At 68.1% G+C, this 56,277-nt stretch carries 52 protein-coding genes, 2 pseudogenes and 1 riboswitch (2 of these 55 only partly in view); of the genes and pseudogenes, 34 read left to right on the plus strand and 20 right to left on the minus strand.

Annotated features, from left to right (window positions below; genetic code table 11):
• Both EV699_RS05195 and EV699_RS05200 read left to right on the plus strand, forming a co-directional pair.
• Nucleotides 1-90: the end of an ABC-type transport auxiliary lipoprotein family protein gene (locus EV699_RS05195; RefSeq protein WP_165904040.1), read on the plus strand. Its footprint begins 558 nt before the window's first position; only the last 90 of its 648 coding nucleotides appear in the window; its start codon lies beyond the left edge, outside the window; the stop codon is at nt 88-90.
• Nucleotides 91-216: 126 nt separating this feature from the next.
• Nucleotides 217-1,275, plus strand: coding sequence for a patatin-like phospholipase family protein (locus EV699_RS05200; protein WP_132539670.1), 1,059 nt, complete (start codon nt 217-219; stop codon nt 1,273-1,275).
• Between the two features lie 13 nt (nt 1,276-1,288).
• Here the strand turns inward: EV699_RS05200 and EV699_RS05205 are convergent, their stop codons facing one another.
• A complete protein-coding gene (locus tag EV699_RS05205; protein ID WP_243662568.1) occupies nt 1,289-2,083 on the minus strand; it encodes a DUF3750 domain-containing protein in 795 nt (264 codons plus the stop codon).
• A gap of 64 nt (nt 2,084-2,147) precedes the next feature.
• On the opposite strand from EV699_RS05205, the gene ttcA reads away from it, so the two are divergent.
• Together ttcA and EV699_RS05215 are read left to right on the plus strand one after the other, a co-directional pair.
• Nucleotides 2,148-3,068: a tRNA 2-thiocytidine(32) synthetase TtcA gene (gene ttcA / locus EV699_RS05210; RefSeq protein ID WP_132539674.1), complete on the plus strand. Its 921-nt coding sequence runs from the start codon at nt 2,148-2,150 to the stop codon at nt 3,066-3,068.
• 85 nt (nt 3,069-3,153) lie between these two features.
• A complete protein-coding gene (locus EV699_RS05215; RefSeq protein WP_207922990.1) occupies nt 3,154-3,855 on the plus strand; it encodes a DUF2076 family protein in 702 nt (233 codons plus the stop codon).
• Nucleotides 3,856-3,926: 71 nt separating this feature from the next.
• Here the strand turns inward: EV699_RS05215 and EV699_RS05220 are convergent, their stop codons facing one another.
• Nucleotides 3,927-4,127 (minus strand): YgaP family membrane protein, encoded by a 201-nt coding sequence (locus EV699_RS05220; protein ID WP_132539910.1) that lies wholly within the window; start codon nt 4,125-4,127, stop codon nt 3,927-3,929.
• Nucleotides 4,128-4,287: 160 nt separating this feature from the next.
• On the opposite strand from EV699_RS05220, the gene EV699_RS05225 reads away from it, so the two are divergent.
• Together EV699_RS05225 and EV699_RS05230 are read left to right on the plus strand one after the other, a co-directional pair.
• Nucleotides 4,288-4,590 (plus strand): ArsR/SmtB family transcription factor, encoded by a 303-nt coding sequence (locus tag EV699_RS05225; protein ID WP_132539676.1) that lies wholly within the window; start codon nt 4,288-4,290, stop codon nt 4,588-4,590.
• 2 nt (nt 4,591-4,592) lie between these two features.
• Nucleotides 4,593-5,150, plus strand: coding sequence for a rhodanese-like domain-containing protein (locus EV699_RS05230; RefSeq protein WP_132539678.1), 558 nt, complete (start codon nt 4,593-4,595; stop codon nt 5,148-5,150).
• On the opposite strand, the gene EV699_RS05235 is transcribed toward EV699_RS05230, so the two are convergent.
• Nucleotides 5,105-5,359: an oxidoreductase-like domain-containing protein gene (locus EV699_RS05235; RefSeq protein ID WP_132539680.1), complete on the minus strand. Its 255-nt coding sequence runs from the start codon at nt 5,357-5,359 to the stop codon at nt 5,105-5,107. The two genes, EV699_RS05230 and EV699_RS05235, sit on opposite strands and share 46 nt — an antisense overlap.
• 46 nt (nt 5,360-5,405) lie before the next feature.
• A riboswitch (yybP-ykoY riboswitch) is annotated at nt 5,406-5,569 on the plus strand.
• A 14-nt stretch (nt 5,570-5,583) separates the two neighbouring features.
• Between EV699_RS05235 and EV699_RS05240 the strand changes: the two genes are divergently transcribed.
• The 6 genes from EV699_RS05240 (at nt 5,584) to EV699_RS05265 (ending at nt 10,966) form a co-directional block, all read left to right on the plus strand.
• Nucleotides 5,584-6,177, plus strand: coding sequence for a TMEM165/GDT1 family protein (locus tag EV699_RS05240; protein ID WP_132539682.1), 594 nt, complete (start codon nt 5,584-5,586; stop codon nt 6,175-6,177).
• Between the two features lie 73 nt (nt 6,178-6,250).
• Nucleotides 6,251-6,859 (plus strand): glutathione S-transferase N-terminal domain-containing protein, encoded by a 609-nt coding sequence (locus EV699_RS05245; RefSeq protein WP_132539684.1) that lies wholly within the window; start codon nt 6,251-6,253, stop codon nt 6,857-6,859.
• Between the two features lie 60 nt (nt 6,860-6,919).
• Nucleotides 6,920-8,086 carry a cation:proton antiporter gene (locus EV699_RS05250; protein ID WP_132539686.1) on the plus strand — a complete coding sequence of 389 codons (1,167 nt, stop codon included), beginning with the start codon at nt 6,920-6,922 and terminating at the stop codon, nt 8,084-8,086.
• A 41-nt stretch (nt 8,087-8,127) separates the two neighbouring features.
• Nucleotides 8,128-8,994: a DMT family transporter gene (locus EV699_RS05255; RefSeq protein WP_132539688.1), complete on the plus strand. Its 867-nt coding sequence runs from the start codon at nt 8,128-8,130 to the stop codon at nt 8,992-8,994.
• Between the two features lie 17 nt (nt 8,995-9,011).
• Complete coding sequence (locus EV699_RS05260; protein ID WP_132539690.1) at nt 9,012-9,800, plus strand: N-formylglutamate amidohydrolase; 789 nt, start codon at nt 9,012-9,014, stop codon at nt 9,798-9,800.
• Nucleotides 9,800-10,966 (plus strand): carboxylate-amine ligase, encoded by a 1,167-nt coding sequence (locus EV699_RS05265; protein WP_132539692.1) that lies wholly within the window; start codon nt 9,800-9,802, stop codon nt 10,964-10,966. The genes EV699_RS05260 and EV699_RS05265 overlap by 1 nt, the downstream gene beginning before the upstream one ends.
• A 16-nt stretch (nt 10,967-10,982) precedes the next feature.
• Here the strand turns inward: EV699_RS05265 and hflD are convergent, their stop codons facing one another.
• The gene (gene hflD, locus EV699_RS05270) at nt 10,983-11,603 is read right to left on the minus strand and encodes a high frequency lysogenization protein HflD (RefSeq protein ID WP_132539694.1); all 621 of its coding nucleotides are present in this window, start codon (nt 11,601-11,603) and stop codon (nt 10,983-10,985) included.
• A gap of 44 nt (nt 11,604-11,647) precedes the next feature.
• A complete protein-coding gene (gene mnmA / locus EV699_RS05275) occupies nt 11,648-12,736 on the minus strand; it encodes a tRNA 2-thiouridine(34) synthase MnmA (protein WP_132539696.1) in 1,089 nt (362 codons plus the stop codon).
• Nucleotides 12,737-12,975: 239 nt separating this feature from the next.
• Between mnmA and EV699_RS05280 the strand changes: the two genes are divergently transcribed.
• Entirely contained in the window at nt 12,976-15,903 is a 2,928-nt protein-coding gene (locus EV699_RS05280; protein ID WP_165904041.1) for a bifunctional diguanylate cyclase/phosphodiesterase, read from the plus strand.
• Here the strand turns inward: EV699_RS05280 and cysG are convergent.
• Nucleotides 15,807-17,258 carry a siroheme synthase CysG gene (gene cysG / locus EV699_RS05285; protein ID WP_132539700.1) on the minus strand — a complete coding sequence of 484 codons (1,452 nt, stop codon included), beginning with the start codon at nt 17,256-17,258 and terminating at the stop codon, nt 15,807-15,809. The genes EV699_RS05280 and cysG overlap by 97 nt on opposite strands.
• Nucleotides 17,259-17,420: 162 nt before the next feature.
• Between cysG and EV699_RS05290 the strand changes: the two genes are divergently transcribed.
• The 9 genes from EV699_RS05290 to EV699_RS05325 all read left to right on the plus strand — a co-directional run bounded on the left by EV699_RS05290 (nt 17,421) and on the right by EV699_RS05325 (nt 30,520).
• Nucleotides 17,421-18,239: an HDOD domain-containing protein gene (locus EV699_RS05290; protein WP_165904042.1), complete on the plus strand. Its 819-nt coding sequence runs from the start codon at nt 17,421-17,423 to the stop codon at nt 18,237-18,239.
• A gap of 58 nt (nt 18,240-18,297) precedes the next feature.
• Nucleotides 18,298-20,463, plus strand: a complete 2,166-nt coding sequence (gene relA, locus EV699_RS05295) for a GTP diphosphokinase (protein WP_165904043.1) — start codon at nt 18,298-18,300, stop codon at nt 20,461-20,463.
• Between the two features lie 567 nt (nt 20,464-21,030).
• On the plus strand, nt 21,031-23,406 hold the full coding sequence (gene zorA / locus EV699_RS05300) for an anti-phage ZorAB system protein ZorA (protein WP_132539707.1): 2,376 nt from the start codon (nt 21,031-21,033) through the stop codon (nt 23,404-23,406).
• Between the two features lie 5 nt (nt 23,407-23,411).
• Nucleotides 23,412-24,239 carry a flagellar motor protein MotB gene (locus EV699_RS20415; RefSeq protein WP_132539709.1) on the plus strand — a complete coding sequence of 276 codons (828 nt, stop codon included), beginning with the start codon at nt 23,412-23,414 and terminating at the stop codon, nt 24,237-24,239.
• Nucleotides 24,224-25,936, plus strand: coding sequence for an EH signature domain-containing protein (locus EV699_RS05310; protein WP_132539711.1), 1,713 nt, complete (start codon nt 24,224-24,226; stop codon nt 25,934-25,936). The genes EV699_RS20415 and EV699_RS05310 overlap by 16 nt, the downstream gene beginning before the upstream one ends.
• A 3-nt stretch (nt 25,937-25,939) precedes the next feature.
• On the plus strand, nt 25,940-27,568 hold the full coding sequence (locus EV699_RS20185; protein ID WP_243662569.1) for a hypothetical protein: 1,629 nt from the start codon (nt 25,940-25,942) through the stop codon (nt 27,566-27,568).
• A 163-nt stretch (nt 27,569-27,731) separates the two neighbouring features.
• The gene (locus tag EV699_RS05315) at nt 27,732-29,738 is read left to right on the plus strand and encodes an SNF2-related protein (protein ID WP_279389400.1); all 2,007 of its coding nucleotides are present in this window, start codon (nt 27,732-27,734) and stop codon (nt 29,736-29,738) included.
• 279 nt (nt 29,739-30,017) lie between these two features.
• Nucleotides 30,018-30,269: a type II toxin-antitoxin system Phd/YefM family antitoxin gene (locus EV699_RS05320; RefSeq protein ID WP_132539913.1), complete on the plus strand. Its 252-nt coding sequence runs from the start codon at nt 30,018-30,020 to the stop codon at nt 30,267-30,269.
• Complete coding sequence (locus EV699_RS05325; protein ID WP_132539715.1) at nt 30,266-30,520, plus strand: Txe/YoeB family addiction module toxin; 255 nt, start codon at nt 30,266-30,268, stop codon at nt 30,518-30,520. Before EV699_RS05320 ends, EV699_RS05325 begins: the two co-directional genes overlap by 4 nt.
• Before the next feature lie 125 nt (nt 30,521-30,645).
• On the opposite strand, the gene EV699_RS05330 is transcribed toward EV699_RS05325, so the two are convergent.
• Complete coding sequence (locus tag EV699_RS05330) at nt 30,646-31,566, minus strand: LysR family transcriptional regulator (protein ID WP_132539717.1); 921 nt, start codon at nt 31,564-31,566, stop codon at nt 30,646-30,648.
• 117 nt (nt 31,567-31,683) lie between these two features.
• Here EV699_RS05330 and EV699_RS05335 point away from each other — a divergent pair, with 117 nt between their 5' ends.
• Nucleotides 31,684-32,373, plus strand: a complete 690-nt coding sequence (locus tag EV699_RS05335; protein WP_132539719.1) for a type 1 glutamine amidotransferase domain-containing protein — start codon at nt 31,684-31,686, stop codon at nt 32,371-32,373.
• A gap of 269 nt (nt 32,374-32,642) precedes the next feature.
• Here EV699_RS05335 and EV699_RS05340 read toward each other — a convergent pair whose 3' ends face one another.
• The 3 genes from EV699_RS05340 to EV699_RS05350 all read right to left on the minus strand — a co-directional run bounded on the left by EV699_RS05340 (nt 32,643) and on the right by EV699_RS05350 (nt 37,467).
• Complete coding sequence (locus tag EV699_RS05340; protein ID WP_132539721.1) at nt 32,643-34,310, minus strand: glycoside hydrolase family 13 protein; 1,668 nt, start codon at nt 34,308-34,310, stop codon at nt 32,643-32,645.
• Nucleotides 34,311-34,458: 148 nt separating this feature from the next.
• Complete coding sequence (locus EV699_RS05345; RefSeq protein WP_132539723.1) at nt 34,459-35,658, minus strand: MFS transporter; 1,200 nt, start codon at nt 35,656-35,658, stop codon at nt 34,459-34,461.
• A gap of 141 nt (nt 35,659-35,799) precedes the next feature.
• Nucleotides 35,800-37,467 (minus strand): alpha-glucosidase family protein, encoded by a 1,668-nt coding sequence (locus tag EV699_RS05350; RefSeq protein ID WP_132539725.1) that lies wholly within the window; start codon nt 37,465-37,467, stop codon nt 35,800-35,802.
• A gap of 557 nt (nt 37,468-38,024) precedes the next feature.
• Here EV699_RS05350 and EV699_RS05355 point away from each other — a divergent pair.
• From EV699_RS05355 to EV699_RS05365, 3 genes are all read left to right on the plus strand, one after another.
• Entirely contained in the window at nt 38,025-38,960 is a 936-nt protein-coding gene (locus tag EV699_RS05355) for a helix-turn-helix domain-containing protein (protein ID WP_132539727.1), read from the plus strand.
• Between the two features lie 148 nt (nt 38,961-39,108).
• A complete protein-coding gene (locus EV699_RS05360) occupies nt 39,109-39,837 on the plus strand; it encodes an SDR family oxidoreductase (protein ID WP_132539729.1) in 729 nt (242 codons plus the stop codon).
• A gap of 70 nt (nt 39,838-39,907) precedes the next feature.
• The gene (locus EV699_RS05365; protein WP_165904045.1) at nt 39,908-41,479 is read left to right on the plus strand and encodes a glycosyltransferase family 39 protein; all 1,572 of its coding nucleotides are present in this window, start codon (nt 39,908-39,910) and stop codon (nt 41,477-41,479) included.
• Between the two features lie 736 nt (nt 41,480-42,215).
• Here the strand turns inward: EV699_RS05365 and EV699_RS05370 are convergent.
• The 3 genes from EV699_RS05370 to EV699_RS05380 form a co-directional block, all read right to left on the minus strand.
• A complete protein-coding gene (locus tag EV699_RS05370; protein ID WP_132539733.1) occupies nt 42,216-42,857 on the minus strand; it encodes an HAD family hydrolase in 642 nt (213 codons plus the stop codon).
• Nucleotides 42,858-43,090: 233 nt separating this feature from the next.
• Nucleotides 43,091-43,912 carry an SEC-C metal-binding domain-containing protein gene (locus EV699_RS05375; protein WP_132539735.1) on the minus strand — a complete coding sequence of 274 codons (822 nt, stop codon included), beginning with the start codon at nt 43,910-43,912 and terminating at the stop codon, nt 43,091-43,093.
• 244 nt (nt 43,913-44,156) lie between these two features.
• Nucleotides 44,157-45,092: a LysR family transcriptional regulator gene (locus EV699_RS05380; protein ID WP_132539737.1), complete on the minus strand. Its 936-nt coding sequence runs from the start codon at nt 45,090-45,092 to the stop codon at nt 44,157-44,159.
• Between the two features lie 116 nt (nt 45,093-45,208).
• On the opposite strand from EV699_RS05380, the gene EV699_RS05385 reads away from it, so the two are divergent.
• From EV699_RS05385 to EV699_RS05420, 8 genes and pseudogenes are all read left to right on the plus strand, one after another.
• Entirely contained in the window at nt 45,209-45,754 is a 546-nt protein-coding gene (locus EV699_RS05385) for a carboxymuconolactone decarboxylase family protein (protein WP_132539739.1), read from the plus strand.
• Nucleotides 45,755-45,817: 63 nt separating this feature from the next.
• Nucleotides 45,818-46,447, plus strand: a complete 630-nt coding sequence (locus tag EV699_RS05390; protein WP_132539741.1) for a pyridoxamine 5'-phosphate oxidase family protein — start codon at nt 45,818-45,820, stop codon at nt 46,445-46,447.
• Nucleotides 46,447-46,917 carry a nuclear transport factor 2 family protein gene (locus EV699_RS05395; RefSeq protein ID WP_207922992.1) on the plus strand — a complete coding sequence of 157 codons (471 nt, stop codon included), beginning with the start codon at nt 46,447-46,449 and terminating at the stop codon, nt 46,915-46,917. The genes EV699_RS05390 and EV699_RS05395 overlap by 1 nt, the downstream gene beginning before the upstream one ends.
• Before the next feature lie 73 nt (nt 46,918-46,990).
• Nucleotides 46,991-47,845: an alpha/beta fold hydrolase gene (locus tag EV699_RS05400; RefSeq protein ID WP_132539745.1), complete on the plus strand. Its 855-nt coding sequence runs from the start codon at nt 46,991-46,993 to the stop codon at nt 47,843-47,845.
• 218 nt (nt 47,846-48,063) lie between these two features.
• Nucleotides 48,064-48,299, plus strand: a pseudogene (locus EV699_RS20190) (solute carrier family 23 protein); the annotation flags it as partial.
• A gap of 97 nt (nt 48,300-48,396) precedes the next feature.
• Nucleotides 48,397-49,113, plus strand: coding sequence for a class II aldolase/adducin family protein (locus EV699_RS05410; RefSeq protein ID WP_132539747.1), 717 nt, complete (start codon nt 48,397-48,399; stop codon nt 49,111-49,113).
• Between the two features lie 28 nt (nt 49,114-49,141).
• Nucleotides 49,142-49,339 carry a 4-oxalocrotonate tautomerase gene (locus tag EV699_RS05415; protein ID WP_132539749.1) on the plus strand — a complete coding sequence of 66 codons (198 nt, stop codon included), beginning with the start codon at nt 49,142-49,144 and terminating at the stop codon, nt 49,337-49,339.
• A 93-nt stretch (nt 49,340-49,432) separates the two neighbouring features.
• Nucleotides 49,433-49,810, plus strand: a pseudogene (locus EV699_RS05420) (alpha/beta fold hydrolase); the annotation flags it as partial.
• A gap of 89 nt (nt 49,811-49,899) precedes the next feature.
• Here the strand turns inward: EV699_RS05420 and EV699_RS05425 are convergent.
• The 7 genes from EV699_RS05425 to EV699_RS05455 form a co-directional block, all read right to left on the minus strand.
• Nucleotides 49,900-50,880 (minus strand): DUF3644 domain-containing protein, encoded by a 981-nt coding sequence (locus tag EV699_RS05425; RefSeq protein WP_132539751.1) that lies wholly within the window; start codon nt 50,878-50,880, stop codon nt 49,900-49,902.
• A 269-nt stretch (nt 50,881-51,149) separates the two neighbouring features.
• Nucleotides 51,150-51,773 (minus strand): sulfotransferase family protein, encoded by a 624-nt coding sequence (locus EV699_RS05430; RefSeq protein WP_132539753.1) that lies wholly within the window; start codon nt 51,771-51,773, stop codon nt 51,150-51,152.
• Nucleotides 51,774-52,042: 269 nt separating this feature from the next.
• On the minus strand, nt 52,043-52,546 hold the full coding sequence (locus EV699_RS05435; RefSeq protein WP_132539755.1) for a GNAT family N-acetyltransferase: 504 nt from the start codon (nt 52,544-52,546) through the stop codon (nt 52,043-52,045).
• Entirely contained in the window at nt 52,543-52,830 is a 288-nt protein-coding gene (locus EV699_RS05440; protein ID WP_132539757.1) for a type II toxin-antitoxin system TacA family antitoxin, read from the minus strand. Before EV699_RS05440 ends, EV699_RS05435 begins: the two co-directional genes overlap by 4 nt.
• Before the next feature lie 220 nt (nt 52,831-53,050).
• On the minus strand, nt 53,051-54,370 hold the full coding sequence (locus EV699_RS05445; RefSeq protein ID WP_132539759.1) for a DUF3422 family protein: 1,320 nt from the start codon (nt 54,368-54,370) through the stop codon (nt 53,051-53,053).
• 86 nt (nt 54,371-54,456) lie between these two features.
• Nucleotides 54,457-55,815, minus strand: coding sequence for an MATE family efflux transporter (locus tag EV699_RS05450; protein WP_132539761.1), 1,359 nt, complete (start codon nt 55,813-55,815; stop codon nt 54,457-54,459).
• Between the two features lie 173 nt (nt 55,816-55,988).
• Nucleotides 55,989-56,277: the final stretch of a bifunctional acetate--CoA ligase family protein/GNAT family N-acetyltransferase gene (locus tag EV699_RS05455; RefSeq protein ID WP_132539763.1), read on the minus strand. 2,357 nt of this gene lie beyond the right edge of the window; 289 of the gene's 2,646 nt are visible here — the last part of the coding sequence; its start codon lies beyond the right edge, outside the window; its stop codon occupies nt 55,989-55,991.

Here is a 56,277-nt window from a genome sequence, read left to right on the forward strand (position 1 = left end):
GCCACCGGCCGCGTCCTCGCCGAGCTCGCCGCCTTCACCGCCGAACGTGCGCCGGCGCCCGCCGCCGCGCGCCGCCGCCCCGCCCGCTGACGCCTGCCACCCGTCGCGCCGCAGCGGCGCGGGCGGGTTTACGGAACCTCTCGCCTTTGCATCGGCCTAATGATGCAATGCAGCATCAACGACGCCGGCCACCGGCCGGACACGTGGGAGGTTTTCATGGCGGTACTCGATACGGCACTCGCCCGCTGCGGGCGCTGGCTGCAACGGGCGCGGCGCGGGCGGATCGGTCTCGGCCTGGCCCTGCAGGGCGGCGGTTCGCACGGCGCCTACACCTGGGGCGTGCTCGATCGCCTGCTCGAAGAGCCGCGCATCGAGATCAGCGCGCTGAGCGGTACCAGCGCGGGGGCGATGAACGCGGCGGTGTGCGCGCAGGGCCTGGTGCGCGGCGGGCGCCATGGCGCCCGCGAGGCGCTGGCGGAATTCTGGGAGGCGGTCGGCGCGGCGGCGCGGCTGTCGCCGGCGCAGCCCGGGCTGCTCGGCCACCTGCTCGGCGACGAAGGGCTGGAGTGGTCGCCGACCTTCGGCGGGCTGCTGGCGCTGACGCGGGTGTTCTCGCCCTACGAGCTGAACCCGCTCAACTTCAACCCGCTGCGCGAGATCGTCGAGCGCCACGTCGACTTCGCCGCGCTGCGCGACCCGGCGAGCCCCGACCTGTTCATCGCCGCGACGCGCGTCAGCAGTGGCCGCCTGCGCGTGTTCGACAACGACGAACTGTCGGTCGAGGCGCTGCTGGCCTCGGCCTGCCTGCCGACGCTGCACCACGCGGTGACGATCGACGGCGAGGACTACTGGGACGGCGGCTACTGCGGCAATCCGGTGGTCTACCCGCTGGTCGATCTCGCCCACTGCGGCGACGTGATGCTGCTGCTGCTGAGCCCGCTGGAGCGCCAGGGCGAGCTGCGCAGCGCCCGCGAGATCGTCGCGCGGGCGAGCGAGATCAGCTTCAACGCGGCGTTCCTGCGCGAGATGCAGTGGCTCGCGCGCTACGAGAGCAGCGGCGACCGCACCCTGCGCGGCACGCGCTTCCACCTGCTGACGCCCGACGCCGGACTCGCCGAGCGCGCGCAGCTCACCAAGCTGAACGCCGACTGGGACTTCCTGCAGGCCCTGCACGCCGGCGGGCGGGCGGCGGCCGACGCCTGGCTCGCCGCCCACCGCCGTGCGCTCGGCCGGCGCTCCACGGTGCGCCTCGCCGAGGTGTTCGGCAGCGCGTGAGGCCGTGCGCGGCTCAGTCGAAGCCGAGGCGGCCGAAGCCCGGCAGGCGCAGCGCCGGCGGGACGACGTCGATGCCGACGCCGAGCCCGAGCAGGTCGACCTCGACGCCTTCCTCGACGCCGACGGCGATGCCGGCGAGGCCGCCCAGCGACAGCTGCCAGCCGGTGCCGCTCGGCGTGCTCGCGACGATGCCGTCGACCGGGTAGTCCTTGCCGATCGCGGTGGCCGGCAGGTCGAGGCGCAGCTCCGGCACCTGGCGCGCGAGGTGGGCGGTGAAGGTGTTGCTGTTCGGGCCGGGCCACACGGTGTAGCGGTCGGGGTAGGGGTAGGCCGCGGCCGCCGCGCGCAGCCGCGGGATCACCGCCGCGGCCGCCGGCCCGCGCAGCTGCGCGAGCAGCACGGGCGGGTTGCCGTACCAGCGCCCGTCGGGGATGCCGGGGCCGGCGCGCACCGCGCGGCGGCCCCGCTCGACGCCCCAGCCGATCACCTCCAGGCGCTCCCAGCCCCGCGCGCCTGCCGGCTTCAGCGCGAACCAGGTGTGCACGCCGAAGATGCCGCGCCAGCCGTAGGCGCGCGCCGCGTACACCTGGACCACGGCTTCCGGCGTGGCGGCGGGGTCGGGGGCGATGCCGGCCGAGGTGCGGCTCGCGGTCGACCAGTGCGACGGCGCGCCGCCGAACCAGTAGGCGCAGCCGGCGGCGCCGAGCGGCAGCACGTAGAACAGCGCCAGCAGCACCGCGAGGCGCCGTGCCAGGCGCGCGGCGGGGCGCCCGGCGGCCCCGCTGGCTTGCCCGTGTGGTGTCGTCAAGTGTCTATCCCCGTTAAACTTCCCCGCCTCGCGCGGGACTTTCGCCCGCCCCCGGAACCGCACCATGCCGACCCAGACCGACAAAGACCGCATCAACGCCAACAAGCTCGCCAAGCGCCTGCGCCGCGCCGTCGGCGAGGCGATCCAGGACTACCACATGATCGAGGACGGCGACCGCGTGCTGGTGTGCCTGTCGGGCGGCAAGGACTCCTACACGATGCTCGATATCCTGCTCGGACTGCAGAAATCCGCGCCGGTGCGCTTCGAGCTGTTCGCCGTCAACCTCGACCAGAAACAGCCGGGCTTTCCCGGGCACGTGCTGCCGGAGTACCTCGGCGCGCTCGGGGTGCCGTTCGAGATCATCGAGCAGGACACCTACAGCGTGGTCAAGCGCGTGATCCCCGAGGGCAAGACCACCTGCGGGCTGTGCTCGCGGCTGCGCCGGGGCATCCTCTACAACTATGCCGCCGAGCACGGCTTCAACAAGATCGCCCTCGGCCACCACCGCGACGACATCGTCGAGACGCTGTTCCTCAACCTGTTCTTCGGCGGCAGCCTGAAGGCGATGCCGCCGAAGCTGCTCTCCGACGACGGGCGCAACGTGGTGATCCGCCCGCTCGCCTACTGCCGCGAGAAGGACATCGCGCGCTACGCGCAGATCCGGGGCTTCCCGATCATCCCGTGCAACCTGTGCGGCTCGCAGGAGAACCTGCAGCGCGTGGCGGTGGGGCAGATGCTCGAAGACTGGGACCGGCGCTTCCCCGGGCGCGTCGAGACGATCTTCGCCGCGCTGAAGAACGTCGCGCCGTCGCAGCTCGCCGACCCCGCCCTGTTCGACTTCGCCGGCCTCGGCGCGCGCAGCGCGCCACGCCACGACTGGCTGGTGCCGGAGCGCGAGGCGGCCGTGGCGGCGGACGAGCTCGATGAAGGCGTCGCCGCCGACGGCACGCGCTCCTTCGCCGGCGTGCGCATCGCCCGCGCCTGAACCGCCGCCCTTGAAGCGTCGCGCCGGCGCCACCACCTCTTGCCCACCGGGTGCACGAACCCGGTCCGCTCACCGGAGACCCGCCATGAATCCCCAGGAACGCGACATGCTCACCAAACTGCTCGACGGCCTCGTCGCCGCGAGCGTCGGGCGCAAGGACGCGGAGGCCGACGAACTCATCCGCCGCGCCGCGGTGCGCCAGCCCGAGGCCGTGTACCTGCTGGTGCAGCGCACGCTGCTGCAGGAGGTGGCGCTGCGCAATGCCCAGGCGCGCATCGAGGCGCTCACGCGCGAGCTCGACGCCGCGCGCAGCAGTGCGCCCGCGGGCGGCGGCAGCTTCCTTGGCGGGGGCTGGGGGAACGATGACACCCGGGCGATTCCCGGCAGCCAGCCGGGCGCGCTGGCGGCCGGGCTCGGCCGTCCGCCGGCCGGCGGGGCCTTCGGCGGCGCTGGCGCTTTCGGCGGCGGCGCCGGCAACGCCTGGCGTGCGCAGGGGCAGCCCTCGGCGTTCTCGGGCTTCCTCGGCTCGGCGCTCGCGACCGCGGCCGGCGTGGCCGGCGGCGCGCTGCTGTTCCAGGGCATCCAGGGACTGTTCACCGACGAGCACGGCCATCCGACCACCGATCCGGCCTCGCTGCCGGGCCTGGCGCCGGGCGGCGATCTGCTGGTGCAGGATGTCGTCGGGCAGGGCGTGCCCGATCTCGGCAGCGGCGACAGCCCGTTCGGTGACGGCGGCGGCTGGGCCGACGGCGGGGATTTCAGCGACGGCGGCGACAGCTGGGTGTGAGCCGCCGCAGCGGGCGTTCCGGCTGATGAAGACGAGCCCCGCGCCTGCGGGGCTCGTGCGTTATCGGGGCGTCACTTCGGCGCGCCGCCGCCCGGGCAGGTCCTGATGCCGAGCAGGGTGTAGGCCGGGCACCAGCCCAGCAGGCCGGTGGCGATCGGCACCACGCCGATCCAGCCCCAGGCACCGATGGTGCCGGTGAGCGCGAGCACGATCAGGACGAGCCCGGCGACGATGCGCAGGGTCTTGTCGAGCGGGCCGACGTTCTTGTTCAGGTTCATGCCGGGTACCTCCATCGTTCGGGATGCGGGACGGGAGTGGCACGGCCGGAGCCGAAGGCCTTCCCGAAGTCGTCAGGGCGTGCGCAGCGGTCCGCCTGCGTGCTTGCAATCATATTTCTGAATTCGTATATTCGCAAACATGAATATTGAAGAGATGGACAAATCGGCCATGGCGGCCGCCGACCTGCTGAAGTCGCTGGCGAGCCCGTGGCGGCTGAAGATCCTCTGCCAGCTGCTGGAAGGGGAGAAGGCGGTGGGCCAGCTCGCACAGCTCCTGGGGGCACGCGATGCGCTGGTGTCGCAGCACCTGATGCTGCTGCGCAAGGACGGGCTGGTCAGCAACCGCCGCAACGGCCAGACCATCTACTACTCGATCGCCAGCGATGCCGCCGCGCGGGTCATCCGCACGCTCTACGACATCTTCTGCGCGCCCGCCGACGTCCCCGGAGATACCTGAACATGCTGCCGACCATCACGCCCCACGAACTGCAGCGCCGCCTCGCCGAAGGCAGCGCGGTGCTGATCGACATCCGCGAGGCGGCCGAGCACGCGCGCGAGCACATCGTCGGCGCGCGCCTGGTGCCGGTGTCGGGCTTCGACGCGCACGACTTCGACCGCGACCACGACAAGGCCGTGGTCTTCCACTGCCAGAGCGGCAACCGCACCGCGCAGCTCGCCGCCCGCATCCTCGCGTGCGGCTTCCCCGAGGCCTGCGCGCTCGCCGGCGGGCTCGACGCCTGGCGGCGCGCCGGCCTGCCGGTGCATGAGGACCGCTCGCAGCCGCTGCCGCTGATGCGCCAGGTGCAGATCGCCGCGGGCTCGCTGGTGCTCTTCGGCGTGGTGCTCGGTTTCCTGCTCGGGCCGGCCTGGTTCGCGCTCGCCGGCTGCGTCGGTGCGGGGCTGGTCTTCGCCGGCGTCACCGGCTTCTGCGGCATGGCCACGCTGCTCGGGCAGATGCCGTGGAACCGCGTTCAGCCACCGCCCGGCGGCCCCGCGTCGGCGCATCCGGCCGGCTGAGCGATGGCGGTCGCCGCCTGCCAGCGGCGCAGCGCTGCGCGGTAGTCGTCGAAGATGCACGGCTGGCAGCCGCGGCCGCAGCATTCCAGCGGGTGCGGCTCGACGGGACGGGGCGGCGGCGAGGGGCGGTCGGGCATGGCGGATGCGGTGAAGCGGCGGGTCGGAGCGCCAGTGTAACGATTCCGTGACGATCCCGCGCCGGCGGCCATCGTGGTGATTGACGCGGTGCAGCATGGACGGCTATCGTGCGACCGTCCTTAGGGGAGTAGCCGCCCTCCAGTGCGAGAGGGACATGCGTCAACAGACTTGGGGTTCGCCCCATGGCGCATGTGGCCGATCGGTTTGGCGAGACCTTTGGCATCGAGCTCCGCACCCGGGTCGGGCGGGGGGCTTCATGCCATCGGTTAGCGCCGCCCGACCCCCGAGTACCGTGATGGAAGCCCTCCTCGTTTCGACCGTCGCCGTCGCCATCGCCGAGATCGGCGACAAGACCCAGCTCCTCGCCCTGCTGCTCGCCGCGCGCTTCCGCCGGCCGCTGCCGATCGTGCTCGGCATCTTCGTCGCCACCGTCGCCAACCACGCCGCTGCCGGCGCGTTCGGTGCCTGGGTGGCCGGCTGGCTCGGCCCCGAACTGCTGCGCAAGGCACTGGGCCTGTCGTTCCTCGCCGTCGCCGCGTGGACGCTGATCCCCGACAAGATCGACGACGACGAGGTGCAGGCGCCGAGCGGCTACGGTGCCTTCCTGGCGACCACGGTGGCGTTCTTCATCGCCGAGATCGGCGACAAGACGCAGATCGCCACGGTGGCGCTCGCGGCGCGCTTCGATGCACTCGTCGCCGTGGTGATCGGCACCACGCTCGGCATGCTGCTCGCCAACGTGCCGGCGGTGCTGGTCGGCCACGCGGCGGGCGGGCGCTTCGCGCTCGGCTGGGTGCGCTACGTGGCGGCGGCACTGTTCGCGGTGCTCGGCGTGTCGGCCTTCTTCGACCTGGGGTTCAGCGCGCTCGCCGGCAGCCTGATGCGCTGACCGGCGACAAGGGGAGGCGCGAATCGCTAGGCTCGGCGTTTGCCGGCGCCCGGCCGGCGACGGAGGAACGCTCATGCGCCTACGCTATTCGCCCACCTCACCCTTCGTGCGCAAGGTCACCGTGACCGCGCTGGAACTCGGCCTGGACGCGCGGATCACCCGCGTGCCGACCAACGGCTGGGACCCGGCGACCGACCTGGTGCGGGACAACCCGCTGTCGAAGGTGCCGACGCTGCTGCTCGACTCGGGCGAATGCCTGTACGACAGCCCGGTGATCTGCGAGTACCTCGACACCCTCGCCGGCGGCCGCCTGCTGCCGGCGTCCGGCGCGCCACGCTGGACGGCGCTGCGTCGCCAGGCGCTCGCCGACGGCCTGCTCGATGCCGCGGTGCTGGTGTTCGTCGAGCGCGGGCGCCGGCCCGAGGCGCTGCGCTGGCCGGCGTGGATCGGCTTCCAGCTCGATGCGGTCACTCGCGCGCTCGACGTCCTGGAGAGCGAAGCCGACGCGCTGCCGGCCGCGCCGACGCTCGGCGAGATCGCCATCGGCTGCGCGCTCGGCTGGATCGAATTCCGCAACGTCGCGGCGCACTGGCGCGACGGCCGCCCGCGGCTCGCGCACTGGTACGCCGGGATCGCCGCGCGGCCGTCGTTCGCGGCGACCCTCCCGCGCGAGCCGACCTGAGCGCGCGGCTGCGGTTACACTCGTAACCCGACCACGCAACCAGCGCCCGGGATCGGTGCCATGCAGTCCGAAGCCATCGTCTATTCGATCTTCCTGATCTTCACCGGCGCCGCGGTCCTCGCCGCGGTGGCGCTGTTCGCGCGCCAGTCGCTGCTGATCGCCTACATCGTGCTCGGCGGGCTGTGCGGCCCGGCCGGCTTCAACCTGGTCCCGGAAGCCGGCGTGATCCAGCAGATCGGGCACATCGGCATCATCTTCCTGCTCTACCTGCTCGGGCTGCACCTGCACCCGCAGAAGCTGATCCCGATGCTGCGCGAGGCGCTGTCGGTGACCGCGATCAGCTCCGCGGTGTTCGCCGCGGTGGGCTGCGCGATCACGCTGGTGTTCGGCTACAGCCTCGGCGAGGCGGCGGTGGTCGGCGCGGTGATGATGTTCTCGAGCACCATCATCGGGCTGAAGCTGCTGCCCACCACCGCGCTGCACCAGCGCCACATGGGCGAGGTGATGATCTCGGTGCTGCTGCTGCAGGACGTGCTGGCGATCTTCATGCTGCTGCTGCTGCAGGGCGACGGCGGCGGCACCGACTGGCTCGCGCTCGGTGCGCGCCTGCTCGCGCTGCCGCTGCTGTTCGGCTTCGCGCTGGCGCTCGAACGCTGGCTGCTGGTGAAGCTGATCGAGCGCTTCGACGTGATCCAGGAATACATCTTCCTCACCGCCATCGGCTGGTGCCTGGGCATGGCCGAGCTCGCGCACGCGCTCGGGCTGTCGTTCGAGATCGGCGCCTTCGTCGCCGGCGTGGCGCTCGCCGCGAGCCCGATCGCGAACTTCATCGCCGAGAGCCTGAAGCCGCTGCGCGACTTCTTCGTGATCATGTTCTTCTTCTCGGTGGGGGCGAGCTTCCAGCTCGATCGCCTGGGCGCGGTGCTGCTGCCGGCGGCGGTGCTGGCGGCGGCGATGCTGTGGCTGAAGCCGCGCGTGTTCAGCCGCCTGCTGCGCCGCGCCGGCGAGAAGCCCCGGCTCGCGCACGAGATCGGCATGCGCCTCGGCCAGGTCAGCGAGTTCTCGCTGCTGATCGCGGTGCTGGCGCTGCAGGCGGGCGTGATCGACGCACAGGCGTCGTACCTGATCCAGGCGTCGACGCTGTTCACCTTCATCCTGTCGTCGTACCTGGTGGTGCGGACCTTCCCGACGCCGATCGCGGTCAACGATCGCCTGCGGCGCGACTGACGGGCGCTGCGCTCGCATCGCCTCTTCACTCTGGAGCCGGCATGCCGTTCACCCACCTGCTGCTCGCCCTGATCGCCAATGCGGCCTGGGCCTTCAACTTCATCGCCGGCAAGGCCGGGGTGGCGCACTTTCCGCCGCTGCTGTTCACGACGCTGCGCTTCGCGCTGCTGGTGCTGCTGCTGCTGCCGTGGCTGCGCCCGGTGCCGGGGCAGATGCGGCGCGTGCTGCTGATCGCCGTGGTGATGGGGGTGATCCACTTCTCGATGATCTTCGGCGGGCTGGCCGCGGCGGGCGACGTCTCGTCGGTGGCGATCGCCACGCAGCTGTACGTGCCGATGTCGGTGCTCGCCGGCATCTGGTGGCTCGGCGAGCGCCCCGAGCCGCGGCGCCTGCTCGGCACCGCGATCGCCTTCGCCGGGGTGCTGGTGATCGGCTTCGACCCGGTGGTGTTCCTCCACCCGCTCGCGCTCGCGCTGATCGCCGGCGCCTCGGCGGCCTTCGCCGGAGCATCGATCCTGATGCGTGGTCTCAAGGGCGTGGGCGTGTTCACGATGCAGGCGTGGATCGCGCTCGCGGCGGTGCTCGGGCTGACGCCGCTGACGCTGCTCTTCGAGCACGGCCAGGCGCAGGCGATCGCCACCGCGAGCTGGCTCGAATGGGGCGCGCCGGCCTACTCGGCGATCGGCTCGTCGCTGGTCGGCCACGGCATCGTCTACTGGCTGCTCAAGCGCCACCCGGTCGGCGTGACCGCGCCGCTGATGCTGCTGTCGCCGGTGCTGGCGGTGATCTTCGGTGTCACCCTGTGGGGTGACCAGTTGAGCTGGAAGCTCGTCGTCGGCGGCCTGATGACGCTCGCCGGCGTCGCGGTGATCAACGTGCGCTGGCCGCTGCGCGGCACGCGCCCCTGACCCGGAGGAGTCCCGACATGTCCGTTCCTTCCCCGCTGCTCGCGGCCACTGAACCGGCCCCGTACCGGGTGCTGAACCCGCAGGCGCCGAGCCCGCTGCTGCTGCTCTGCGACCATGCCAGTCCGGCGCTGCCGGCGGCGGTCGGCGACCTCGGCGTGCCGCCGGCCGAGCGCCTGCGCCACATCGGCTGGGACATCGGCGCGGCCGACGTCACCGAACGCCTGGCGCGGCGCTTCGACGCCTGCGCGCTGTTCACCACCTACTCGCGGCTGCTGATCGACTGCAACCGCGCGCCGGGCGACGCGAGTTCGATTCCGCCGTACAGCGACGGCACGCCGGTGCCCGGCAACACCGGGCTCAGCGACGCCGAGGTCGACGCGCGCATCGAGGCGGTGTTCTGGCCCTACCACCACGCGATCATGCAGGCGGTGGCGGCGCGCCAGCACCGCGGCCAGGTGCCGGTGCTGGTCGCGGTCCACAGCTTCACGCCGCGGATGAACGGCCACGACCGCCCCTGGCAGCTCGGCGTGCTGTGGAACCACGACCCGCGCCTCGCGCTGCCGCTGCTCGAAGCCCTGGGCGCGCGCGGCCTGTGCGTCGGCGACAACCAGCCGTATTCCGGGCGCGAGACCGGCTACACCGTGGAGGCACACGGTGCCGCCGCGGGGCTGCCGCACGTGGTGCTGGAGATCCGCCAGGACCTGATCGGTGACGCCGAGGGCTGCGCGCACTGGGCCGGGGTGATCGGCGATGCGCTGCAGTCGCTGCTGGAGCGCCCCGAACTCGCCCGGGTGGAGCACTTCTGATGTCCGCCGTGGTCGCGCCCGAGCCGCCGTTCACGCTCGGCATCGAAGAGGAGTACTTCCTGGTCTCGCGCGAAACCCGCGACCTCGCCGCCGAGGTGCCGCCGGGCATGCTGGAGACCTGCAACCGCCTGCTGCAGGACCGGGTGACGCCCGAGTTCCTGCGCGCGCAGGTCGAGGTGGGCACGCGCATCTGCACCTCGATCGCCGCGGCGCGTGCCGACCTCGCCGAGCTGCGCGCCACGCTCGCCGAGGTCAGCGGCCGCTACGGGTATGCGCCGATCGCCGCGAGCACGCACCCGTTCGCGCGCTGGCACGACCAGCGCCCGACCGACAAGGAGCGCTACGCGCTGCTCGCGCGCGACCTCCAGGGCGTCGGCCGGCGCCTGCTGATCTGCGGCATGCACGTGCACGTGGGCATTCCCGACGACGACCTGCGCATCGACCTGATGGGGCAGGTGGCGTACTTCCTGCCGCACCTGCTGGCGCTGACCACCTCCTCGCCGCTGTGGCGCGGCGAGGACACCGGGCTCAAGAGCTACCGCATCAGCGTGTTCAACGAGCTGCCGCGCACCGGCATCCCCAGCGCCTTCGCCTCGTGGGGCGAGTACGCGCGCCATGTCAACGCGCTGGTCGGCGCCGGGCTGATCGAGGACGGCAGCAAGCTGTGGTGGGACCTGCGCCCCTCGGTGCGCTTCCCGACGCTGGAGCTGCGCATCACCGACGTCTGCACGCGCCTCGACGACGCCATCGCCGTCGCCGCGCTGTTCCGCTGCCTGCTGCGCATGCTCTGGCGGCTGCGCCGCGGCAACCAGCGCTGGCGCATCTACAAGCGCATGCTGATCGACGAGAACCGCTGGCGGGCGCAGCGCTACGGCATGGAGGCGGGGCTGGTGGACTTCGGCAAGGGCCGCATCGTGCCCTACCCGGAACTGCTGGAGGAGATGATCGAGCTCACCGCCGAGGACGCCGCGCACTTCGGCTGCGCCGCGGAACTCGCGCACCTGCGCACGATCCGCGGCCGCGGCACCAGCGCCACGCGGCAGATCGCGGTGCTCGAGGCCGCGCTCGCCGCCGGCCAGGACCGCCCCGCCGCGCTGCGCGCGGTGGTCGACGACCTGATCGCGCAGACCGTCGCCGACCTCGAAGCGCCGGGGGCGGCCGGCTGAGGCCGCGCGCGCGGCCTCAGTGGGGCAGGCTGCCGAGCAGGCGCCGCGCCTCGCGCAGCAGCGCGTTGCGCCGCAGCAGCAGCGTCAGGCGCCCGCCGCCGGCCTGGCGCCACAGCACCGCCGAGCGGATGCCGGCGAGCAGCAGCGCGCGGATGCGGTCGGCGTTCTCGCTGCGGTTGAGGTGCGCCGGGTCGCCGTTGACCATGATCCGCGGCGTCAGCTTGCTGATCGTCTGGCTGTACAGCTCGGCGAGCGCGGCGACGATGTTCTCGTGGGTGAGCGCGAAGTGGTCGAGACGCCCGGCGATGGCCCCGATGCCCTCGCGCATGCGCTGCAGCAGCGCGCGGTCGGCGCTGAGCTTGCGTTCGAGCACCAGCAGGTTGACCGTGTAGCGCGCCAGCTCCATCTCGCGCGGGGTGCGCAGTTCGTCGGCGAGCAGCGTCAGCCCCCGGCGCAGGCCGGAGAGTCCGCCGTAGACGGACTCCACGTCCGGGGCGTCGAGGCACATGATGCTCTGCAGGCACACCGCGAAGTCGGCCTCGGCCACCTGGCCCTTGTAGGCGACGTCGCGCACCAGCGCGGTCGCCTGGAAGATGCCCGCCAGCGCAATCGCGCGTTCCCGATCGGTTTTCTGCATGCCGTTCCCGCGAGGCCGGGGGGCCTTCTGGTGTGTGGATCGTCTCAGGCGAGGACGGCGTCGATCACGCCGCCGCCGAGGCACTCGTCCCCTTGGTAGAACACCACCGACTGTCCCGGGGTCACCGCGCGCTGCGGCGTGTCGAAGCGCACCTCGCAGGCCCCGGCGTCGAGGGCGGTGATCGTACAGGGCTGGTCGGCCTGCCGGTAGCGCACCTTGGCGTTCGCCCGCAGCGGCAGCGCCGGCGCGTGGCCGGCGACCCAGTGCAGCGCCCCGGCGCGCAGCCCGCCGGCGTACAGCGCCGGGTGCCCGTCGCCCTGCACCACCAGCAGCGCGTTGCGGGCGAGGTCCTTGCCGGCGACGAACCACGGCCGGCCGCTGCTGCCGCGGCGCCCGCCGATGGCCAGCCCCTGGCGCTGGCCGAGCGTGTAGAAGGCGAGCCCGACGTGGGTGCCGACCTCCTCGCCCTCGGGGGTCAGCATCGGCCCCGGCGTGTGCGGCAGGTAGTGGCCGAGGAACTCGCGGAAGTCGCGCTCGCCGATGAAGCAGATGCCGGTCGAGTCCTTCTTGTCGTGGGTCGGCAGGCGTGCACGCGCGGCGATCGCGCGCACCTCGCGCTTGGGCAGCGCGCCCACCGGGAAGCGCGTCGGCGCGAGCTGCGCCTGGCCCAGCGTGTAGAGGAAGTAGCTCTGGTCCTTGCCCGGATCGAGCCCCTTCAGCAGCCGCAGGCGCCCGTCGCGTGCCTCGCAGCGTGCGTAGTGGCCGGTGGCGATGCCGCTCGCGCCGAGGCGCCCGGCGTGCTCCAGGAAGGCGCGGAACTTGATCTCCTTGTTGCACAGCACGTCGGGGTTGGGCGTGCGCCCGGCGCGATGCTCGGCGAGGAAGTAGGCGAACACGCGCTCGCGGTACTCGGCGGTGAAGTTGACCTGGTGGAAGGGGATGCCGAGCGTCTCGCAGACCTCGGCGGCATCGCGCAGGTCCTCGCCGGCGCTGCACTGGCCGGTGTCCGGGGTGTCCTCCCAGTTGCGCATGAACACGCCGTGCACCTCGAAGCCCTGCTCGTGCAGCAGCAGGGCGGCGACCGAGGAGTCGACGCCGCCGGAGAGGCCGACGACGATGCGGGGTGGGTTCATGCGCGGGATCCGTGGCTGGTCGGGGCGGGGGCGTGGGCGGCGGGGCCGTTGCAGGTTGCGGCATTCGGGCCTGCCGGCGTTCCATGATACCGTCTCACCCCCCGTCCGGGGCGGTGCCGCGCCGCCGCGCCGGCGACGGGGGGCTATCCTCAGTCGACCGGGGGCGCCCCGCTGCGGCAGCGCACCGCCCGCGGCCACTGCGGACAGCGGCTGCGGTTCCGCCCGCCCCGGCGCGAAGCATGGACAACGACACCGACACCAGCCGACCGACGATGCGCTTCTTCAGCCTCAAGTGGCGCGCGCTGCTGCTCACCAGCAGCGTGCTGCTGCTGATGACCATGGGCAGCGCCTGGGTCAGCTACCAGAACCTGATCGAGCAGTTGCGCGAGCAGCGCAGCGAGGCCGGCGCGGCGCGGCTGCGCGAGGTGCACGCGCTGATGGGGCAGTCGTTCGAGCGCCTGCGCCAGCTCGCCGCGATGGTGCCGTCGATCCCCGGCGTGCAGAGCGCGCTGCCCGCGCGCGACGCGCGCCGCCTCGGCCAGGTGCTCGACAGCCAGTGGCCGGCGCTGCAGCTCGACCTCGGCATCGACCTGATCGCCTTCTACGGCCCCGACGGCGGCTTCCTGCAGGCCTGGGACGTCGAGACCGGGCGCCTGCCGCCGCACGCGCGCTTCGGCGAGCTGATCGTGCGCGCGCGCGAGACCGAGGCACCGGCCTACCTGCTCGACTGCGACCCGGAATGCGTGCAGTACCTCGCCGCGCCGGTGCTCGCCGGCGGGCGCAGTGTCGGCGTGGTGGTGCTCGGCGCCAACCTCGCCGACCTGGTGCGCAACTTCGCCGCGGTGTCCGGCACCGACATCGGCCTGCTGCGCATGGGCCCGCCGCGCGCGCGCACCGCCGAGCTCGGCCGCCTGAGCGACTGGAACGCCGACGTCTCGGCGCTGACCCGGCCGCTGGAGAGCCTGCCGGTGCTGCGCCGCGCCGCGGCCCTGCACACGCTCGACGAGGCCGCCGACGGCGTGCTGGTCGAGAGCGGCCAGCAGGCCTGCGAGGTGCGCGTGTCGGCGCTGCCGGGGGTCGAGGTGACCCACCCGGTGCGCCTGGTGGTGGTGTCCGACATCGGCGATGCGCTCGCGGCGATCCGCGACGCGGCGCGCGAGAGCGCCACCGCCAGCGCGATCGGCTGGGGGCTCGCCGAGCTCTTGCTGCTCGGCAGCCTGTGGGCGCCGATGTCGCGCCTGCGGGTCACCGCGCGCACGCTGCCGCTGCTCGCCACCGGCGCCTTCGGCGCGGTGCGCCGCGCGATCCGCCCGCGCGCCGAGCGCCCGCTGCGCCCGGCCGACGAGATCGACATCCTCGACAGCACCACGGTGGCGCTCGCCGACCGCCTCGAAGAGCTCGAAGGCCAGGTCGCCGAGCGCACGCAGACGCTGTCGCGGCGCATGGACGAGCTCGCCGCCGAGCGTGACTTCGTCGCCAGCCTGCTCGACACCGCCCAGGTGGCGATCCTCACGCTCGACCAGGACGGGCAGATCCTGCGCGCCAACCCGTTCACCCAGAGCCTGACCGGGCAGCGCCCGCAGGACCTGCTCGGCCGCCGCTTCACCGACCTGCTGCTGCCCGAGGCCGCGGGCGACGGCGCCCAGCGCCTCGCCGAGGTGATCGCGGTCGGCCAGCGCCACCTGCGCCACGAGTCGCTGGTGCTGAACCGCGACGGCTCGCTGCGCAACGTCACCTGGTACCACTCGCGCCTGCGCCCCGGCGCCGCCGGCGGGCCGGTGGTGCTCTCGGTCGGGCTCGACAACACCGAGCGGCGCGGCGCCGAGTCGCGCCTGGCGTGGATGGCCGATCACGACACGCTGACCGGGCTGCCCAACCGGCGCCGCTTCCAGGAGGAGCTGGAGCTGATGCTCAACGCCGCGCAGCGCCAGGGGCGGGTCGGCGCGCTGCTGCTGCTCGACCTCGACCAGTTCAAGTACGTCAACGAGGCCGACAGCCACCTGAGCGGCGACCGCCTGCTGAAGACCATCGGCAGCGCGCTGGCCAAGGAGCTGATGCTGGCCGAGCTGGTGGCGCGCCTCGGCGGCGACGAGTTCGGCGTGCTGGTGCGCGACGTCGATGCCGAGGGCGCGGCGCGGGTGGCGGCGGAGATCAACGCCATCGTCAGCGGCGTCAACTGCGAGGTCGACGGCCGCACCCACCGCATCACCGCCAGCATCGGCGTGGCGCTGTTCCCGGAGCACGGGCAGACGGTCGAGGAACTGCTGGCCAACGCCGACCTGGCGATGTACCAGGCGAAGGAGGCCGGGCGCGGTCACTGGCACGTGTTCTCCGAGGCCGACCGCTCGCGCGAGCAGCTGCAGAACCGCGTGTACTGGAAGGACCGCGTCGCCCAGGCGCTGGCCGAAGACCGCTTCGTGCTGTACTTCCAGCCGATCATGCACATCGCCGACGGCACCATCGCGCACTACGAGGTGCTGCTGCGCCTGCTGGAGGACGACGGCACGGTGTTCGCCGCCGGGCAGTTCATCGACGCCGCCGAGCGCACCGGCATGATCCACGCGGTCGACCGCGTGGTGCTGAGCAAGGCGATCCACTTCCTCGCCGACATCAACCGCCGCGGCATCGACGTCAGCTTCTCGCTCAATTTGTCGGGGCACTCGCTGAACGATGCCGACCTGCTCGCGCACCTGCAGCGCGAGCTGGAGGCGAGCGGCGTCGACACCTCGCGGCTGATCTTCGAGATCACCGAAACCGCCGCGGTCGGCGACTTCGCCCAGGCGACCTCGATGATCCTGTTCATCAAGAGCCTGGGCTGCCGCTTCGCGCTCGACGACTTCGGCATCGGCTTCTCGTCGTTCTCCTACCTCAAGCACTTCCCGGTGGACTACCTGAAGATCGACGGCTCGTTCATCCGCCAGCTCGCCGGCAGCCCCGACGACCAGATCATCGTCAAGGCGCTCAACCAGATCGCCGCCGGCTTCGGCAAGCACACCGTCGCCGAGTACGTCGAAAGCGCCGACACCCTGGCGCTGCTGCGCGAGTTCGGCATCGACTACGCGCAGGGCTACTACGTCAGCGAGCCGCGCTCGGCCGAGGAGCTGTTCGGGCTGCCGCTGGTGCCGCGCTCGGCGCTGGCGGTGGGCGAGAACCAGGCGAGCGCGTGATGCAGGCTCACCACGCTGCCGACGATGATCAGCGACGGCGGGCGGATGCCGGCATCGCGCACGCGCTCGGGCAGCGTCGCGAGGGTGGCGACGTGCACGCGCTGCTGCGCCGTGGTGCCCTGCTCGACGACGGCGGCCGGGGTGTCGGGCGACAGCCCGTGGCCGACGAGGCCGTCGCGGATCTGCTCGATGCCGTGCAGGCCCATGTAGAACACGATGGTCTGGCGCGGCTGCGCCAGCGCGGTCCAGTTGAGGTCGAGCACGCCGTGCTTCATGTGGCCGGTGACGAACACGCAGGCCTGGGCGTGGTCGCGGTGGGTCAGCGGGATGCCGGCGTAGCTCGCGCAGCCCGAGGCGGCGGTGATGCCCGGCACCACCTGGAACGGGATGCCCTCGGCGGCGAGGGTTTCGATCTCCTCGCCGCCGCGGCCGAAGATGAACGGGTCGCCGCCCTTCAGCCGCAGCACGCGCCTGCCGGCCTTCGCCAGGCGCACCAGCAGGGTGTTGATGTCCTCCTGCGGCAGCGTGTGGTCGCTGCGCGCCTTGCCGACGTTGATGCGCTCGGCATCGCGCCGCACCAGTTCGAGCACGGCCGGCGACACCAGGCGGTCGTACAGCACCACGTCGGCCTGCTGCATCAGGCGCAGCGCGCGGAAGGTCAGCAGGTCCGGGTCGCCCGGGCCGCCGCCGACCAGGTAGACCTCGCCGCAGGCGTCGGCGGGCGTGTCGGCGTCGGCGAGCGCCTGCTCGAAGCGCGCGCGTGCCTCGGCCTCGCGCCCGGCGAGCACCGCCTCGCCGATCGCACCGCCGAGCACCCGCTCCCAGAACGCGCGCCGCCGCGGCGTCGGCACCCGCGCCTGCACGCGTGCGCGGAACTCGGCGGCGAGCGTCGCCAGGCGCCCGTAGGTGGCGGGGATCAGCGATTCGAGCCGCCCGCGCAGCAGCCGCGCGAGCACCGGCGCCGAGCCGCCGGTCGACAGCGCGATCAGCACCGGCGCACGATCGACGATCGCCGGCATGATGAAGCCGCACAGTGCCGGCTGGTCGACCACGTTCACCGGCAGCGCGCGCGCCTGGCACAGCCGCGACACCTCGGCGTTGACGGCGGCATCGTCGGTCGCGGCGATCACCACGTGCACGCCGTCGAGGTCGGCGGCCTCGAAGCGGCGCTGCCGCCACGCGCAGGCGCCGTCCCGCACGCGCTCGGCGAGCGCGGGGCAGAGTTCGGGGGCGACCACGGTCACCTGCGCGCCGGCTTCGGTGAGCAGGCCGGCCTTGCGCAGCGCGACCTCCCCGCCGCCGACGACGAGGGCGGGGCGCTGGCGCAGGTTCAGGAAGATGGGCAGGAACTCCACTCGGACCTCGGTGGTGGTGGCGGCTCGCGGGGGGCTTCCTATGTAACGCAAGCCGTCGCGGATTTCGAGGTCGCCCGCGGCTGTGCTTAGATAGCGTCCCCGAGAATGCCGGGGCGGTGCGGCCCGATCGCCCCGACGCGTGCCACAGGAGAACGGCCTTCGATGAACGTGCATGAACTTGCCGCGAGCGTGCGGGATCTGGCCACCCTGCCGGACATCTACCTGCGCCTGCGGCGTCTCGCCAACGACCCGGCGTCCACCGTCGGTGCCCTCGCCGAGGTGGTCAGCGCCGACGCCGCGCTGTCCTCGCGCCTGCTGCGCCTGGTCAACAGCCCCTTCTACGGCCTGTCGAGCAAGGTCGACAGCATCGCCCGCGCGGTCAACCTGATCGGCACCGACGAACTCTGCAGCCTCGCGCTGGTCGGTTCGCTCGACGGCATGTTCAGCGACCTGCCGGCGACCGTGCTCGACCTCAAGGCCTACTGGTGGCGCAACGTGCTGACCGCGCTGCACGCCCGCGAGCTGGGCCGGGCCGGGCGCGTGCGCGGGCTCGACCGGCTGTTCGTCGCCGGCATCCTGCACGACGTCGGCCGGCTCGCCGCCGCGCAGCAGATGCCGACGCTCGCCACCGAGGTCGAACGCCAGCAGCACGGCCCGTGCGACTGGCAGCGCCAGGTCGCCGCGTTCGATTTCAGCTACGCCGAACTCGGCGCCGAGCTGCTCGGGCTGTGGGGCATGCCGCAGGCGCTGGTCGAGCCGATCGCCTGCCAGCACCAGCCGGCGCGCGCCGAGCACTGCCCGGTCGAGGCCGCGGTGCTGCACCTCGCGACCCGCATCGTCAGCGCGCCGGAAGGCACCGCGGACGAGGACATCGCCGTCGAGGCCGATGCCTGGGAACAGGCGCGGCTCGAACCCGACGTGCTCGACGACGTGCGCGAGCGCGTCGCCGAGTGCGCGCCCGAGTTCCGCAACCTGCTCTGACGTCCACCGCCGGCCGGACCCGGCCCGTCCGACCGGCGCACCCCGGGAGGCTTCTCGCGTGGTCGCGCCCAACAGCCGTACCGTTCTGCCGCTGGATTTCGACGCCTGGGTCGCCGGGCACGCCGTGCGCTGGACCCCCGAGCAGGCGGCGCTGGTGCGGCGCGCGCACGCGCTGGCGGTGCCGCCGGACTGCACCGAGCCGCCGGCCGGGCTCGCCGTCGCCGACATCCTCGCCGAGCTGCGCATGGACCACGAGGTGGTCGCCGCCGCGTTGCTCGAACCCGGCTACGTCGACGGTCCGCACGCCGCCGAGCGCCTGCGCGAGGACTTCGGCGCCGCGGTGGCGGGGCTGGTGAGCGGCGTGCGCCGCGTCGCGGTGATCGGCGACTTCCACCAGCACGGCAAACCGAGCGGGCCCGAGCTCGAACGCCTGCGCAAGATGCTGCTGGCGATGGCGCAGGACGTGCGCGTGGTGCTGCTCGCGCTGGCGCGCCGGCTGCAGCGCATGCGCACGCTCGACGAACTGCCGGTCGACGAGCAGGTGCGCATCGCCCGCGAGACCCTCGACCTGTTCGCACCGCTCGCCAACCGCCTCGGCATCGCCCGCATCAAGTGGGAGCTCGAGGACCTGGCGCTGCGCCACCTCGAACCGCAGACCTACCGCGAGATCGCCCGCGCGCTCGACGAGAAGCGCCAGGAGCGCGAGCGCTACATCGGCGAGGCGGTCGACAGCCTGCGCGCCGACCTCGCGCGCGCCGGCATCCACGGCGAGGTCTCCGGGCGCGTCAAGCACATCTACAGCATCTGGAAGAAGATGACGCGCAAGCGCGTGCCGTTCGAGGAGATCTTCGACGTGCGCGCGGTGCGGGTCATCGTCGACAGCGTCGCCGACTGCTACGCCGTGCTCGGCGCGGTGCACGCGCGCTGGAACCACGTGCGCCGCGAGTTCGACGACTACATCGCCAACCCCAAGCCGAACGGCTACCGCTCGCTGCACACCGCGGTGATCGGCCCCGAGGGGCGCACCCTCGAAGTGCAGATCCGCACCCGCGAGATGCACCAGAACGCCGAACTCGGCGTCGCCGCGCACTGGCGCTACAAGGAGGGCACCGCCGCCACCCCGGCGAGCGCCTTCGAGCAGCAGATCGTCTGGCTGCGCCAGATGCTCGACTGGAAGGACGAGGACGGCGACGCCGGCGACTTCCTCGACCGCTTCAAGGCCGAGGCCCTGCAGGACCGCGTCTACGTGGTCACTCCCAAGGGCCAGATCGTCGAGCTGCCGCAGGGTGCCACGCCGCTCGACTTCGCCTACCACGTGCACACCCAGGTCGGCCACCGCTGCCGTGGCGCCAAGGTCAACGGCCGCATCGTGCCGCTGAACTACGAGCTGAAGAACGGCGAGCAGATCGAGGTGCTCACCGCCAAGACCGGCGCGCCCAGCCGCGACTGGCTGTCGCCGCACCTCGGCTACCTGAAGAGCGGCCGCGCCCGCGACAAGGTGCGCGCGTGGTTCCGCCAGCTCGACCACGAGCACAGCCTGGCGAGCGGCCGGCAGACGCTCGAGCGCGAGCTCACCCGCCTCGGCGTGCGCAACGTCAACCTCGAACGCCTGGCCGAGAAGCTCGGCCACCCCCGCCCCGACGACCTCTTCGCCGCCGTCGGCCGCGGCGACGTCACCGCGATGCACGTGGTGTCGGTGGCGCAGGACATGATCCTGCCGCCGCCGCCGGTCGAGCCGCCGCTGCCGATCGCGCGCCCCTCGCGGCCCGAGGAGCGCGGCGAGGTGAAGATCAGCGGCGTCGGCAACCTGCTGATGCAGATGGCGAAGTGCTGCCGTCCGGTGCCCTATGACCCGATCGTCGGCTTCATCACCCAGGGCCGCGGCGTCACCATCCACCGTGCCGACTGCCCGAACCTGCTCGACCTCGCCGCCCATCACCGCGAGCGCCTGATCGAGGTCGCCTGGGGCGAGGAGACCCAGGCGCGCTACTGCGTCGACGTGCAGATCGACGCCTACGACCGCACCGGCCTGCTGCGCGACATCACCTCGGTGCTCGCCAACGACAAGATCAACGTGATCGCCGTCAACACGCTCTCCGACAAACAGGCCGGCACCGCGCGGATGACGCTCACCGTCGAGATCAGCGACGTCGCCCAGCTCTCGCGCCTGCTCGACAAGATCGTGCAACTGCCCAACGTGATCGAGGCGCGGCGGCGGGGGTGAATGCGAGCGGAGATGGGGGCCAGTTCTTGCTGTAGCCGGCTGATTCTCTGCGTATCGATGTCGATCATGAGCCTTTGAGCGCGATCACCGCTACGGTGTCACGAGATGCGCTGCGCGCGCGCCCCGAATCTCGAACGCAAGGCGGCAGAGCTTGTTGGTCACACGAAACCTGATGCTCTGGACAAAACAGGTACTAGCAGGTATCTGCATCTACGCATAACGGCGTTCGACGCATCATCGGCTTTACCTTCAAACAATAACAACAAGGAAAAATGACCTGTGCTCAGGATCAATGGGAAGCACCGCGATTACGCTGCTGTGCTGCCCGAGCACCGCGACATCACTCTTGAGCGCTTCGCTAGAGGCGAAATGGACCTTTGGCATCACGGCGCACCGTACACGGCGTCGCCATGCGCTGGTGCCGTATCCCCGTTCGATGGAAGCCGCGGCCAAGGTGATGCCCAGCGTTGCCAGGGAGGGCGAGTATCCGCGTGCAATGACACCAAATCAGCGCTGCCATCAATTGATGGCGGTTTCCCAGCGTTTTTCTGATCGAAGTACTTCCAGATGCCCATCGATCTCTCCTCTCTCACTTGGCCGCCGCTGGTCGTGCTTGGTTTCGTAGGATTTCTTTTCGTCGGTTTTCTCGCCTTGTATGTCCTGCCCGCTCTGGGTATTGAGGGGCGACTGAAGCGTGCGCACGTTGGGGTTGAAAAGCTGCGCAACCGCAGCGGTGTAGTGACAACTGAAGCTATGCAGGCGGTGTTCGCGCATTGGGGAAAATTGGGCCATGCCTGGACCGAGTACTCGGAAACGCTGCACCCGCAGTACGACGTCATGGAGGGCGAGCGGCGGCTCGTGAAACTACGCGCTACAGTCCCTGCCGGAGCGTTTTTCAGCCCTAGTGTTCTGGTCGATACGCCACTGAGGACCGAATTCTTTAAGCATCTACCAGGTATCCTGACCGGTATCGGCATCATCGGAACTTTCTTCGGTTTGCTGGCGGGTCTGCAAAACTTCCAGGTCGGCACCGATTCCACGCAGTTGCAGACCAGCCTCGCCGAACTGATGCACGGTGTGCGCGAGGCTTTCATCGCCTCGGCCGGTGCCATCGGTGCTGCCATGGTCGTGACCTTTCTCGAAAAGCTTCTGTTGAACCGCTGTTACGCCCGTGCCGAGGCACTGGCACAGACGATCGACAGTAGCTACGAGGCCGGTGCCGGTGAGGAGTATCTGTCGCGGCTTGTTAATTCGGCCGAGGAAAGCGCTGCACAGACCCGGTTGCTCAAGGATGCCCTGGTCAACGACCTGAAAGAACTGCTCGGCAGCTTCTCGCACACGATTTCGACGTCGATTGCCGAGGGTTTGCGCGCTCACGGTGATCGGCTGATTCATCCTGAAACTGGACTGTCCGGCAGCATCTCCGGTGCCATCGCCGAGGGCCTCCGTGAACCGATGGCGCAGATCACCCGCGTTGCCGAAACCGTTGGAGGTCATCAGGGTGATGCAATCAATGATTTGATGTCGGCACTGATTGGCAAGATCGAATCGACTTTCGGTGGCCAGATGAGTGGCCTCAACGATCTGATGGCCAGCAACGCTTCGGCAATGCAGTCCATGCAGACCCGTTTCGGTGAACTGGTCGAGCGGCTTGCGAGCGCGGGTACCGACACCACGGCAGCCGTTGAAAATCATCTGCGCACACTGATGGACGATGTCGACCGGCGCCAACGTGAGACGAATGCGGCCATGATCGAACTGCTCGGACAGGTCAAGGCCTCGGTTGCCGAGAGTCAGCGTGACAGCGCCGCGAAGCTCGCCGAATCGGTCGCCGCCATCGGGGCCAGTGTCGACGCCCTGCTGCGCGATCTCGCTACGCAACGCGAGGCGATGGGTGAAGCCGGCCGGCAGTCGCTAGATGAACTGAAGACTGGGTTGGGCGCGCTTGTTGAGCAGTTGCGGGCATCTTCACACGAGGCAGGTGAACTGTACCGTCAGGAATTGCAGCGCCTGTTCGCCGAGGCTGAACGGCGTCAGCAACAACTCGGTGAGCAAGTGCTGACGCTCGTGCAGCACATGCAGGTGGATCAGGCCGAACGCCAGACACGGACCGGCGAGGCCCTGCAGGACAACCTCGCGGCGGTGCAGGCCGGACTCGGCAAGGCACTGGGCGCCATCCAGCAGCAGCTCGCCGAGGCCGAAACCCGCGCCCGCAGCAGCGATCAGGAACGGGCCGCGGCGGAGCTGGAGCGCCGCTGGCAGCTCGAACAGCAGACCGCGGAGCTGCTGCGTGCGCTGGCCGCTCGCACCGAGCAGCTTGGCGCGGCGGTCGACCAGAGCGTCGGTGCGCTGCGCGCGACCGTCGACCGGCTCGCACAGATCACCGTCACCGGCTCGGAAAGCCTTGAACGCGGCGCCGGCTCGGTCCGCGCCGCGGCTGAGGACATGGGCAGCGCGGGCCAGCATATCGCGCAAGTACTCGACCGCGGCGCAGAACTGCACGGCCACGTTGCCGGCGCGGCAAGCGATCTCACTACTGCTACGAATGGGTTGCGCGAGATCGTCGCTGGCTATACGCGCCAGCGTGAGCAGATCGACATATTGGTCGGGACGCTGCGTCAGCTTGTCGCTGATGCAGAAGCGCGTACCGGCGTCAGCCGCAACCTGGTCGCCGATATGCAGCGCATGGTCGAGCAGGCGCGCACGCTGCAAGATGATTCCAGGCGTTTTGTAGAGGGTATCGGCGGTGTGTTGGAGACGGGTTTCAACCGTTTCAGCGATGCGGTGACTGACAACTTGAATGCGGTGACTGACGACTTGCATCATGTGTTTGGTGAAATCACCAGCGGTCTTTCCACCGCCGTGAGCATGATCTCCAGCCAAATCCAGGACCTGGAGGCAGCGCTCGATCAACTCGTACGCGCTGCGGCGAGTCGGAGATAGGGCTCATGCTCGGTTTGCGTCTATTTGCCGCCGGTCGTGCGCGCGACGAAGGTGAGAAGCCGTTCTGGATTTCATATTCCGACCTGATGAGCGCACTGATGGTGCTGTTTCTGGTGGTCATGAGTGTGTCGCTGCTGACCATCACGCAGGAATTGCTGGAGCGCCAGAAGGTGCTCGAAGCGCAGAAGCAGGAACTCGAGGACGCGAAGAAACAGATCGACGCCCTCAAGGCACGCCGGAAGGCACGGGCGGATGCGATCGGCGAGGTGCTTGACCGGTTAGAGGCCGCCGCCCGTACCGATGCCTACCGCGGCCGGGTCAGCGTCAGTCGGGACCGGCTTATCGTGGATTTCGGCGAGGCAGCACGTTTCGGCAGCGGCGACCATCGCCTTTCGCGCGAAGGCGCGATATTGCTGCGCGGCTATGTGCAGGAACTGCTCGCTGCAGTCGATGCCGGATCGGGCCGCGCAGTCGATGCCGGATCGGGCCGCCAATGGTTTCGGCGTGTGATCGTTGAAGGCTTCACCGACAGGGTTGGTTCGTATCTCTACAATCTCGATCTCAGCATGAAGCGCGCGCAGAGCGTGGTCTGTGCGCTGATGAGTGGCGGCAATGGCGAAGCGCCCCTCAGTGGCGAGCAGCAGCGCCGAGTGCGCGAGTTGTTCGTTGTTGGCGGTTTTTCGTTCAACTCGGCGCGTGCTTCGAAAGAAGAAAGCCGTCGCGTCGAATTGCGACTCGATTTTTACGCGGCTGAGGATGACGACAGCGACCGGGTAGCCGAAGCCGTGCTTGCCATGCCGCCCGTGGAGACTGGCAAATGTCAGTTGAACTGATGCTCGAGCGTTTGACCCGACAATTGCACCATCGCCTGAAGTCGATTGAGGCCCGACAGCCGATCTTTGTGAATTTGCAGCCGTTGCAGCAGGCGGTCGCGGAAATATCGGAGCGAGTCGGTGGCGACAACTCGCCGGCGCAGCACCGCGACCGTCTCGCCGAAGCGCTGAACCTGTTGCGTACCCGCGGTCCGGAAGTCGCATTGCGCAGCCATGTGCGCTACGTGTGCTGGGCACTGTGCGAGCCTGCGGGCACGCCGTCGCGCCGGGTGCTCGACGAGCAGCACTTGTTACCGAATACGCTTGCCGTGCTTCGCGAGGCATATGGCGACGCGCTGCTGCGTCCCAACGTCTGGCGCGGTTTGCTCGACGCCTATCTGCGCTTCGCTCCCCCTGCCGGGCAATCGATCGGACGCGACAACTGGCTGCAGCTGCGCACGCTGCTCGCCGACACGCTCGATCCGCTGTACGCCAGAGCACGCTTCCGTCCGACCTGGCTCGAACGATTGCACGAACACGCCAACCTGCTCGGCGACGAACCCTGCACACGCTACGGCGCGGCCGCGCTCGATGCCACCGACCCGGTGCTTGCGCAACTGCGTACCGATCTGCAGATTCCGGAAACATCGTGGTTCTGGAGTGAATTGCTGCTGGCGCAGGTGCGCGTGGTGACGGCACGGGACGATGCCGGCTTCCTCGCTCATCTCGACGTACTGCTGAGCCGCGTCACCGAACGGCCTGCGATACGCGATCACGGACTCGCCGCCCTGCTCGAGCGCTACGCCGCGTCCGGACGGCGTGCCCAGGTGCATGCGGTGTTGCGCGATACAGTTAGCGATGCCTGGGGCAGTCCACATCTCGAACGCAATACCCGCTGGGCGCTCACTACGCCTGATGCTCACCAGATGGTGCGCACCTGGCTGGTCGTCGATGCGCTTGAAACCTTCTTCATGCTGTTGCAGGAAGACCGGGCGGCCGATACGCGTCGACTCGAATTCTGGCTTAGATACAAGAGTTCAATTGATTTGTTTCATTTCTGCCTGAATTCGCAGACGTATCACAGTCAAAGCCTTGACTATAAAAAATTTCGCAGCAAATACCACGAACTCATCAGTTTGTTCCGCGATGCAAGCACATCCGGAAATGCGTTCATTTTCAGAATCAATGGCTACTACGTCGTCGAATTCGGCGGGATCGGCGCGACGTATATTTATCCGGAGAACAACATCCCTTTCAGTCTGAACATGCGGAAATTGTCAACGGATCAACTCAAGGACAAGAGCAAGATAGTAGCCCGCCTCATACACAATGGTGCATGGGAACATGGATTCGCTTATGACCTGCAAAAGTTGGGGATCGTTCCAGACAAGGAGCGCCGAACATCGCATCCGGTCGGCTCCCCGTCTGGCCGATCGGGAGCAGGCGCAAACCAGATTCAAACGGGTCAGCCCGGTCCGGCATCGGGTAAAAACGTGGACACGATATCTTCAAGGAATCCGGATCAGAATCAGGTCGTATTGTGGAGTGTTGCAGATGTCATAGCTCATGCGCAGGCCAAGGCAATCGGCATTGAGGATAACCGGAACAAAGGCGGCGCATTGTGGGTTGCTCATGACCGATTTACCGATTCATTTGCGGAGCAACTTGCACGGCTCGGCTTCAAGTACGTTCAGAATCGCGGCTGGTGGAAGAAATAACCCATGTTCTCCTGGCTCCGCGGTCGCAAGAAACCCGATACCGATGGCAAAGTCACGCTGCATGAGGCTTTTACTGAAGGCGGCCTCGAATATCGCGCCGCCGGTGACGGTGTGCCGGTCGTCGCGGTCGACTGGCTGCGCACGCCTGAGTCCTTTGCTGAATGGGAGCGTGTAACGCTGCTCGCGCAGATTGAGGAAGAAGGCTACGCGGTCGCGATGGATGATGCACTACTGCTCGGGTGGGGCGAGGCGTATCAACTCCGTGAGTCAGCCGAATATCGCGGATGTGATGCGCTGCTCGGCTTGCCCGAGCTGGCTGCGGTCGCGCCGATGCTGCATGCGAGCGGAAGCGTTGGCGATCCCGGCTTTGAACTCAGTCTCGGCTGGCTGGCGCCGGATGCGCGCCCAGTTGCACTTGAGCGCACCGGCGCGGTAACGGTGCTTGGAGGCGTGCCGCGTCTGCTGCCAGCCGCTGCTTGGCGGCTCGTGGTTGCCGTGCGCGATTTCGCCCGTCGTGCCTCTGAAGAGCGCACCCAGGCCGAGCAGGAGCGGGCATGGGCACACATTCGGCAGCTTGCGACGGCCGCTGGTGCCCGGCTCGATCTTTATCTCGAGCGCACGGTGATTCTCACCGCTGCCGAACTCGATCTTGCGCTACGCCACGTCGACGTGTCCGGTACCGATGTCGTCGAGGTCGCGCCGCTGATCGCGGGGGCGCCGCCGGAGCTTTGGCTCGACCGCTTTGATGCTTATGCCGATGTACAGCCGCATTACGACCTGACGACGGCTGAGGGTGGGCGCATCCGTGTGATCGTCGAGCCGGATGCAGCCGCAGTACTGCGAGAAATCAAACGTATGCCGGGCCGACGTGTGTCCGGGCGACGTGCTGAGGCATTCCTGCGCAATCCCTACGCTCTACTCGGAGAGTCGATGGGAAATGTCGTACCGCCCGAGCGGTTTGAAGCGGCCCGCGCGCAGGCTGGTGTGCGCTTCTACGAATTCTACTGTGCCGCCGAGCGCGACGGTGATGGTCGTATCGTAGCCGTGCGTGTGCAAATCGGAATTGCCGACGACGAGACTGCCGTGCTGCCCGCATTACGGCTAGAGAGTCGTGCCACGGCCCATGCGTTCATGAATGCGCTTGCTGCAGCACTCGACGGCAGTGAGCCATGCTTCCGCTGGGGCCGGCAGACGCTGGAGCTGCGCGGCGACGCGGCGGAAACGCTGCAGCGCCTGTATGGCTGGCTCGCCGAACCGTGGTCGGGGGAGCCGACGCTGACATACGGCGAACTGGCCGAACTGTCCAACTACGCTCCGCGCGTGCTCGGCATTGGCGCGCATCAACCGCGGTACGTGCCGTATCTGGCACGCAAGGATGACGGGCAGGGCTGGGTGCCGGAGAACTTTGGAGTTCGTCGTCAGCCATGTCACGGCTACAGGCGAGCGGATCACGATGCCGATCCACGAGGCGGCCATCGCGGAACTGAAGGACTGGCTTGCAACGAAGCCCGCGACCGATGCCCGATACAAGCCGGACGGTTGGCCGGCGGATCTGTCGTCGGCAGAGGCTGCTGCGCTGGTCAGCACCTACCAAGAGGCAATCCGCGAGCCTACTGCCGATTCGCCGGGTGACGATTCATCGAACTCTGATCCAGAAGAAGGTGACGACGCGCCAAAGCCACCCACTCTGCCAATCAATCAGAACGTGCTGCTAATCAAGCAGAACGTGGACAAACTCGACTACCTCGAAGCGCGCGCTAAGGGGCTCGCTTTCAACACCGATGCGGCTACCCCAGTGCTCCCTGCCACGCTTCGTGCGGAGATCGCATTAAAGCCACATCAACACGTCGGACTTGCGTGGTTACAGCACCTGTGGGCAGCGCAGGAAGGGCTTGGTGTCCGCGGTGCGCTGCTCGCTGACGACATGGGGCTTGGCAAGACGCTGCAACTGCTCGCTTTCATCGCCTGGTATCTGGAGACGACAGGCGACGATGCCGAATCCGCCTTGGTCGTTGCTCCGGTCTCGCTGCTCGACAACTGGCAGGTGGAACTGCGGCGATTCTTTGCCGACTCGCTGGCTGCTACGGTGCTGCCGCTGTACGGCGATGTGCTGCGTGCGCGCAAGTTGCGTGCTGATGAGATGGATCACGAAACCGTGATGAGCGGCGTCAAAGGGTTGTTGCGGCCCGGTTGGCGTGGCAATGCGAAACTGGTATTGACCACCTACGAGACGCTGCGTGACTGTGAGTTCGGTTTCGGCCGCGAACGCTGGTCGATCATGGTTTGCGACGAGGCGCAGAAGATCAAAACGCCAGGCGCGCTGATGACGCACGCAGTGAAAGCACAGAACGCGCGTTTCAAGATTGCCTGTACGGGCACGCCAGTCGAGAACACCCTTGCCGACCTCTGGTGCCTGTTCGACTTCCTGCAACCCGGCCTGCTCGGGCCGCTCGGGCAGTTCTGCAGTACCTATCGGCGGCCGATCGAAACGCATACTGACGAGGAGCATGCGAAGCTCGACGAGTTGCGGCGGCTGATCGCGCCACAATTGCTCAGGCGCATGAAGTCCGAAGTCGCCGAATTGCCGCCGAAGCACGAGGACGCTGAATGTCGCAGGTTGCCGCTATCAAGCTACCAGCGCACGCTCTATCAACAGGCCGCGCATGCTTACCACGCCGCGCAGCGTAAAAAGGAAGAGGCCGTAAGCAGTGCGGCCGGGCGCGGCAATCCGATTCTCGGCCTGCTGCATCGGTTGCGCTCAATCTGTGCTGACCCTCGCGAATCCGGCACCGAACCCGCCCGCAGTCAGGCGCTGGCTGAACATCGCCGGCTGTCGCCGAAGCTCGATTGGTTGATTGCACGACTGGAAGCGATCCGCGCGCACGGAGAGAAGGCGATCGTGTTCACCGAGTTTCGCGACCTGCAGGTATTGCTGAAACATCGCGTGTGCGAACACTTCCGCATCCCGGTCGAGATCATCAACGGCAGCACGAAGGTTGGCGCCGAGGCCGGTGATGGCTCGCGGCAGGCGCGTATCGATGCCTTCCAGCGCCGGCCGGGCTTCGGCGTCATCATCCTTTCGACGACGGCGGTTGGATTTGGAGTGAACATTCAGGCTGCAAACCATGTGATCCATTTCACCCGTGCCTGGAATCCAGCCAAGGAGGATCAAGCCACCGACCGCGCTTATCGCATAGGTCAAACCCGGCCAGTGCACGTGTACTACCCGACAGTTCACGCAAAGGATTTCGTTACCTTCGAGGCGAAGCTCGACCGTCTGCTTGCAGGCAAACGGGCGCTTGCCCAAGACATGCTGAATGGCAGTGGTGAACTTGATGCGTCCGAGTGGCGCGGCCTGCAGACGCCGGACGGAGATTCCATTGCGACTGATTTGCTTCTGACACCCGAACTGCTCACACGCCTACAGTCTGAGGCCTTCGAGCGACTGTGCCGGCTACGGCTGGTGCGCGATGGACATATGGCGAGCCTGACGCCCAAGAGTGGCGATGGCGGCATCGATGTCGTTGCATTCCGGGGCGCAACCGGTGTGCTGGTGCAATGCAAATCGAGCAGCCGACAACCGAGGCTTGGCTGGGAAGCCGTTCGCGATGTCGTCGCTGGAGCCGAGGTCTACCGACGGCAACATCCGAACGTGACCTTCACGCTCGTTGCGGCTACCAACCAGCGCTTTACCGACGGGGCCGAAGAGCACGCACGACAGCTTAGTGTCGAGTTATGGCAGCAAACCGACTGGCTATCCTGGCTTGCTCGGGAAGCCATTACCATGGATGACATTTCCTGATCAGCGCACGTTCGCAGCTAATTTCGAGTGGCTTCCAGGGTCTCTTTCGGCACCTGTCCATGTCACTGTCCGGATTCGGTTTCCTTGAACTACCTGGCCCGCCCATCCACCGCCCCGCTGACGAAGTCTACGAAGGCGCGCACGCGGGCGGAGAGGAGGAGGGCGGGCATCGCGGCAAGCCGCGCTATGTCCTTCCTTGGCCGGATGGGCCTCAGCGCATTGCGAGATGTCAATCTCTGTCTGTACAGTAGTGCGTACATGTACAGAGGGGGCTTTGGGATGGATGCGATTTCTTACAGCGCCGCGCGTGCAAACCTTGCCAAGACCATGGACCGTGTCTGCGAAGACCATGAACCGGTCATCATCACCCGCAATGGCGAACAATCGGTCGTCATGCTCTCGCTCGAAGATTACAAGGCCCTGGAGGAGACGGCGTATCTGCTGCGCAGCCCGGCCAATGCCAGGCGGCTGCTCGCTTCCGTGGCCCAACTGGCCGAGGGCAAGGGCACGGAGCGGGAACTCGTAGAGTGAAGCTCGTTTTCTCCGATGAAGCGTGGGACGACTACCTGTACTGGCAGAAGCAGGATCGGAAAACGCTCGAACGGATAAACAAGCTGATCCAGGAGGTGCGGCGGGAGCCTTTCTCAGGAATCGGCAAGCCTGAACCCCTGAAGCACGCCCTCGCGGGCTTCTGGTCACGCCGGATTACCGACGAACATCGGATGGTGTACCGCATCGACGGCGATGCCCTGCTGATCGCGCAGTTGCGCTACCACTACTGACGTGATCTGCGCCGCCTCCGTCACGAGGGACTGCGCCAGACACCGCGCAGCGTGCATGGCAAACGCTCGACCAAAGCCCACCGGCTCGTAATTCCGGACCGCTGCCCCGGGTTCGGCCCCGTGGGCTACGGGGCCCGCCCCCCCACCGCCCCGCTGACGAAGTCGACGAAGGCGCGCACGCGGGCGGAGAGGTGGCGGTTCTGGGGGTAGAGCACGGAGAACGGGCGTGTCCTGCCGCCGTAGTCCTGCAGCACTTCGACCAGTTCGCCGCGGCGCAGGGCTTCGTCGACGATGAAGTGGTAGCTCTGGCACAGGCCGGCGCCGGCCTTCGCGAGGTTCACGCAGCCGAGCACGTCGTGCCCCACCCGCAGGCCGCTGCTGAACGGCCATTCGACGTCTGCGCCGTCCTGGCGGAAGGACCACGCCATCGGCCGGCCGGTGCTCGGCAGGATGAACTGGATGCAGCGGTGCCGCGCCAGCTCGTCGAGCGTCCGCGGCGTGCCGGATGCCCGCAGGTACGCCGGCGCGGCGAAGACGCCGAAGCGGGCGTCTTCGAGCGTGCGGGCGACCAGTTGCGAGTCGGCGAGCTGGCCGTGGCGGATCGCGAGGTCGTAGCCCTCCTCGATGAAGTCGACGTTGCGATTGGAGATGTCGAGCTCGATGTCGACCTTCGGGTAGCGCGCCAGGAATGCCGGCAGCAGCGGCAGCAGGCGGTAGTGGCCGTAGGTGGTCGGGACGCTGACGCGCAGCAGGCCCGACGGCGTGCTCTGGTTGCCGGTGATGGCCCGCTCCGCTTCGACGATCTGTTCGAGTGCCTGGCGCGACTCGCGGAAGTACAGCTCGCCGTCGCTGGTCAGGTTGACGCTGCGCGTGGTGCGGACGAACAGGCGCACCCCCAGGCGCCCCTCCAGCCGGGCGATGGTCCGGCTCACCGCCGCCGGCGTCAGCCCCAGCGCCTCGGCCGCGGCGCTGAAGCTGCGCAGCTCCGCCGCCCTGCAGAACACCTCGATGCTGCCCAGATGCACCGGCTCGAAGGCGCGCGCCATGTCCTGTTCCACGGTGTCAAGAGTGATGTTCTTGCAGGGCAGTTTATGCGCCGGAGGTACATCAATACAGTACGCCCCATGCCGGCGGTGCCGGCGCTTCAACCGGGAGCAGACGACATGAACAAGCGAATCCTGATGGTGCTGACCTCGAACGACCGCATGGGCGAGTCCGGCAAGCCGACCGGGCTGTGGGCCGAGGAGCTCGCCGCGCCTTACTACGCGCTGCAGGACGCCGGCGCCGTCATCACCCTCGCGTCGACCCGCGGCGGTCGCGCGCCCATCGATCCGGGCAGCCTCAAGGCGCGCGGCCAGAACGAGCCGGCGGTCGAGCGCATGCTGGGCGACGACGCCCTGCTGCGCGCGGTCGAGCACACGCGCCACGTCGATGAACTCGCCATCGACGACTTCGACGCGGTGTTCTTCCCCGGCGGCCACGGCACGATGTGGGATCTGCCCGCCAGCGCCGGCGTGACGAAGGTGGTGGAGGGGGCCTACCGGCAGCAGAAGGTCATCGCCGCGGTGTGCCACGGTGTCGCCGGCCTGGTGACGGCGCGGCGGGACGACGGCAGGCCCATCGTCGACGGCAGGCGCATCAACAGCTTCACCGACGCGGAAGAGGACGAGGTCGGGCTCGCGGACGTCGTGCCCTTCAGGCTGGAGTCGCGGCTGCGGGAGCTGGGCGCCCGCTTCGAAGGGGCACCGAACTGGCAGTCGTTCGCGGTGCGCGACGGCACGCTCGTCACCGGCCAGAACCCGCAGTCCTCCGGGCGCGTCGCCGAGCTGGTACTGCAGGCGCTGGCCGGGTGAGCGGCCGGTAGCCGCGCGCCTGCGCGGCGACGGCTCACCGTGGCCGTCGCCCTGTCGGTGGCGCCCGGCCTCACCGCTTCCGTGGCCCGGCCGCGAGGCAGCCGGGCGCAGGGTCACGAGGCTCGCGCGATCAGGCCAGGCGCGCGAACACCACGCCCCAGGGGGCGACGTGCAGGCCGGTGGCGTCGGTGCTGGCGCCGCTCACGCCGCTGCCATGCCGGCGCCCGCCCGAGGCGTCAGCGATCGCGCGTCGTCCGCCGTCCAGGGGCTCAGGCTTGCGTCCGCAGCCACGCCGCGGCGTTGGTCGGCAGCCAGTCGCCGTCCAGCGCCTCGCTCGCCAGCAGCAGCGTCGCGCCGGCCGGCAGCGGCAGTGCTTCGGCGGAGACGTTGACGATGCAGACGAAGCCATTGCCGCGGCTGAACGCCAGCACCCCGTCCGGCGACGGCAGCCACTGCAGCTCGCCGTCGCCCAGCGCCGGCTCGCTGCGGCGCAACTGCAGCGCGGCGCGGAACAGCTCCAGCGTCGACCCGGCCACGCCGCGCTGCGCCTCGGCGGTCAGCCCGGCCCAGGACGCGGGCTGCGGCAGCCACGGCGCCTGCGTCGCGCCGTCGGGGCTGAAGCCGAACGGCGCCTGCTGGCCCGACCACGGCAGCGGCACGCGGCAGCCGTCGCGCCCGCGCTGCTCGCCGCCGGTCTGCACGAAAGTCGGGTCCTGCAGCACCTCGTCGGGCAGATCCTCGACTTCGGGCAGCCCCAGCTCCTCGCCCTGGTAGACGTAGGCGCCGCCGGGCAGCGCGAACATCAGCAGCGCCGCGGCGCGGGCCCGCTGCAGGCCGAGCGCGAAGTCGGCGCGCAGCTTCAGCAGGTCCGACAGCCGGTGCGTCGTGTCGGCGACGTCGGGCCGCGCGTAGCGCGACACCTCGCGCACGACGTCGTGGTTCGACAGCACCCAGGTCGGCGGCGCGCCGACCCCGGCGTGCGACTCGATCGTGCGGTCGATCGTCGCGCGCAGCCAGGCGGCCTGCCACGGCGAGACGAGGAAGTCGAAGTTGAAGCTGGTGTGCAGCTCGTCGGCGCGCACGTACTTCACCAGGCGCTCCGGCGGGCTGACCCAGGCCTCGGCGACGAACACCCGCGGCGGGTCGTACGCATCGGCCAGCTCGCGCCAGGCGCGGTAGATCGCGTGCACGCCCGGCCGGTCCCAGTGCGGGTGGTCGGGGTCCTCGTTCTGCGGCAGCGCGCGCTCGCCGATGTCGGGCAGGCCGTCGGCCTTCACCAGGCCATGCGCGACATCGATGCGGAAGCCGTCGACACCGCGGTCGAACCAGAAGCGCAGCACGCTCTCGTATTCGGCGCGCACCTCCGGGTGCTCCCAGTCGACGTCGGGCTGCTCGGCCGCGAACAGCCGCAGGTACCACTGGCCCGGCTTGCCGTCGGCTTCGGTGATGCGCGTCCAGGCCGGCTCGCCGCCGAACACGCTGATCCAGTCATTCGGCGGCTCATCGCCGTTCGGCCCGCGGCCGTCGCGGAAGATGTAGCGCGCGCGCTCCGGCGAGCCCGGTCCGGCCTGCAAGGCCTGCTGGAACCAGACATGCTGGTCCGAGGTGTGGTTCGGCACGATGTCGAGCAGCACCTTCAGGCCCAGCGCATGCGCCTCGCCGATCATCGCCTCGGCTTCGGCGAGCGTGCCGAAGGTCGGCTCGATGTCGCGGAAGTCCGAGACGTCGTAGCCGGCGTCCTTCATCGGCGACGGGTACCAGGGGTTGATCCAGATCGCGTCGACCCCGAGCTCGGCGAGGTATTGCAGGCGCTGGCGCAGGCCGGCGATGTCGCCGATGCCGTCGCCGTTGCCGTCGGCAAAGCTGCGCGGGTAGACCTGATAGACGACGGCGCTGCGCCACCAGTCGGCGGCTGATTGGGGGTTTGCGGATGCCATGAATGTTTCCTTGAGGGATGTGCGGGTTGATGGGTCGGAGGCGGCGGCGCCGCCCGCGATCGCGGGCGGCGCCGAGGTTTGTTGAATGGCAAGTGCCGGATGACGCGAGGCGGACGCCGCTCCGGCCACCCTGCCCCGCGGCCGGCCGTCAGTTCGGCGCCGCGCGCCGCGCGCCGAGCGCCAGCAGCACCGCCGCGACCACCACGACCGCCATCGCCGCGGTCAGAGACGCCACCTGCGCGATGCTGCCGATCAGCGGCGGGCCGATCATGAAGCCCGCGTAGCCGATCGACGAGACCGACGCGATCGCCGCGGCGCGGCTGGTTCCCGGCACCTTGGTCGCGGCGTTGTAGAGGATCGGCACGACCGGCGCGAGCCCGGCGCCGACCAGCGCGTAGCCGACCAGCGAAACGCCCGGGTGCCCCGACAGCAGCACGACCGCCATCGCCAGCGCCGACAGCAGCGCGCCGCCGGACAGCAGCCAGCGCTCCGGGTAGCGCGCGCGCAGCGCGTCGGCGCCGAAGCGCGCCAGCGCCATCGCCGCCGAGAACGTCGCGTAGCCGAGCGCGGCCTGGGCCTGCGGCATCCCGACTTCCTGCTTCAGGTAGAGCACGCACCAGTCGTACATCACGCCCTCGGCGGTCATGCCGGCGAAGATCAGCAGCCCGATCAGCAGCAACAGCCCGCGCGGCCAGGCGAAATGCGCCTTCGGCTCGTCGTCGTGCGGGTGGGCGTCGAGCATGCCGCGCGACGCCGCCACGGCGAGCGCCGCGACGAACAGGCCGATGCCGGCCAGCTGCGCCAGCGGCGCGACGCCGGCGCGCAGCAGCGCCGCGACGAGCGCCGCGCCGGCCATCCCGCCGACGCTGAACATGCCGTGCAGGTTGCTCATCACCGCGCGCCCGCTCAGGCTTTCAAGCGCGGTGCCCTCGGCGTTGATCGCGACGTCGAACAGGCTCATCGCCGCGCCGAACACGACCATCGCCGGCAGCAGCAGCGCCAGCCCGGGCCAGGTCAGCGCCAGCGCCAGCATCGAGCCCATCACCAGCGCCGCGAGCGGCGCGGCCCGGCGCACGCCGATCCGGCCGATCAGGCGGCCGGCGAAGAACAGCGACAGCAGCGCGCCGCAGGCCGCGGCGAGCAGCACGGTCGACAGCATCGCCGGGTCGAGCTGGTACTTCGCCTGGACCGACGGGATGTGCGCGCCCCAGGCGCCGGCCAGCACGCCGAGCGACGCGAACAGCCCGCGGGTCGCCCAGCGCGCCCGCCTCAGCGCACGCGCGCCGGGCGCGGGGTCGTCGGTGGTGCAGCCGGGCAGCGGTACCGCAATCGGATCGGGATTCGTCATGTCGTCCTCACATCAGTTCTTCACGGTGCCAGCAGCACCCTCGGCGCGTACCTCTCCCCAGCGGCCACCGCGGATCCGGCTGCGCCGGTCCGCTGGTGGCGCCCCCTTGAGGGGGAGCGCCGAAGGCGCTACGGGGGTAGGTCAGGTCAGGCGCGCGAACACCACGCCCCAGGGGGCGAAGTGCAGGCCGGCGGCATCGGCGCTGGCGCCGCTCACGCCGCTGCCGTCGAGCGGGGTCGGCGTGCCGGTGCCGGCCGGCAGCACGTAGCTCGCCGGCGTGCCACTGAAGTTGAACGCACACAGCACGCGTTCGCCGGCGTGCTCGCGCACGTAGGCGAGCACCTGGTCGTGCACCGGCAACAGGTGCATGTCGCCGTGGATCAGCGCGGGCTGGCCGCGCCGCCAGGCGAGCAGCTGGCGGTAGAAGTGCAGCAGCGACGTACCGTCGGCCTCCTGGCGATCGACCGCCAGCGCGCGGTGGCTCTCGGCGGCCGGCAGCCAGGGCCTGGCGCTGCCGAAGCCGAGCCGCGGATCGGTGCTGTCCCACGGCATCGGCGTGCGGCAGCCGTCGCGGCCCTTGAACTCGGGCCACATCGCGATGCCGTACGGGTCCTGCAGGTCCTCGAACGCGATCTCGGCCTCGGGCAGGCCCAGCTCGTCGCCCTGATAGATGCACGAGCTGCCGCGCAGGCTCAGCTGCAGCGCCGCGGCGGCGCGCAGCAGCGCAGCCGGCGGGTGGGCGCCGCCCCAGCGCGTGGCGACGCGCGCGATGTCGTGGTTGGTGATCGCCCAGCACGGCCAGCCGCTGCCGACGACCTCGTTGAAGCGCGTGAGGACGCGGTGCAGGAACGGCGCATCGTGCGCCTCGCCGAGCAGGTCGAAGCAGTACGCCATGTGCAGCTTGTCGCCGTCGCGGGTGTACTCGGCGACGCGTGCGAGGCCGTCGTCGTCGCCGATCTCGCCGACCATCGTCGTGTTCGGATACGCGTCGACCAGCGCGCGCAGGCGCTGCAGGAAGGCCAGGTTCTCCGGCTGGCTCTTGTCGAACTGGTGCCACTGCCAGCCGTAGGGGTTGGTCGCGGGCACCGCCCCGTCGCTGCCGTCGGGCTCACCGCGCCCCGGGTTGCTGCGCAGTCGCTGGTCATGGAAGTACATGTTGACGACGTCGAGCCGGTAGCCGTCGACGCCGATGTCGAGCCAGAACTTCACCGACGCGAGCACGGCTTCCTGGACGTCCGGATTGTGGAAGTTCAGGTCCGGCTGGCTGGTCAGGAAGTTGTGCAGGTAGTACTGGCGCCGCCGCGTGTCCCATTGCCAGCTGCTGCCGCCGAAGACCGACAGCCAGTTGTTCGGCGGGTTGCCGTCATGCAGCGGGTCGGCCCAGACGTACCAGTCGGCCTTCGGGTTGGCGCGGCTCGCGCGGCTCTCGACGAACCACGGATGCTGGTCGGAGGTGTGGGAATACACCTGGTCGATCATCACCTTCAGGCCCAGTGCGTGTGCCCGCGCGACGAGCGTACGGAAGTCGTCGAGCGTGCCGAACATCGGATCGACGTCGCAGTAATCGCTGATGTCGTAGCCGAAGTCCTTCATCGGGCTCCTGAAGAACGGCGACAGCCAGATCGCGTCGGCGCCCAGGTGAGCGATGTGCTCCAGCCGTTGCGTGATGCCCGGCAGGTCGCCGATGCCGTCGCCGTTGCTGTCCTGGTAGCTGCGCGGGTAGATCTGGTAGATCACGCCGCCGCGCCACCAGCCGTCGTTCGGGGCGGTGGTTTTCGCGGGGTGTGAGTCGACGTGTTTCAGTGCCATGGGATTCCGGATCCTGGGTGGGTTGCCTGAGTTTCTGCGAAACGGGAATTACGCCTCGGTATTCGCCGTACGGGAACGCTGCCCATGCGGTGGCTTCGTCTATCGGCACCTTCCCGGAGGTGTAATGCCGGCCGGCTGGAATCACCATCGGCCGTGATGGAATGGCAACGGGAAATGCTAATGGGAAGCCGCGAAGACCTGTGTCGATACCGTTCGCAGTGCCGCAAGATTAGGGGACGAACCCTTTTCGCCTCAAGCCGAATCACTGTCAGAAAACTCGAAGAATCATAAAAAACCTGGATCGATGTCGTACCGCGGCGGACGCCGTCGTCACTGGCGTTTCGCGGCTGGCCGCACGCCGCTGCCAGCGGAGCGGCGGCGAGGTGCCCGCGGATGCATCAATTAGGCGTGGTGCCCGTCGGGTGCGTGCACGTGCAGGAAAGTATCAGAATGAGCCCGATCCATATCAGCGACGATTTCGTCACGGCCTATAATTCAAACCCTGTCGGACATCGGCACGGCATGCGGATGCCGGTGCGCACGGGAATACCACCGCGATGAAAAACCGCCGCCAGAAGTTCACCCCGGAATTCGAGCACGACCTGGTTCGAGACCCCCGGCTTGGTTATGAGCCGCGGGACGCCTCCCGGTTCGTGCACTGCGTCGAGCATGGCAGTCCCACGCCACTGGAGCGGTGGCACTGCCACGATGAATATGAGTTGCAACTGATCGTCGCAGGGCAGGGCCGTGCCTTCGTGGGCGATTACGTCGGCCATTTCGAGCCCGGCCATCTGGTGCTCACGGGGCCACGATTGCCACACAACTGGATTTCGACCGATCTCCCGCCGAACGGCCTGGGCGTGCGCAGCCTGGTGATCCAGTTCCGGGAGGAACCCCTGCGGGAGGGGATGCGTGCGATCAGGGAACTGGAGGAGGTCGGGCCGTTGCTGGAGCGGGCGCGTCACGGCGTCGAGTTCTTCGGCTTGAGCGACAGCGTTCGCGACCGCTTCCATCGCATCAAGCGCAGCCATGGCCTGGAACGCTTTGCCGAGTTCATCGGGCTGCTATGCCAACTGCGACGCTGTGAAGACTATCGCCTGCTGTCGTCGGAGCCCGTGATCGGCACCGGCGCCGGGCATGCGCCGGCGACGATCAGCAGGGTCATCGAGTACGTCAACGAGCACTACCCCGAACCGATGCCGGTCGCCCAGGTGGCGGCACGCATCAACATGAGCGAGAGCCGTTTCTCGCGCTGGTTCAGCAAGCTGACCGACAGCACGTTCACCGCCTTCGTGAACCGGGTCCGGATCCACAAGGCGTGCGAGTTGCTGATGCACAGCGAGAGCCAGATTTCGAGCATCTGCTATGCCGTCGGCTTCAACAACGTCGCCAATTTCAACCGGCGCTTTCGCGACGTGAAGGGCATTACCCCGCGGGAGTTTCGCCGCCAGAGCCTGGAGCGCCTGGGGGCGGCACCGTCCCCGATGGGGTGACCGGCGCTCCGTTTCGGTGACCGCGTTCGCGATCGTCGATGCCGCGAGCGCAAAGCGATTCGACCCGTGGCGTGGTGCCACAAGGCGGGGGTAAGGGCTGCCCGCGCGCATGCCGATTCAAGGCGTCCAACGAGAGAAGAGCGAGATCATGACAAGAGAACTGGAAGGCAAGGTGGCTGTCGTCACCGGGGCTGCATCGGGCATCGGACTGGCCAGCACCGAGGCCATGCTGGCCGCCGGCGCACGCGTGGTGATGGTCGACCGCGACGCGGCCGCGCTGGGCACTCTTCAGCGCCGCTACGGCGACGCGGTGATTCCGCTGGTCATCAACCTGCTCGATGCGCAGGACTGCGCGACGCTGCTGCCGAGCGTGCTGGAAAAGGCGGGCCGACTCGACATCCTGCACGCCAATGCCGGTTCGTACGTGGGCGGTGACCTGGTCGACAACGACAACGCCGCGATCGACCGGATGCTGAACCTGAACGTCAACGTCGTCATGAAGAACGTGCACGACGTGCTGCCCCACATGATCGAACGCCGGACGGGCGACATCATCGTCACCAGTTCCCTGGCGGCGCATTTCCCGACGCCGTGGGAGCCGGTCTATGCGTCGTCGAAATGGGCGATCAACTGCTTCGTCCAGACGGTGCGGCGCCAGGTGTTCAGGCATGGCATCCGGGTCGGCTCGATTTCGCCCGGCCCGGTCATCAGCGCGCTGCTCGCCGACTGGCCGGCGGAAAAGCTGCAGGAGGCCAGGGAATCGGGGAGCCTGCTGGAGGCCAGCGACGTGGCCGAGGTGGTGATGTTCATGCTGACGCGGCCTCGTGGCATGACCATTCGCGACGTGGTCATGATGCCCACGCAGTTCGATCTGTAGCCGCACCCCGCCTGCCCTCTCGCTCCCCGAACCGGTGACGTCCCCGATGCGCTTCCCGCAGCCCGTCCACTTGAGCCACGACGCACACCTCGACGCCGCGGGCACGCCCGGCCCGCGGCGGCGCGAGGCGTGGTCTCCCGCCGCATTGATCGGGGCGCTGTGCACGCTGCACGTCGTGCTGTGGACGCTGCTCCCCGCCGTGCTCTACCCCGCGCTGCCGCGGGATGCCCTCGAAGGGGTCGCCTGGGGGCGGATGTGGCAACTGGGCTACGACAAGCACCCCTTCCTGGCCCCGTGGCTGAGCGCGGCCTTCACCGGCGCCTTCGGCGTCGTCGGCTGGCCGATCTACCTCGCCGCGCAGCTCTGCGTGGCGCTGGCGCTGTGGGCGGTGTGGCGGCTCGCGCGCGACCTGCTCGACGCCCGCCGGGCGCTGGTGGCGGTGCTGCTGCTGGAGGGGATCGGCTACTACAACTTCAGCTCGTTCAGCCTGTCGTCCTTCGTGTTCAACCCCAACGTGGCGATGCTGCCGACCTGGGCGCTGCTGAGCCTGACCTTCTACCGCGCGCTGCTCAGGCCCGACCTGCCGCGCTGGTGCCACGCCGGCCTGTGGGCGGGGCTCGCGCTGCTCGCCAAGTACGAGAGCGCGATCCTGCTCCTCGTGCTGGCCGGCGTGCTGCTCGCCACCCGCGCAGGCCGGCGCAGCCTCGCCACCCCGGCGTTCTACGCCGGCGTGCTGGTCGCCGTCGGGGTGTTGTCCCCCAACCTGGCCTGGCTGGTCCGGCACGACTTCATCACCGTGGACTACGCGCTCGGGCGCCTCGACGCAGCGGCGCTCGCCGCCGAGCCGCAGCCGCATGTGCACCACGCCCTGTACCAGCCCCTGCTGTTCCTGAAGAACCAGCTCGGCTATCTGCTGCCCGCGCTGGGCCTGTTCCTGCTGCTGCCGCGCCGGCACGGGCGCTTCGACGCGCGCAGGCTCGGCCACGTGTACGTGCTCGCGCTCGCCGCCGGGCCGACGCTGCTCACGCTGCTGTTCGCGCTCGGCACCGGCGGCCACCTGGTGACGAGCTGGGGCTTCCCGTTCCATTCGCTGCTCGGCGTCGCGCTGGTGCTGTTCTTCGTCCCCGAGCTCAGCGAGCGCCAGTTGCGCCGCTTTGCCGCTGCCGTGGCCGGCTGGTGCCTCGTCGTGGCCCTCGTCTGCGCGTCGAAGTACCACGAGCACCCGTGGACGCAGGCGACGTTCCCGTACCGGCCACTGGCGGAGCGGCTCACGCAGGACTGGCGGCACGCCTATGGCCGCCCGCTGCGCGTCGTTGCCGGTGACCGCTGGAGCGTCGCCGGCGTGGTGGACTACGCCCGTGACAAGCCGGTGCCGTATTTCGGCTGGGACCCGAAGGCCAATCCCTGGCTCGACGAGAGCGCCATGTGCCGGACCGGCGCCGTGTTCCTGCACGAACGGCATGACGACGCCGACGACGAGGCACTGCTCCAGGGGCTGCGGGCACGCTTTCCCGCCCTCACCGACGAGCGCGTGATCAGCGTGCCCCGCAACGGGGACGCCGCCGAGGCGCCGGCCGTGTTCTGGGTTGCCCACCTGCCGCCCGCCGGGGCCGGGGGCGCCTGCGCCCCCCGCCTACCCTGAGCGGCCGTCGCCGCCGCGTTCGCCGTCCTCGGTGGCCAGAAAGCCGTCGAGGCTCGCCGCCGTGTAGTACTGCGTGCGCATCGTTCGATCATCCCGATGGGGTGGGGGCCCCATGATGCCGGTTCGGGCCGGCGCCCGCCCGGCCGGCGCCGCCGGGCGGTTCGAGGGGGGCATGCGGCGGGGCGATGTTCCGATGCGCCAGCGCGCGCCACCGCTCGCACCCGGCGCCGCACGTGCCACCCGCCGGGCCTCGCCGACCGGGAACGACGTCGGAACGATGCGTCCCGTCGCGACACCGACCTCGCCCGGAGGCGCAACGGTTGAGCCCGGAACGGGAACGATGCAGCTCGGAGTGAGAACGACGAAGCGCCGAGCTGCAACGATCGAGCAAATCGCTGCAACGATGAACCTATTAGGTGCTCGGATGCACCGAATAGGCTCATCGATGAACCTCAGAGCCTGGCGTGAGGAGTTCTTTGCTCGGTCGATGCACTTAATAAGTGCATCGATTTACCAAATAGGTGCATAGATGAACCGGATAAGTGCATCGTTGCAGCGTCGAGCTTGACCGTTGCAGCTCGGAGCCTGGCGCGAGCAGTTCGGAGCTGCATCGATGAGCAAAAAAGGTGCATCGATGCACTTAATAAGTGCATCGACGGGCCGCACCGCTTCGCCGCCGGGCTGGGGGAGGGGGCGAGTGCCCAGCCGTGACCGCTCGGCCTTGCGGAGCGCCCGCTCAGCTCCCGCGTGGCGCGAGGAGCGGCAGCAGTTCGGCGAGGCCATCGATGTAATGGCTCGCGTTGCTGCCCCGGCTGACGCCGGGCCGCAGGATCTGCACCGTGCGCAGCCCCAGGCTGTTGCCGGCCTCGATCTCGGACTCGGGGTTGTCACCGACGACGAGCACCTCTTTCCGGGGGAGGCGGTATGTGTCGATGAGTTCCAGGAAGAGACCGCGTTTCCCTTTGCGATCCGGCTCGTCGATCGCATCGATGCGGATCGCCGTGAAGAGCGCCGAAATGCCGAGCGCGCGAATCTTGCTCTGCTGGAAGCGCCGGAAACCCGAGGTCACGAGGAAGCGCTCGGCAGGGATCGCCGCGAGGCCGGGAAGATCGGCGTATCCCCGCATCGGCCGCGTGACTTCGAGCCCGGCAAACGCGTTCCACCCGGCCTCGAACATCGCCGGCGTGAAGCCATGCCGCCGGGCGACCCAATCGAAGGGATGAGTCCAGGCATCCACGAAAGCGCGATCGAGCGCTTCGGCGGACAAGCTGCCATCGTTCGCGGCACGGATCGCCTCGAAGGCGGGCTGATAAAGCTCCCTGCCCACCGCGTCGGCGGCACTCAGGCAGTTGTCGAGGTCGAAGATGATGGCGGGCAATGGGCCTCCGGTCGCGAATCCTGACGAGGTTGTAGGAAAATCCAACGATATGAAGAATGAGCGGAAAAACCCTCCGCTTGGATACCGCCTGATGCCTTTGCTGGGCAATCGTCTCCCATCATGAACATTTGGGGGAATGATTTACCCGTCACAATCAGAAGCGCGGGGTTTTTTTACAGTTTCAGCACCCGAATTAAGTTGAGCCACGAAACGCGTTGATTTCAAGTTTATGGTTAGGCATTCCAAAGTCTGAAATGTGTATATGGTTCATCGTTGACTTCGTGTAAGTTTTCATTTGAAATTTTATTCGACATGATATCTTCCAGTAACTTTGTCGCTTCCTTGTCGCATAATGAGATAAGTTTGTTGGCCAGATACTCTTTCCCGGTATCTGCGCTTGCATAGATCAATTCAATGTTTTTGGGTAAATAGAGTCCGGGATAAAACGGTTTGGATCTGTTGTTGTAGGAGGATATGTTCCCCAGATCAGAATCAACAATAATCCCAAATTTCATGTTTGCGTTGTAGGATGGATTTGCTGTTATGAGTTGAATTGCTTTCCTCCAGGCAGTGTTCTCAGTTATGCCTTGTGTGTTTCTAAACTCTAAGCAGTGGACTGGTAAAAATTCCGCGATCAATGAATTTTTTCTATCACGACTTAGTTTGCAAAGAACTACACAAGAAACAGAAATGCTTTCATCGTTGATTGTTTTGGTGTTCGTGTCAATTGCAAAAACCCTATCAAATTTCTCTAGCGCATGGTTTGGGTTGAGGATTAGCTTGTTAGGGTCAAGCGGTGTTTTGTTTAATGTTTTTGGCCCCTTTGTTCTATCAAAGCTGACATCGTGATATGCATTGATTGGCACTAGGGGAATTCCGTCCTTTAATAACTCAATAGAGCCTGTTGGTGAAATTTTTACGCCATTTACAGTCATGGGTTCCCCCATGTCCATCGTGATAGATGACATTCTTGGTTTTTTGTTTAAACAGCATTTTTTATGCTTTTTCCCACTGCCGCATGGACATGGTTTATTTCTTTGGTTGTCTGTCGACATCTGCTTTTCCTTTATATTTATTAGCCTAACTAAAAATAGAGTAATCTATCGGTCGTCTAATCACGCTGACATCCACTGAGAGCTTTCCGGAAAGTAACCGCCGATCGGCTACATGGCAAGGGTGCAGCGGAAAATCAGTTCGAATGTTAGACGGAAGGATCGCGGCATTATTTTTTAACACGTAAACTTGGCTTCGCCCGCAAATTCCAACACCAACACCCCACCGATACCACACCCACCGCCGCTAACCGGCCGCCCCGGCCGGCGCGCCGGCACTCAACCGCTCCAGCGTCTCCCTCAGGCGTGGTGCCGCGAAGTCGAGGAAGCGGCGCATCTTGAGGGGCATCCGGCCGCGGGCGGCGTGGATGAGGTGGATCGGCGCGGGGGTGGGTTCGTAGGCGTCGAGGATGATCCGGAGCGCGCCTGCCCCGACCGCGTCGGCGACCTGGTAGTAGAGCAGGCGCGTGACCCCGACGCCGCGGATGGCCGCCTGCGCCGCGGCGTCGGTCGTCGTCACCGACAGGCGCGGCACGATCGGGATGTCGAGGGGCGTGGTCGAGCCCCCGGGCTGGAAGCGCCAGCCCAGCGACGGCATCGGGGTTTCGACCGTGACGCAGGGCAGGCGCCGGAGGTCTTCCGGTGCCTGCGGCACGCCGTGCTCGGCCAGCAGCGCGGGACTCGCGCACACCACGGTGCGCATGGCGCCGACGCGGGTGGCGACCAGCGTGCTGTCCGGCAGCGTGCCGATGCGCACCGCCATGTCGACGTGATCGTCGACGAGGTGGACGAGGTGGTCCGACAGCAGGAGGCGGACGTTGATGTCGGGGAAGCGCGCCAGGAAGTCGGCGATCACGGGCAGCACGTGCAGCCGCCCGAACATCAGCGGCGCGCTGATGATGAGTTCGCCCTTGGGGGCGGTGAATTCGCCCGCCGCCTCGCGCTCGGCGTTCTCGACCTGTTCGAGGATGCGCCGCGCCGCCTCCACGTAGGCCGCGCCGGCGTCGGTCAGGCTGAGCTTGCGGGTGGTGCGGATCAGCAGCCGGGTGCCGAGCAGGGCTTCCAGTTCGGAGAGCTTGCGGCTCAGGGTCGCCACCGGGACCCGCAGCGCGCGCCCGGCGGCGGACAGGCTGCCGCGTTCCACCACCTCCACCAGCATCGTCATGGCTTCGAAACGGTCCATGAGCCTTTCCATTTATTGGCAAGATCATTTCCAATCTTGCTGGATTATGGCTGTTCTTGAAAAGGCGCATCCTCCTTTCAGCCGAGCCGATCCCGGTTCGCATGAAGGAGATTCCCATGTCCCGCCTTGCCATCCCCTCCGTTGACGCCGCCCCCGAAGCCTCGAAGCCGACGCTGGACGCCGTCCGCCAGCAGCTCGGCGTCGTGCCGAACCTGTTCCGCCTGATCGCCAACAGCCCGGCGGCCCTCGCCGCCTTCACCGGCTTCCAGGGCGCGCTGGCGAAGACGCTGGACGTGAAGACGCGCGAGCGCATCGCGCTGGCCGTCGCCCAGGTGAACGGCTGCGACTACTGCCTGTCGGCGCACACGTACCTCGGCCTCAACCTGGCGCAGCTCGGCGCCGAGGAGATCGCGCTGAACCGCCGGGGCGCCTCGGGCGACGCCAAGGCCAACGCGGCGGTGCAGTTCGCCGCCCGCGTGGCGCGCGAGCGCGGTCATGTGAGTGATGCCGACCTCGCCGCGGTGCGGCTGGCCGGCTTCACCGACGCGCAGATCGTGGAGATCGTCGCGCTCGTCGCCGTGAACAGCTTCACGAACTTCCTCAACGAGGTGGCGAAGACCGAGATCGACTTCCCCGTGGTGCGCGCCAGCGAGGCCGCCTGAGTCCGGACGGGCCGCGGAGCACCCCGGCCGCGGCCCTCGTTTTCGCAGCGCAGGAGAACCGTCATGTCCCATGGCTTCCTCGACATCGCCGTGACCCCCAGCGTCCGCGCCGCGCAGGCGGCCATGGGCAGCGAAGATTTGTGGAATGGCCTGAAAGGGCGTCGCGCCTTCGACCGCTTCACCGAAGACGAGGCGGCGTTCATCGCCGGGCGCGACAGCTTCTACCTGGCGACGGTTTCGGAGACCGGCTGGCCCTACGTGCAGCATCGCGGCGGTCCGCGCGGCTTCCTGAAGATGGTGGACGCGCGGACGCTGGCGTTCGCCGATTACCGCGGCAATCGCCAGTACCTCAGCGTTGGCAATGTCTCGGCGGATGACCGGGTGTGCCTGTTCCTGATGGATTACGCGCGGCGCGCGCGGCTGAAGATCTACGCTCACGCCGAGACGGTCGCGCTCGACGCCGATCCCGAACTGACGGCGCGCGTCGTGGTTCCCGGCTACCGGGCGAAGCCCGAGCGCATCGTCCGGCTGCACCTCGAAGCCTTCGACTGGAACTGCCCCCAGCACATCACCCCACGCTTCACCGAGCAGGAGATCAACGAAGCGCTGCACCCGCTGCGCGAGCGCCTGGCCCGACTGGAAGCTGAAAACACCGAACTGCGCGCCCGGCTGGCCGCGCATGGAGACGCATGATGGATACCCAACGCCCCCCGTTGCCCCCGTTCACGCTGGAAACCGCGGTCGAGAAGGTCCGGCTCGCCGAGGACGGCTGGAACAGCCGAAACCCCGAGCGGGTGGCGCTCGCCTACACGGTCGACAGCCATTGGCGAAACCGTGCCGAATTCGCGCAGGGCCGCGCGGAGATCATCGCCTTCCTCACGCGCAAGTGGGCGCGCGAGCTGGATTACCGGCTCATCAAGGAGTTGTGGGCGTTTCGCGAGAACCGCCTGGCGGTGCGCTTCGCCTACGAGTGGCACGACGACAGCGGCAACTGGTTCCGTTCCTACGGCAACGAGAACTGGGAGTTCGACGGGAACGGGCTGATGCGCCGCCGCCTCGCCAGCATCAACGATGCCCCCATCCGCGAGGCCGACCGGCGTTTCCACTGGCCCCTCGGCCGGCGCCCCGATGACCACCCCGGCCTCGGCGACCTGGGCTTCTGAGCCTGCCGGACCGCCTTTTGAGATCGCCATTCCGGCCGCCGCGGGCGCCGGGCAAACGAGGGAGAGCACGCCGATGAACCCCGTCACCTACCGCACCGCCGATGTCGACGGCTTCGAGGTCTTCTACCGCGAGGCCGGCGACGCCTCGAAGCCGACGCTGCTGCTGCTGCACGGCTTCCCGACCTCCAGCCACATGTTCCGGGAGCTGATCCCGCTGCTCGCCGGGCACTGCCACCTGGTCGCCCCCGACCTGCCGGGCTTCGGCCGCTCGGCGCTCCCGCCGCGGGACCGCTTCAGCTACACCTTCGACCGCCTCGCGCAGGTGATCGGGCGCTTCACCGAGGTGATCGGCCTCGACCGTTTCGCGCTCTACGTCTTCGACTACGGCGCCCCCACCGGGCTGCGCATCGCGATGGCGAACCCCGGGCGCGTGACCGCGATCGTTTCGCAGAACGGCAATGCCTACGAGGAGGGCCTGAGCGACGGCTGGAACCCGATCCAGCGCTACTGGCGCGAGCCGACGGACGCCAACCGCCAGGCCCTGCGCGCGCTGCTGACGCCGGCGTCGATCCGCTGGCAGTACGAGCACGGCGTCGCCGATACGGCGCAGGTCTCGCCCGACGGCAGCGCGCTCGACGCCTGCTACCTGCAGCGGCCCGGAGCCGACGACATCCAGCTCGACCTGCTGCTGGACTACGCGAGCAACGTCGCGCTGTACCCCGCCTTCCAGGCGTATTTTCGTGAGCACCAACCGAAACTGCTGGCGATCTGGGGCAGGAACGACCCCTTCTTCCTGCCGCCCGGCGCCGAAGCCTACCAGCGCGACCTGCCGAACGCCGACGTCCGCTTCCTCGACACCGGTCACTTCGCGCTGGAAACGCACGCGGGGGAGGTGGCGGGGGCGATCATCGAATTCATGGGGCGCTAGGGAACCTCTGAACAAGTCCCGCCAAACGAAGCGCCTGGCTCGACCGAAGCCGAAATTTTCACCATGCGGCACTCAGGCAGCCCGTCACGCCCCGATGTCCGAGACTTTCCTGCCCGCAGGCCCTCCTTTGGGGGCGGTGGGCGCACCTTTCCCTGGCTAGGCCAACAGGGCGCGCCTCACTTGAGGGAGGGCGGTTGAATTTCCTATCCTTCCTCGTCCTTCCCACGTTCGACTTGGTGATGATCGTCGTGATGATCGAGTCCACCGGGATGTTCCTCGCGTTGTCGGACATCACCGGCAGGAAGATCGAGCAGCGAGGACCTCGCCGCGAGCCTGCGCACCGACGGCCTGGGCACGCTGGTCGGGGGGGCTGTTCAACACCTTCCCGTACACCAGCTTCTCGCGGAACGTGGGCTTGATCAGCGTCATCCGCTGCTCGAGTCCGGCATCCTGCTCACCGCGGTGGCCGCGGCGCTGCTGAACCTGTTCTTCAACGGCGCACGCGGCGACACCAGCGGCGCCATCGAGGCGGCCAGGACCGCGGAGGCGCATTGAATAGTCCCCCGGGCGACGAAGCCACCGTGCGGCGCGACCTCGCTGCCGCCTACCGTCTGGCCGCGCGCCGCGGCTGGGACGACATCGTCTGGACGCACATCTCGGCGTCGGTGCCCGGCGAGCCGGGCGCCTACTTCATCAACCGCTTCGGCCTGCGCTTCGCCGAGGTGCGGCCCGACAACCTGGTGAAGGTGGACGTGCAGGGCCGCGTCGTCGACGGCTCGGGTGCGCCGGTCAACCCGAGCGGCTTCGCGATCCACGGCGCGGTGCACGCGGCGCGGCCCGACGCGGTGTGCGTGATGCACCTGCACACGCGCTGGGGGCAGACGCTTGCAGCCTTGCCGGAGGGCCTGCTGCCGTGCTCGCAGCCCGCGCTGCGCCTGTGGCGGCGCCTGGGCCGCCATGCCTACGAGGGCCTGGCGTTCGACGCCGCCGAACGCGCGCGCCTTGTGGCGGCACTCGGGTCGCTCGACGGCCTGATCCTCGAGAACCACGGCACGCTCACCGTCGGCCGCACGGTCGCCGAAGCCTTCGTGCTGATGCACCTGCTGGAGCGCGCCGCGCAGATCCAGATCACTGCGATGGCCACCGGGCGCGTGCACTGCGTCAGCGACGAGGTGGCCGAACGCACGCAACGGCAGTGGATCGGCGACGGCAGCGTGCCCGAAGGCACGGATGAATGGCCGGCCCTGCTACGCTCGTTGGACGATTGATTTCCCCGATGATCCTGGAGACCCGTCCATGCCCACCCTCCGTGTCGAACTCTTCGAGGGCCGCACGCCCGAACAGAAGGCCGCGCTGGCCAAGGAACTGACCGACGCCTGCGTGCGCGTGCTCGGCGGCAGCCCGGGCGGCGTGGATGTCCTGTTCTACGACGTCAAGCGCCACGACTGGGCCACCGGTGGCCAGCCCTGGAGCCAGGTGCCGCCGCAGGCCTGAGCCGGCGACTGGGTGGTGTAGCTGGCGAAACGGCGCGACCACAATGTTGCGGCCGTGGCGTTGGCAGCCAAGAGTGCCCGGCGCATCTGGGCGCTGCTGACGCCGGCGTCGATCCGCTGGCAGTACGAGCACGGCGTCGCCGATACGACGCAGGTCTCGCCCGACGGCAGCGCGCTCGACGCCTGCTACCTGCAACGGCCCGGAGCCGACGAGATCCAGCTCGACCTGCTGCTGGACTACGCGAGCAACGTCGCGCTGTACCCCGCCTTCCAGGCGTATTTCCGCGAGCACCAACCGAAGCTGCTGGCGATCTGGGGCAAGCACGACCCCTTCTTCCTGCCGCCCGGCGCCGAAGCCTACCAGCGCGACCTGCCGAACGCCGACGTCCGCTTCCTCGACACCGGCCACTTCGCACTGGAAACACACGCCGGGGAGGTGGCGAGGGCGATTGTCGAATTCATGGGGTGCTAGAGGAGAGGCGGGGGGCGGTGCGGTTAACCAACGATGAAGATCAGCCGACGCTTGGAGCGGAGCGGAAAGCTGCCGGCTGGAATACATAGTTAGGCCTTCTTGCGTCGGACATAACGTTTATCGAATTCCTGAAAAATGTTCGGATTATAGAATCGCTGTTTCGCGCTTTTTGGATTGTTCGGGTGTAGTAGCCTGACGATTACATGCTTTGTTTCTTTCTCGAGTTCATGTCGTTGTTTATGAAATGTGCGGTTTTCTAAAAAGTTTTCATACCGACGTCTCATTGCATTTACTAGTTCACGATACGTCAACGGATAGTTCTTCAGGATGTCCTCTTCCCTCACTGTTAGCGCTGGTGCAGATGGGTCATCCGTCCAGCGGAACATGACTGAGCATGCGTCCTTACCACGAACAAGCTTAGTTTCCAGTCTGAGCGCAACGTGCTGATTAGAGTCCTCTTCAGACTCGGCATTTTCAAGAGTGTCGAGATATGCGAGTAGGTTTCGTATCTGCTCTGGATAATGGACTCGAGAGGCGGGCTCAACAGTTTCGAAGCCGTGATAAAAAGAAATTGGCATTAGAAAGAAGTTGTACTCAGATAGGTCAAGCTGAAACCATTCAGCTGCTAAAAGAAGGTAGTTGCGTAGCGAAGCTGTGCCAATCTCCAGCACACGCCGACCAATATACATGTCTTTCATAATGAAGTGGGCGGCACTGTCACGAATCTCGATTAGTGCCAGCATATTGTCATGGCAAGCTTTCTCCAGTCCAGAATTAGGGTCTTCTAACAGTTTTTTAGCTAGATATGTTGCGCTATGAGATAGCGGGTTCCCACAGCGATTTGTTTTTGGTGTTTTGTTGCCATTGCCGTCATCAACAAACTCATGTAGCGCCTCGATGGATTCCCCGTGATCGGCAATCCATTTGGCTTTCAGTAGTAACTCCCAAGCGTTTGACATCAAGAGCGTAAACGCCTCTTCTCGGTACGAAAAGTTTGGCTTGTTATATATCTCAATGGCAGCGATAGATGCTTGGACAGACTTGTTTGCGATGTCGATGCTTAGAGGCATTTTTTAATTCCTAGTAAAAATTAGACGACTTTTTATCCGATTGCTAAGGTAAATCACGGCATTTTAGTTGTAGCCTCAAATAAGGCGTCAATCATTCGCGCTGTATGCCAGCGCAAGGTCGAAAAGGAGCAATTTGCGACCCACTGCTTTGATGGTGCACCAGCTTACACTTTCCTTGCGTGGGCACGATAAACGTTAGGCTTCATTTTATAAGGCCCAACCTACCATGCCGCATCAGCCAGGATCGAACGCCCTCGATTCTTTGATCGTCAAATCTTCCCCGCGACGCGCTCCCAGAATTCTGCGCGGTCGTTGGTGCGTGGGAACGGTTCTGAAGAAATCGGTTTGCCGAGGAATTCACACAGCGGTGCCCAGCCGTCCTTTACCTGGTATACGAGCAGTTGCCTGGCCGGGATCGTGTCCTTCACCGCATCATTGTGGGCGTTGAACGCCTTGATCAGCGCGTCGCGATCGAGGCCCTCTGGAAAGCCCGTTTTGGCGATGACGCCGGTGGCCATGTCCAGCCAGTCTTTCATGTCAGGCGGCGCCTGATCCCGGCTCGCCAGCAACGTGTAGATCGTTTCGCCAAAGCTGTCGGCCCAGTTTTCCGGGCTGCGATGGGTCAGAATGAATTTTGCCGTCGGATATGCCTTGAGCAGTTCGCGGAAGAAGCCAGCCGTTGGCCAATCGACCGCGCTGCCATAACCGGCGTAAATCGCTTCCCAGTCCGGTCGACCACCCAGCGCGGCGGACCACAGCGGGACCTGCACGGGCATGTTCCTCAGCACTTCTTCCATGTGGTGACATGGACCGAGGCCGAGTTGATTGATCGCGAGCTTCAGAGAGTAGGTGCCGGTACGGCCTACCCCGGTACCGATGACGCTGAGGGTCATGGCGAATCTCCTTTGCGAGAAGAGGTATGGGCGGCTGTGTGGATGGCGTGGTTTCTGGTTCATCCACGCGCAAGGTGGCTAACGGAAGAATAGACGTGGGATGCACGGACTGACAGTTGATCCCTGCACCCGCTTCGGCAGCCCGGAGCCCGAGCGTACCAACCCGCAGACTGCGGCTTCGCAGGCGGAGCCCGACATTCACCGCTCTTCGGCGGCACAGTTGGGCTTCATTTTATGCAGCCCAGCCCACCCGTGCTGCCGTGCTTGGCTCATCGGGCGTAGCTCCTCGCATCCTTCAACAGCAGGAGAAACTGCTGCTCGCGCAATGGCGAGGCAATGAAACCGAAGTGGGTGTAGAAGCGTGCGGCTTCATCGTCGATGGGGTGGGTCAGCATTGCTCGAATGCCGGCCTGCTCCGCAATCAGCAGCGTGCGGCGAATCGCATCCTGCAGCATGCCAAAGCCAAAGCCAAGGCCGCGCCCCTGATCCTGCGTGGCAACAGCCAACCGGGCCAGGATCACCACCGGTATAGGGTACTGACCCATGCCTTTGCGAACGCGCTCGGGCGCATCCACGGTATCGACCTGGCCGACGGTGAGGCTGAAATAGCCCGCTATCCGATCATCATCCGCCACCACGAAGGTTTTGGCTGAGCCGCTCCCTTGGGCTTGCCGGGCGTGGCGTAGCAGCCAGTCGTTCAAGACTGGCTTACCGCAGTCGAATCCTTCCAGCCGATGCTGCGCACCCAGGGGCTCCGGTCCGCGCAAACTCACTCGGCATCCCAGGGTGCTTTGCGGGAAAACAGATCGCGCAAGCCTTCATTGGACTGCTCGGGCCGCTCCAGCAGATCCATCAGGGCCTGGTACTGGCTGCCGGAGACCATGAACAGACGCTGATCCAGCAGCGTCTGCTCAGCGGCCAGGCAGGCGCTGTCGAGGATGAAATCGGTCAGGGACTTGTGTGCCACCTCGGCCGCACGGCGCAGCACGGCTTCCTGCTCGGGCGTGGCACGCAAGCCAAGCCGGGCAGATCGGGCAGCAGATGATGAGGTGGCCATGGCGACACCTTGGTTTGTTGGATTGACTGACGTGGTGTTAGCACAAGCGACGTACGTCGTCCAGTTGGGGCGCCAAGTGGCCGCCGTGGTCGTCCATGGGCCGGCGCGCAAAAGTGATTGGCTTTTTGAGATCGCCTCTGCCCCTACTCGCAGGCCAGACCGGAAGCGAGGCAGTGACCGTTTCGGGGCCCTCCGGCAAAGCGTCGCCCGCACGAACCGCCTAATGCTCCCCCGCCGTCAGCCGGGCGCGCATGCGGCCGACGCCGAGCCAGACGCCGATCACCGCGAGCGGGATGGTGAGGCCGGTGGCGAGGTCGGGGTTGAGGGGCAGGCCGAGCTTGGCGAGTGCCTTGAAGGCGTAGCCGGCGAGGCCGACGCTGTAGTAGCTGAGCACCACCACCGATAGCCCTTCGACGGTCTCCTGCAGGCGCAACTGCAGGTGCGCGCGGCGGTCCATTGAGGCGAGCAGGTCGCGGTTCTGCGCTTCCAGGGCGACGTCGATGCGGGTGCGCAGCAGCGTGGCGGCGCGGTGCACGCGTTCCGACAGCGAAGTCAGCCGGGTTTCGAGCGCCTCGATGGTGTTCATCGCCGGGCTGAAGCGCCGCTCCATGAACTCGCCGATCATCTGCACGCCTTCCAGGCGCTCCTCACGCAGTTCGGTGATGCGCCGCTGCACCAGCTTGGCGTAGGCGCGGCTGGCGGCGAAGCGGTAGCTCGTCCCCGCCACGGTGCGCTCGCTCTCGGCGGCGAGCTGGCCGAGGTCGGCGAGGATAGCCTGTTCGTTCTCCAGCCCCGTGGGGCCGGCGGCGATGCGCTCGGTGAGCTGGGCGATGCGCAGTTCCATGCGCGAGACCTCGGGGCTGGTGGTGCGCGCGAGCGGGAAGCTCAGCATCGCCAGCATGCGGTAGCACTCGATGTCGAACAGGCGCTGGATCAGCCGGCCGAGCTGGCGCGGCGTGGTGTGGCTGTCGAGGATCAGGATGCGGCCGTAGCCGTCGGGGTGCACGCGGAAGTCGCTCCACACGGTGGCGGCGTCGGACATCACGCGCGCGGCGGCGAGGTTGCTGGTGCCGAACTGCACGCGCAGGTCGTCCGGGTGCTCGGCGGGGGCGTCGGCGTGCTCCACCGAGACGTGCGTGGCGGCGATCAGCTCGCCGGGCAGCTCGGCGAGCCAGGCGAGCGGCACGCGCTCGATCGCCGGGCGCTCGAAGCCGTGCACGAAGCGCCCGGGGACGGTGAAGGTGTACGCCGAGAACTCGCTGTAGCGCTCCCACTTCAGCCGGAACAGGCCGAAGTCGACGCTGTAGTGCACGGCGTCGATCGCCGGCGGGCGGGCGCCGAAGTCCTCGCACAGGCGGGCGACGTGCTCGCGGTCGGCCGCCGCGCCGCCGGGGCCGGTGTACAGCGCGAGCTGGGTGGCGCGCAGCGGCGCGCGCAGCTCCTGGTAGGGGCGGGCGTGGATCTCGCGATCGAGCCCGAGCCGCAGCGGGTGCTGGCGGGGACCGGGGACGACGCCGCGCGGCGATGAAAGCTCGATCATGGGATTTCTCATATCGTGGAAAGCTGGCACCGATGCTAGGCGAGTGCCGGCGTGGCTGGAAACCCCGCGTGCTGCGCGCGGGCCCCTCAGGGGGTGCTGCGCGGGCGCCGGATCAGGTGCTGCCAGCGCAAGTTCAGCAGCAGCGCCGCCAGCGTCAAGCCCGCGATGAGTCCGGTCCACAGGCCGCGCGGGCCGAGCCCGCCGGCGAAGGCGAGGCCGTAGCCGAGCGGGAACGCCACGCCCCAGTAGGCGAACAGCATGATCGCGGTGGGCACGCGGGTGTCCTTGGCGCCACGCAGCGCCCCGGCGGCGCCCACCTGCAGGCCGTCGGAGAGCTGGAACAGCGCGGCGTAGCCGAGCAGTTGCACGGCGAGCGCGGCCACCGCGGCATCGGACGTATAGAGCGCGACGATCATCGGGGCGGCGTTGTAGATCGTCAGCGCCGACAGACCCATGCAGACCCCGCACAGCGCGATGGCGACGTCGCCGGCGCGGCGGGCGGCGCGCGCGTCGCCGGCGCCGAGCGCGTGGCCCACGCGCACCGACGCGGCGATCGACAGGCTGAGCGGCACCATGAAGGCGAACGAGGCGACGTTGAGCGCGATCTGGTGGCCGGCGACCACCACCGCGCCGAGCACGCCGAGCACCAGCGCGATCGCGGCGAAGATGCTGGTCTCGGCGAAGATGCCGATGCCGATCGGCAGCCCCAGCCGCAGCAGCGGGCCGAGGCCGTCGAGCCGCGGGCGTTCGAGGCGCGCGAACAGGCCGGTGGCGGCGAGCCGCGGCTGCTGCGCGCTGAGCCGGACGAGCAGCACGAGCATCAGCCACAGGCTCGCCGCGGTGGCGTAGCCGCAGCCGCGCGCGCCGAGCGCCGGCAGGCCCCAGTGGCCGTAGATCAGCAGCCAGTTGCCGAACACGTTGCTGGCGAGGCCGATGAAGCCGATCAGCATCGCCGGCGCGGTCGCGCCCACGCCTTCGTTGGCGAAGCGCAGCACGACGTACAGGAAGGCGGCCGGCACGCCCCAGGCGAGGGCGTCGAGGTAGTCCTGTGCCACCGGCACGATGGCCGGGTCGACGCCGAGCCAGTGCATCGGTGCGCCCATGTCGCGCAGCAGCGCCCACACCGGCAGCGCCAGCGCGGCGGCGAGCCACAGCGCCTGGTGCACCAGGCGGCCGATCTCGGCGTGGCGCTGCGCGCCGAACAGGTGCGCGACGCTCGCGCTGGTCGCCATCAGCAGGCCGAGCGTGAACAGGTACAGCGGGTTCCACAGGCTGGTGCCGACCGCGACCGCGGCGAGCTCGGTGGCGCCGACGCGGCCGACCATGATGGTGTCGGCCACGCCCATCGCCATCTGCGCGAGCTGGGCGGCGATCACCGGGAGACCGAGGCGGAGCAGGGCGGCGGCTTCGCGCAGCGCCGGGGGCAGGGGGTGGAGGACGGGCATGACGGCTGGCTCGGTGCCGTCGGGCCCACGGCCCGGCAGGGGCGGGGCGGACGGCTGCGGGCGCGCCGCGGGGTGCGGTGCGCGGCCCGGCAGCCTAGCGCGGCGGGCCGGCGGCCTCCACCCGTGCCCGCCGGTGGCGGCAAGCAGGCTTGCCGCCGTGCCGCGGCGGGGGGTTACAGCGTGAGCGAAACGTGCATCACGCCGGGGTCGTCGGAGGTGGCCTTGACCGTGAAGCCGAGCGCGCGGCAGAGCTTGAGCATCGCCTCGTTCTCCCACAGCACCTCGCCGTACAGCTCGCGGATGCCGCGCGAGCGGGCGTACTCGATGATGCGGCGCATCAGCATCGGGCCGAGGCCGATGCCGGTCATGCCGTGGTCGACCAGGATCGCGTACTCGGCGCGGTCCAGGTCGGGCTCGGCGGTGATGCGCACCACGCCGTAGATGTCGGCCTTGCCGGGCAGT

This window comes from Plasticicumulans lactativorans, from assembly GCF_004341245.1.
Taxonomy (GTDB): domain Bacteria; phylum Pseudomonadota; class Gammaproteobacteria; order Competibacterales; family Competibacteraceae; genus Plasticicumulans_A; species Plasticicumulans_A lactativorans.

Excerpts from the sequence above, each read along its gene's own strand:
- EV699_RS05200 (WP_132539670.1), top strand. The coding sequence starts at position 217 with ATGGCGGTACTCGATACGGCACTCGCCCGCTGCGGGCGCTGGCTGCAA.
- ttcA (WP_132539674.1), top strand. The coding sequence starts at position 2,148 with ATGCCGACCCAGACCGACAAAGACCGCATCAACGCCAACAAGCTCGCC.
- EV699_RS05215 (WP_207922990.1), top strand. The coding sequence starts at position 3,154 with ATGAATCCCCAGGAACGCGACATGCTCACCAAACTGCTCGACGGCCTC.
- EV699_RS05225 (WP_132539676.1), top strand. The coding sequence starts at position 4,288 with ATGGACAAATCGGCCATGGCGGCCGCCGACCTGCTGAAGTCGCTGGCG.
- EV699_RS05230 (WP_132539678.1), top strand. The coding sequence starts at position 4,593 with ATGCTGCCGACCATCACGCCCCACGAACTGCAGCGCCGCCTCGCCGAA.
- EV699_RS05235 (WP_132539680.1), bottom strand. The coding sequence starts at position 5,359 with ATGGCCGCCGGCGCGGGATCGTCACGGAATCGTTACACTGGCGCTCCG.
- EV699_RS05240 (WP_132539682.1), top strand. The coding sequence starts at position 5,584 with ATGGAAGCCCTCCTCGTTTCGACCGTCGCCGTCGCCATCGCCGAGATC.
- EV699_RS05245 (WP_132539684.1), top strand. The coding sequence starts at position 6,251 with ATGCGCCTACGCTATTCGCCCACCTCACCCTTCGTGCGCAAGGTCACC.
- EV699_RS05250 (WP_132539686.1), top strand. The coding sequence starts at position 6,920 with ATGCAGTCCGAAGCCATCGTCTATTCGATCTTCCTGATCTTCACCGGC.
- EV699_RS05255 (WP_132539688.1), top strand. The coding sequence starts at position 8,128 with ATGCCGTTCACCCACCTGCTGCTCGCCCTGATCGCCAATGCGGCCTGG.
- EV699_RS05260 (WP_132539690.1), top strand. The coding sequence starts at position 9,012 with ATGTCCGTTCCTTCCCCGCTGCTCGCGGCCACTGAACCGGCCCCGTAC.
- EV699_RS05265 (WP_132539692.1), top strand. The coding sequence starts at position 9,800 with ATGTCCGCCGTGGTCGCGCCCGAGCCGCCGTTCACGCTCGGCATCGAA.
- hflD (WP_132539694.1), bottom strand. The coding sequence starts at position 11,603 with ATGCAGAAAACCGATCGGGAACGCGCGATTGCGCTGGCGGGCATCTTC.
- mnmA (WP_132539696.1), bottom strand. The coding sequence starts at position 12,736 with ATGAACCCACCCCGCATCGTCGTCGGCCTCTCCGGCGGCGTCGACTCC.
- EV699_RS05280 (WP_165904041.1), top strand. The coding sequence starts at position 12,976 with ATGGACAACGACACCGACACCAGCCGACCGACGATGCGCTTCTTCAGC.
- EV699_RS05290 (WP_165904042.1), top strand. The coding sequence starts at position 17,421 with ATGAACGTGCATGAACTTGCCGCGAGCGTGCGGGATCTGGCCACCCTG.
- zorA (WP_132539707.1), top strand. The coding sequence starts at position 21,031 with ATGCCCATCGATCTCTCCTCTCTCACTTGGCCGCCGCTGGTCGTGCTT.
- EV699_RS20415 (WP_132539709.1), top strand. The coding sequence starts at position 23,412 with ATGCTCGGTTTGCGTCTATTTGCCGCCGGTCGTGCGCGCGACGAAGGT.
- EV699_RS05310 (WP_132539711.1), top strand. The coding sequence starts at position 24,224 with ATGTCAGTTGAACTGATGCTCGAGCGTTTGACCCGACAATTGCACCAT.
- EV699_RS20185 (WP_243662569.1), top strand. The coding sequence starts at position 25,940 with ATGTTCTCCTGGCTCCGCGGTCGCAAGAAACCCGATACCGATGGCAAA.
- EV699_RS05320 (WP_132539913.1), top strand. The coding sequence starts at position 30,018 with ATGGATGCGATTTCTTACAGCGCCGCGCGTGCAAACCTTGCCAAGACC.
- EV699_RS05330 (WP_132539717.1), bottom strand. The coding sequence starts at position 31,566 with ATGGCGCGCGCCTTCGAGCCGGTGCATCTGGGCAGCATCGAGGTGTTC.
- EV699_RS05335 (WP_132539719.1), top strand. The coding sequence starts at position 31,684 with ATGAACAAGCGAATCCTGATGGTGCTGACCTCGAACGACCGCATGGGC.
- EV699_RS05340 (WP_132539721.1), bottom strand. The coding sequence starts at position 34,310 with ATGGCATCCGCAAACCCCCAATCAGCCGCCGACTGGTGGCGCAGCGCC.
- EV699_RS05345 (WP_132539723.1), bottom strand. The coding sequence starts at position 35,658 with ATGACGAATCCCGATCCGATTGCGGTACCGCTGCCCGGCTGCACCACC.
- EV699_RS05350 (WP_132539725.1), bottom strand. The coding sequence starts at position 37,467 with ATGGCACTGAAACACGTCGACTCACACCCCGCGAAAACCACCGCCCCG.
- EV699_RS05355 (WP_132539727.1), top strand. The coding sequence starts at position 38,025 with ATGAAAAACCGCCGCCAGAAGTTCACCCCGGAATTCGAGCACGACCTG.
- EV699_RS05360 (WP_132539729.1), top strand. The coding sequence starts at position 39,109 with ATGACAAGAGAACTGGAAGGCAAGGTGGCTGTCGTCACCGGGGCTGCA.
- EV699_RS05375 (WP_132539735.1), bottom strand. The coding sequence starts at position 43,912 with ATGTCGACAGACAACCAAAGAAATAAACCATGTCCATGCGGCAGTGGG.
- EV699_RS05380 (WP_132539737.1), bottom strand. The coding sequence starts at position 45,092 with ATGGACCGTTTCGAAGCCATGACGATGCTGGTGGAGGTGGTGGAACGC.
- EV699_RS05385 (WP_132539739.1), top strand. The coding sequence starts at position 45,209 with ATGTCCCGCCTTGCCATCCCCTCCGTTGACGCCGCCCCCGAAGCCTCG.
- EV699_RS05390 (WP_132539741.1), top strand. The coding sequence starts at position 45,818 with ATGTCCCATGGCTTCCTCGACATCGCCGTGACCCCCAGCGTCCGCGCC.
- EV699_RS05395 (WP_207922992.1), top strand. The coding sequence starts at position 46,447 with ATGGATACCCAACGCCCCCCGTTGCCCCCGTTCACGCTGGAAACCGCG.
- EV699_RS05400 (WP_132539745.1), top strand. The coding sequence starts at position 46,991 with ATGAACCCCGTCACCTACCGCACCGCCGATGTCGACGGCTTCGAGGTC.
- EV699_RS05415 (WP_132539749.1), top strand. The coding sequence starts at position 49,142 with ATGCCCACCCTCCGTGTCGAACTCTTCGAGGGCCGCACGCCCGAACAG.
- EV699_RS05425 (WP_132539751.1), bottom strand. The coding sequence starts at position 50,880 with ATGCCTCTAAGCATCGACATCGCAAACAAGTCTGTCCAAGCATCTATC.
- EV699_RS05430 (WP_132539753.1), bottom strand. The coding sequence starts at position 51,773 with ATGACCCTCAGCGTCATCGGTACCGGGGTAGGCCGTACCGGCACCTAC.
- EV699_RS05440 (WP_132539757.1), bottom strand. The coding sequence starts at position 52,830 with ATGGCCACCTCATCATCTGCTGCCCGATCTGCCCGGCTTGGCTTGCGT.
- EV699_RS05445 (WP_132539759.1), bottom strand. The coding sequence starts at position 54,370 with ATGATCGAGCTTTCATCGCCGCGCGGCGTCGTCCCCGGTCCCCGCCAG.
- EV699_RS05450 (WP_132539761.1), bottom strand. The coding sequence starts at position 55,815 with ATGCCCGTCCTCCACCCCCTGCCCCCGGCGCTGCGCGAAGCCGCCGCC.